The following is a 57,671-nucleotide window of genomic DNA, read 5'->3' on the forward strand; positions in this document are numbered from 1 at the left end:
TGCCAGATTAATTGATGCGATGGAAGATAATGGTATAGTTGGTCCGTATGAAGGTAGTAAACCTAGGGAAGTATTAATTAGTAAACCAGTGGAAGATGAGCAAGCCTTGTCTTAAACAAAAAGAAAAAATTGTCGAAACATTATTGACATTTTTAGACATACAATGATATTATTTCTTCAGATAAATTGATAGTCCTCATATAATATCGACATAATGGGTCGGAAGTTTCTACATTGCAACCAATATTTGCAATACTATGGGGAAAAAGCATTATTATGGAGAAATGATTTATATTTACGAAAATCTAAAACTCTTATAATCTAGCTTTTTCACTAAGTGGAACGGTAGATTATAAGAGTTTTTTTGTTAAATATGAACAAATGATTCATTAACGAAATAAAAAATAAAGCGTTTACAAAAAAGTGTTGAAATGAGTAAAAAATAACAGTATAGTAAAGAAGGATTATACGACAGATGTCTAACAACTGATGTCTGAAATCCGAAGTTTGGGGGATGGGAAATGAAGATTAAAACAGACACCAGATTACTTTATCTCCAAGTGATGGATCGAATAAAACAAGATATTGAGAATGGTATTTACTTGCCACATCATAAGTTACCATCAGAGTATGAGTTATCTAAAATTTTTGGAGTATCAAGAGCAACATTAAGAGAAGCATTAAGAGTTTTAGAAGAAGAAAATATCTTAGTAAGAAGACACGGGGTCGGGACATTTGTGAAACCGAAACCAATTTTTAGGACAGGCATTGAACAATTAAGTAGTGTGTCAGAAATGATCATTGATGCAGGTAAAGAACCTGGTACAATCTTTCTATCTTCTAAACTATTAGTTCCTACGAAGGAAGATTTAAAAAGCTTCACAATCACGGAAGATGATCGTATGCACGTAGTAGAAAGAATTCGAACAGCAAATGGTGAACCTGTAGTTTATTGCATTGATAAATTACCGACTAATTATTTTAAACAGGTTCCTTCATATGAAGATCATTCGTTCTTTACATTCATCAAAAAAGAAACCGGTCGAAATATCGAATATTCAAGTGCAAGAATTGAACCTATCGGATACCACGATAAAGTTTCTCCTTTATTACAGTGTGAACCAGATGTTTCATTATTATTAATCGAACAGTTACATTTTGACGATTTAAACCGTGCAGTTTTACATTCTTATAATTACTTCAGAGCTGATCAGTTCAGCTTTAATGTTTTAAGAAAAAGAAATTAAATTGTATAGCCAAATTAATATTTACGAAAAATAAGTTTTGGCGGGTTTCCAAATATAGTTTACTGAAATTTCATTAAAATTATTAGGGAGGTGGATCGTTAAGATAACGATTATAAACCAAGCTAGTACAAATGTAAATAAAAATTTAAGGGGGCAAATTTTTATGAAGATGAAAAAAGCTGGTCTTGTTCTTTCAATGGCCTTAGCAGCAGGTACAATTTTAGGTGCTTGTGGTAAAGGTGGAGATACAAAAGACGCAAAAGGCGCATTTAAAGTAGGGATGGTAACTGACTCTGGTACGATTGATGATAAGTCATTTAACCAAGGTACTTGGGAAGGGATCCAAGCTGGAGCTAAAGATTTAGGTTTTAATCTTAAGCAAGATACAAAATACTTAAAACCTGCTGGTGAAACTGAAGCAGATTACTTAAAAGAAATCGGAAACTTAAATGATGCAGGGTTTCAATTTATCATAACTCCTGGTTATAAATTTGAAACAGCAATTAACAAAGCGCAAGATAAATATAAAGATGACAAATTTGTCATTATCGATGGTACTCCACATACAGCTAAAGATTTTACTCCAAATGTAAAAGATAACACAGTTTCAATTTTCTTCTCAGAACATGAAGCTGGCTACCTAGCTGGTATTGCAACAGCAGTTCAATTAAAAACTGGTGATGTTGGATTTATCGGTGGTATGGAAATTCCAGCAGTTCAAAAATATAACTGGGGATTCCAACAAGGTATTAAATATGCAAACGAGAAACTTGGAACTAGCATTTCTTTAAAAGCTAATAACGTTGTTTATTCTGGAAGCTTTACAGACAAAGCAGCAGGTCAACAAATTGCAGCTCAAATGTATGACCGTGGCGTTAAAGCGATTTTCGCTGCAGCAGGTGGAGTAGGACAAGGTGCTATTACTGAAGCTAAAAACAGAGTAGCTAGTGGTAAAGAAGTTTGGGTTGTTGGTGTAGACGTAGATCAGTACGCTGATGGAGTTTATAAAGATAACAAATCAGTAATTTTAACTTCAGCTATGAAAGGTGTTGCAAAAGCAGCTTCTGATATGGTTAAAGCTGAAAAAGATAAAAAATTCCCTGGTGGACAAACTTTAACTTACGATGCAAAAAATGATGGTATTGGTTTACCAAAAGAAAATCCAAACTTAAGTTCTGATACTTTAACAAAAGTTAATGATGTATTTAACAAAGTTAAGTCTGGTGAAATTGTAGTAGCAAGTGAAAGAGGAAATTTAATTAAGTAATTATCTTTCTAATTAATAAATGATAGAAGAAGCATAGGAAAGGAGACCCTTTTATATGCTTCTTCTACCCTAAAAATGATTTTTTTCTTTCATGCTTTAATCAATTGAAAGCACTTAATTGAAAAAGCTTCCAATTGATTAGGGCATGACAATCGGGAGAGAGAGTTAAGCCCTCCTTAAATAAAAAATATAGAAAAATATTTCGAAATCAAGTAAAACTTTAAAAATAAAAAATGACTTCGTAATATCAAGGAGGAAAATTATGGAATATGTAGTGGAGATGCTAAATATAACAAAAGAGTTTCCTGGCATTATAGCGAATGATAATATTACACTACGATTAAAAAAAGGGGAAGTTCATGCTTTATTAGGTGAAAACGGAGCAGGGAAATCAACTTTAATGTCCGTCCTTTTTGGAATGTACACACCCGAAAAAGGGATTATAAAAATAAAAGGTAAAGAAGTTAAAATTTCAAATCCAAATGTTGCAAATGAACTAGGAATCGGAATGGTTCACCAACATTTTAAATTAGTTTCAAATTTTACAGTAACAGAAAATATTATTCTAGGTCTTGAACCTAAAAAAGGGCTAGTAGTAGATATCAAGACTGCAGCAAAACGTATTGAAGAACTTTCTAAAACTTACGGCTTAAATGTAGATCCATATGCAAAGATTGAAGATATTACAGTAGGGATGCAACAAAGAGTCGAAATTTTAAAAACTTTATATCGTAATGCTGAAGTATTAATCCTAGATGAGCCAACAGCAGTACTTACTCCACAAGAAATACAAGATTTAATGAAGATTATTAAAAACTTGATTAATGAAGGCAAGTCAATCATTATCATTACACATAAATTAAAAGAAATTAAAGCTGTTGCAGATCAATGTACAGTAATTCGTCATGGGAAGTACATTGGTACAGTTGATGTAAAACAAACTTCTGAATCTGAAATGGCATCTATGATGGTCGGACGTCAGGTGTCTTTCAAGGTAGATAAAGTAGAATCAAAACCTGGTGAAGTTGTACTAGATGTAAATAATTTAAGTGTCAAAAATAATAAAAAAGTTTTAGGTTTAAAAAATGCTACACTTCAAGTTCGAGCAGGTGAAATCGTTGGGATTGCCGGAGTTGAAGGAAATGGACAATCTGAACTTGTTGAAGCAATTACAGGGTTAAGACCGATTGAAGAGGGTTCTATTTTATTAAAAAATCAAGATATTACAAAACGCAGTATACGTGAACGAATTAGAAGTGGTATTGCACACATTCCAGAGGATCGTCAAAAAAGAGGACTTGTTCTTGAATATACGATTGAAGAAAACGTTGTTCTAGAGATTTATAATCAAGAACCGTTCTCTAAATATGGAGTTTTAGATAAAGCTGCGATTGCCAAACATGCAAAGAAAATCATTGAAGAATTCGATGTACGCTCTGGTGAAGGGGCTAAAACAGTCGTTGAATCAATGTCTGGAGGAAACCAACAAAAAGCAATCATTGGTCGCGAAATCGAACTTAAGCCTGAGTTATTAATTGCATGTCAGCCAACACGTGGTTTAGACGTTGGTTCGATAGAGTATATTCATAAGAGATTAATTGAGCAAAGAGATAGTGGAAAAGCGGTTCTATTGATCTCGTTAGAACTAGATGAAGTTCTTAATTTATCTGACCGCATTGCAATCGTAAATGCTGGAGAAATCGTTGATATCGTTAATGCCAAAGACACAAATGAAGATGAATTAGGATTAATGATGGCTGGTATAAGGAGAGGTGAAGGGGCATGAAAAAGGGAGGAATCATTTCTTTAATTGCCGTAGTTTTAGGTTTACTAGCTGGAGCATTATTAATTTTAGTAACAGGTAATGATCCAATAGAAGGGTTTACTTATTTATTCCAAGGTGGATTAAAAGATCCGGAGCGTATTGGTAATACATTTGCTACTGCTACTCCGTTAATTTTAACAGGACTTTCTGTTGCATTTGCATTCAGAACAGGTTTATTTAATATTGGTGCAGCTGGCCAAATGCTTTTCGCAGGATTTTGTGCTTCTGCAATTGGTTTAACTGTCGATTTACCTACTCTTATCTTAGTTCCAATTATGGTAATTGTAGCCTTTATTGCAGGTGCAGCTTGGGCATTTATTCCAGGACTACTAAAAGCTAAGTTTAATGTTCACGAAGTAGTTTCTACGATTATGATGAACTGGATTGCATACTGGACTGTTTATTATTTAGTACCACAATATTTTAAAGGTAGTACTGAAACAGAGTCAAAAATGCTTGCAGATGCTGCAACATTAAAAATGCCGTTATTATCAAATTTATTTGGTGGTTCATATATTAACTTCGGTTTATTTATCGCCGTTATTATGGTAATCGTTATTTCATTTATTATTAATCGCACAGTATTAGGGTATGAATTAAAAGCTGTAGGTTATAACCGTAGTGCTGCTGAATACGCTGGTATTTCAGTAAATAGAAATGTTGTTTTATCAATGATGATTTCAGGTGGACTTGCAGGCTTAGCAGGTGTAGTTCAATTCGCTGGTAATGCATCGCTAATTCAAATAGGTGTTTTACCTACTGAAGGATTCGACGGAATTGCAGTGGCACTTTTAGGAATGAATACACCAGTTGGCGTATTTTTCTCAGCAATTTTCTTTGGACTATTATATTCTGGTAAAGGTTTTATGAGTGCAATGACTTCAATTCCACCAGATATTGCTGATGTTATCATTGCTATCATTATTTATTTCTCTGCAACTAGTATTTTAATTAAAAAAGTTATAGATCGAGTATCCAAATCACGCAAATACAAAAACAGCAATGTAGGAGAGAAGGTGAAATAAGGCATGGATTTAATTATACAAATTTTCCCATATGCAATTGCCTATACGATTCCATTATTAATCGTAGCATTAGGTGGTTTATTTTCTGAGCGAAGCGGTGTCGTAAATATTGGTTTAGAAGGTTTAATGGTTGTTGGTGGTTTCGCTAGTGCCTTAACAATTTCAAAACTTCAAGAAACTCATCAAGGTGAAGTTTGGGTTATCTGGGTAGGAATTCTTGTTGCAGTTCTTACAGGTGCTTTATTCTCTTTACTACATGCGTTTGCAAGTATAAATTTACACGCAGATCAAGTAATAAGTGGTATCGCAATTAATATGATTGCAGGTGCTTTAACAATCTTCTTAGCAAGAAATATTACTGGATCAGGAAACATCAGTATTAACGGTATTACTCGTACTGATATCCCAGTCTTAAAGAACATTCCAATTCTCGGAGATCTATTCTTTAAAAACACGTATTCTACAACATGGTTAGTAATTGGTATTCTAATCATTAGTACATTTATACTTTATAAAACTCGTTTAGGCTTACGTCTACGTGCATGTGGTGAATACCCTCAAGCAGCTGATGCAGCAGGTATTAACGTATACCGTATTCGTTACCTTGGCGTTATTATTTCTGGTGCATTCTCTGGATTAGGTGGAGCAATTATTTTAGTAACATACTCTGGCGAATTTACTGGTAGTGTTGCAGGTCTTGGTTTCTTAGCAATTGCTGCATTAATTTTTGGACAATGGAAACCACTTGGAATTTTAGCAGCGACATTATTCTTTGGTGTAGCTACAACAATTGCCAACGTATCGCAAGTTATTCCAAGTTTAGCTCATATTCCACCATTAGCATTAAAGTTATTCCCATACGTAGTAACTTTAATCGCATTAGTAATTTTCTCAAAATCATCTCAAGCACCAAAATCAGTTGGTGTTGCGTATGAAAAAGGTAAACGATAAATAAATGTTTAAAAAGCTTCCTACTAAATTAGGAAGCTTTTTTTATTCGTGCGCCCAGCATGTGCATAATCTATAGGGTGCAAATCCCGAGTCACGAAGGCAGTAGTAGTGATTAGCTTAAGACAAGGGTGTCCGTGGCGACGCGGAATCTGAAGGAAGTCGGCGGCAAATTTCCGACCTAAGGAACACGAACTTCATATAAGGCTAGGTAATATTGGATGAGTTTGCGAAACAAAACAAAGTCCTTACTGCCAAAGATGTTACTAAGTAAATGAAGTAGGTACATGGAAAGAAAGAATATGCACTTACCTGGGGAGGTCTGACAGAAACGCTACACTCATGTGGTAACTTATCTAGTGATAGATAACTGAACTGTCAGAAGTCAGCAGACGTCATAGTACTTGATGTTTCGAAACATCGACTGAACAAATTAAGAAGAACTGATACTAAGAGAATATATTCTATGAAGAAGCAGATAACCTTAAATAAGGCTTACTCAAAGGAGGAAATGGTGAATACATGGGGGACTTTGAGAAGGTGGAGTAGAATGTTACGCAAATAGACCATCATGTTCACGTAGAAAGGAAATGTCAAATGTTAATGGAAAGGATACTAACACGGGAAAATCTTCTGAACGCTCTGAAAAGAGTGGAACGAAACGGGGGCAGTCACGGAGTAGACAACATGTCGACCAAAGACCTGCGTTCGTACATTATCGTACACTGGGATGAATTAAAGAAGTCTCTCGCAAATGGAACTTATAAACCTCAACCTGTCCGTCGAGTCGAAATCCCGAAACCAAACGGAGGAACAAGGCTACTAGGAATTCCAACCGTGTTAGATCGATTCATTCAACAAGCAATTACCCAAGTATTAACACCAATTTATGACCCAAGTTTCTCGGACCATAGTTATGGATTCCGTCCAAAAAGAAGAGGACATGACGCAGTAAGAAAAGCGAAGGGATTCATAAAAGAAGGATATAGATGGGTAGATGATATCGACTTAGAAAAGTTCTTTGACAAAGTAAACCATGATAAGCTAATGGGCATTCTTAAGAAGAAAATCCATGACAAAGTGTTGTTGAAATTAATTCGTAGCTATTTAAACGCAGGAATACTGATAGGTGGTATTTTCTCTGAGAGTACCGAGGGTACTCCTCAAGGGGGACCACTAAGTCCATTACTCTCAAATATTATTTTAGATGAACTAGACAAAGAACTGGAAATAAGAGGACATAAATTCGTTAGATACGCTGATGACTGTAATATCTACGTAAAGTCAAAGAAAGCAGGAAAACGAGTCATGTCTGGTATCGTGAATTTTATCGAAACAAAACTAAAACTAAAAGTAAACCAGGAGAAATCGGCTATTGACCGACCTTGGAAAAGAAAATTTCTTGGTTTTAGTTTTACAAGTGCTAGGGAACCGAAAATACGAATCTCGAAAGAGAGTATTAAAAGAGTAAAACAGAAAATCAGAGAGCTTACATCTAGAAAAGCACCGATACCAATGGAAAGTAGAATAAAGAAGCTCAATCAATATCTAATAGGTTGGTGTGGATATTATGCGTTAGCAGATACGCCAAGTCATTTCAAGGACTTTGACAAATGGATAAGAAGAAGACTTAGGATGTGTCTGTGGAAACAATGGAAACAACCTAAAACAAGAATAAGAAAACTAATTGGATTAGGTGTGAACTTCCATAATGCATATGAATGGGGAAACAGTAGAAAGGGCTTTTGGCGAATCGCCAAAAGCCCAATACTTCATAGAACACTTGGAGTGCATTTTGGCAAAACCAAGGTCTTAAAAGTCTATATCAGAGATATGAAATCTTACGTCAGACTTAATTTGAACCGCCGTATACGGAACCGTACGTACGGTGGTGTGAGAGGTCGGGAGTTAGTCACTCCCTCCTACTCGATTAATTAAAGGATGTTGTCAATTAATTAGGAATAATATCGTTGTTATGAATATTTACTGTAGTTGATCATCTCTCAACTTCTACATGGAAGTTAAATAATAACTCGTTTATATTTTGAAAATGATTGAAACGTAAACTGCGAGACTCCTGTAGGAAAAGATCGCAGGCTGGCTGAGGAGTTTCACCTCTCTCCACGGATAGGGAGTATCCTTTCGTTCCAATTGACGTAGTACTTATTTTAAAAGAACAGATTTTTATTTGAATTAATTATTTTGGGTAAACTAAGCAGTAGGTTTTATTTTTGGTAAAATTAGAGATACAATGAAGATATTGGAAATAAATATGAGTAAATAGTATTTGACTAAGGAGGGTTCAATTTGAATTTGTTACAGTACAAAAATAGTGATATTAACGGTATTAAGCTACATGTGGTAACAACTGAAAAATTTAAAACAAATTCGATTACATTAAAAGTACGTGGAAAACTTGAAGAAGATACAGTATCGTATCGCGGAATTTTACCTTATGTATTGCAAAGTGGAACAAAAGATCTTCCTACCAATGGTGAAATTAGAAGAAAATTAGAAGAATTATATGGGGCGACCTTCTTTGTAGACGTATCGAAAAAAGGGGATTATCATGTTATGTCATTTACAATTGACATTGCAAATGAAAAATACCTTTCAAATCAAGGTTCATTACTAAATGAAGCGCTAATGCTTATTGCTTCTATTTGGCAAAATCCATTTTTAGAAAATGGGGTATTTTCAGCTAAGCATGTTGAAACTCAAAAAAGAACCCAAGTACAACGAATTCAATCAATAAATGATGATAAATTGAAATATGCAAATCAACGACTAGTGGAAGAAATGTTTAAGGATGAACCTTATGCATTACTTGCAAATGGAAAAACAGAAGATGTCAATTCAATTACAGCTGAGTCACTTTATAAGTATTATGAAAAAGCTTTGCAACAAGATTTAATTGATCTTTATATAGTTGGAGATGTTGCATTTGACCAATGTAAACAATTAGTTGAAGAGAACTTTAGAAACACAACTAGTGAAAGATTAACAGTCGATACAAAAAAAGCAACGCCAGTCGATTCTCCTAATGAAGTAATTGAAGAGCAAAAACTAAATCAGGGCAAACTACACATCGGATATACTACTGGAATCTCGATTAAAGATCCAGATTACTTTGCACTTCAAGTGTTTAATGGACTTTTTGGTGGATTCTCTCATTCAAAATTATTTATCAATGTTCGAGAAAAAAATAGCTTAGCATACTATGCTGCTTCTCGTTTTGAAAGTCATAAATCAATTTTAATGGTTATGTCTGGTATAGCAAGTGAAAATTATGAAAAAGCAACTACAATTATTGCTGAACAACTGGAAGAAATGATAAAGGGAAATTTCTCTGAAGAAGAAATTGATCAAACAAAATTAGTGATTAAAAACAGTCTATTGGAAAGTATGGACACTGCATATGGAATCATTGAAACATTATTCAATGATCAATCTGCAGGGAATGAACGTCCAATCGAGGACTGGTTCCCTGAAATTGAAAAAGTTACGAAAGATGAAATTGTAGCTGTAGCTAATAAAATTAAACTTCACACAACTTATTTCTTAAAAGGTCAGGAGGGAGCATAATGGAAAAAAAGTATTTTGAACAATTGAATGAAACGCTTTATTTCGAGGAGCTTGAAAACGGATTAAAAGTATATATTCTTCCTAAACAAGGCTACAACAAAACATATGCGACCTTTACAACGAAATACGGTTCGATTGATTCTGAATTTATTCCTTTAGGAAAAGATGAAAAATTAGTTGTACCAGATGGGATTGCTCATTTTTTAGAGCACAAATTATTTGAAAAGAAAGATGGGGACGTATTCCAGGTTTTTAGCAAACAAGGAGCCTCTTCTAATGCGTTTACAAGTTTTACACGAACTGCTTATTTATTTTCAGCAACGAATAATATAGAACAAAATTTAATGACTTTAATTGATTTTGTTCAAGATCCATATTTTTCTGATCAAAGTGTTGAAAAAGAAAAAGGGATCATCGGTCAGGAAATTAAAATGTACGAAGATAACCCTGATTGGAGACAATATTTTGGGATGATTGCTAATTTATATGGTAAACATCCTGTTAGAACAGATATTGCTGGTACAGTTGAATCAATTTCAAAAATTACAAAAGAATTACTTTATACTTGTTACGAAACTTTTTATCACCCAAGTAATATGTTGTTTTTTGTTGTAGGTCCAGTAGACCCTGATAAAACAATGAATTTAATTAAAGAAAACCAAAGCAAAAAAACGTTCAAAGATGCAAATGAAATTAAGAGATTTTTCCCTGAAGAAACGCCTGAATCTGCAGAAAAGAAAAAAGTGTTACATATGAATGTCCAATCATCAAAAGTACTCGTTGGCGTAAAAGACTTTTCTGCACCTAAAGGTGGAAGCGATTTATTAAAACATGAATTATCAATTTCAGTATTACTTGATTATTTATTTGGTAAAGGCTCAAATACGTATCAACAAATGTATGAAGATGGTTTAATCGATGATACGTTCTCATATGATTACTCTGCAGAAAATGGTTTTGCTTTTGCGATCATCGGAGGAGATTCTACTTCACCTGAAAAACTCTCTGAAAAAATAAAAGAAGTGTTATTAGACTCAAAAAATCATCAGTGGGAAAAAGAAATTGTCGATCGCGTAGTTAAAAAGAAAATTGGCGGATTCTTACGCTCATTAAATTCTCCAGAATATATCGCTAACCAATTTACGCGATATGCGTTCTTAGATATGCATTTATTTGACATTGTATCTGTGTTACAATCTATTTCTGTAGAGGATTTAAAAGAAAGTGCCAGTCATCTAATAAATGAAGACTATATGAGTGAATTTTTTGTTCTTCCTCATTGAATGAATTAAAAGCATCCTCTATGGGATGCTTTTTGAAATTTAAAAAATTTAAGGGTTTTTAAAGAATGTAAGTGTACTATTTATTAATAAAAAATTTTAAGAGAGCTTCCTCGCTTACCTTTCTATTTCTTAATACTCTTTAACCCTGCATTAAAACCTCGAATAAATGGAGATTATAATAAATGAGAAAAAGAATTCTTGTAATTGGAGCTAGTGGTGACATTGGCTTAGCAATTTCGAAAAAATTAATCAATGAAAATTATGATTTAGTTGTCCATTATAACAGTAAGAAAGAACCACTTAATGAACTGATTGAATTGGCTAATGAGATTGAAGTAAGTTGCCAATTTGTTCAAGCAAACTTGTCTGTTGAAAATGGAGTTGAAATTTTAACATCACAAATAAATGATCCAATCGATTCCATTGTGTATGCATCTGGTTTTTCAATTATTGGTTTGATTAACGATGTAAGTGATGAAGAGATTAATCGAATGACTCAATTACATATAAAAAGCTTGATCAAAGTAGTCAATTATTTTCTTCCTAATATGGTGGCTAAAAAATCTGGCAGTATCGTCGTTATTTCGTCTATATGGGGACAAATTGGTGCTTCATGTGAAGTATTATATTCAACTACTAAAGGTGCTCAAAACGCCTATGTGATGGCATTAGCTAAAGAATTAGGACCAAGTGGAATAAAAGTAAATGCTGTTGCTCCAGGTGCCGTAAAAACCAATATGTTAAATACCTTCAGTGAAGAAGATTTAAAAGAAATTGCAAATGAAATTCCAATGAATCGTTTAGCTCTTCCAAGTGAAATTGCGAATACTGTAAATTACCTAATTTCCGAACAATCTTCTTATATAACTGGCCAAATCCTTGGAGTAAACGGAGGTTGGCATACTTCATAGCAAAGTTTCCGGTCGAAAGTTATTTATTTCACATATTTTACCTTTTATATTATGGCGAAATCGTTTATTATTAAATGGAGAGTTAAGTAGTTAACAAATAGGGGGTATAGGTATGGAGTTAATCGAATGGTATTTTGAGTATGAAATACATAAGAATCGCCCTGGACTACTTGGAGATATTGCATCGCTAATCGGTATGCTAGGGATTAATATTTTAACAATCAATGGTGTCGACACAATGAAACGCGGCATGTTACTTGGTTGCGATAACGATGATCAAATTACTAGATTTGAATCAATTTTAAATACTATGGACAATATAACAATAATTAAACTTAGAAAGCCAACTCTAAGAGATCGCTTAGCTGTAAGACATGGTACTTATATTCAACGAGACGTAGATGATAAAAAGACTTTTCGTTTTGTCCGCGATGATTTAGGTATGCTTGTTGATTTTATGGCAGAGTTATTTAAAATGCCAGGCCATAAGCTAATCGGAATTAGAGGAATGCCTCGTGTTGGTAAAACTGAATCAGTTGTAGCAGCAAGTGTATGTGCAAATAAACGCTGGTTATTTGTTTCATCAACATTAATTAAACAAACATTAAGAAGTCAATTAATAGAAGACGAATATAACTCAGATAATGTATTTATTATTGATGGCATTCTTTCTCATAGAAGAGCAAATGAGCAACATTGGCAATTGGTACGCGAAATTATGGCAATGTCTTCTGTGAAAGTAGTGGAGCATCCTGATGTATTTGTACAGCAAACTGAATACTCTTTAGAAGATTTTGATTACATAATTGAATTAAGAAATGATGAAAATGAAGAAATTAAATACGAACTTGTAGACCAAATGGATAAAAATGGACACAACTCGTTCTCGATGTTTGATTTTTAAAGTTAGTTGGGGTGTAACTTGTGACAGAATTAGGAAAATATTTACGAGAAGCAAGAGAAGCGAAAGGCTTATCAATTGACGACGTACAAGAGTTAACGAAGATTCAGAAACGTTATCTTGAAGCAATTGAAGAAGGTAATTATGAAATATTGCCAGGGCAATTTTATGTTCGTGCATTTATTAGACAATATGCAGAAACAATTGGTGTTGACGTTTCTGGATTTCTAACTGAAAAGCCAGTGGTAGAGGAATCAACTGTGGCTAGTGCAGTAGAAGAAGTAAAGCATGAAGAAATCCCTAGTAGAGCATCGAAGCTTAAAGAACCATTAAGCAATGTGAAGTCATCACGAATAATGGATTATTTACCAAGGATACTAGTAGCGATTCTTATCATTGGGATTTGCATCGCTATTTATATGATGTTCCCATCAAAAAATGATGAAAAATCTGCGGATACGAATCAATCTCAATCTAACTCTAATTCTGAAATTGAAAAGCCAAAAAATAATGCGCTAGATCAGGCAAAAGTTAATAATACGAAAAAAACAGAGAAACCGAAAAATGATGTGACTGAGCAAACGCCAGCGCAAAAAATTACTGTTGACTCTGCAGCGGGTAAACGAACTACTATTTCTTTATCTGGTACGGATGTATTTAAATTAGAGGTAGTTGCAAATGGTGAAAGTTATGTGGATTTAAAAAATGCTGATGGGAAAATGTTCTATTCCGGAATTTTAAAACATGGACAAACTCAAAACTACGACTTAACAGATGAAAATGAAGTAACTGTAAATATTGGTGCTTCTAATAATGTTGAGCTACGAATTAACGATGAGGTATTTAAATATCCAGTTAGTCCAACAAATGCTGTTCACCAAAAGATTACGATTAAAAATTTAAAAATGAATCAATAGTCATCTTTAAGATGGCTTTTATTCATTTATTATAAATGTTTCATTTTTAGAAAGTTTTGGAGGGTTTTACCATGAATTTACCAAATAAGATCACAGTTTCAAGGGTTTGTCTAATTCCATTATTTATGATTGCCGTTTTAATCGATTTTGGATGGGGAAATGTTACATTAATGGGTGATTCAATACCAGTTAATCATTTAGTAGGAGCTGCAATTTTTATTATTGCCTCAGTTACTGATTTTATAGATGGTTATTACGCAAGAAAATATAATCTAGTTACTAATTTTGGAAAGTTTTTAGATCCACTTGCTGATAAATTACTTGTTTCTTCAGCATTAATTATCTTAACTGATTTTCATTATGTTCCTGCGTGGATTACAATTATCATAATAAGTAGAGAGTTTGCAGTAACCGGTTTACGAATGATTTTAGCTGGCTCTGGAGAAGTTCATGCTGCTGCAATGCTAGGTAAAATTAAGACTTGGGCTCAAATAGTTGCGATTTCTGCATATTTCTTACATGATTTCCCATTAAATTTCTTACCATTTTCAATTGCAGATGTATCACTTTGGGTGGCATTATTCTTTACAGTATATTCTGGTTGGGATTATTTTTATAAAAATAGAGATGTTCTTCTTAAATCTATGTAATTAATAATAGGGGGAAATGATATGAAACGTGCTGAAATCATCGCAGTAGGTACTGAGCTACTTTTAGGCCAAATTGCAAATACAAATGCTCAATTTATAGCTAAACATTTATCTGCATTAGGATATCACCATCATTTCCAAACAGTTGTAGGAGACAATTCCGAACGACTTAAAAGTGCATTAGAAATTGCTTCATCAAGAAGTGATTTAATCATCTTAACTGGTGGACTTGGACCAACAAAGGATGATTTAACGAAAGAAGTTGTCGCAGAATTTGTTCATGAGTCACTTGTTTACCATGATCAATCACTAGAGTATATTGAACAATATTTTATTAAAGTAAATCGACCAATGACTGAAAATAATAAAAAACAAGCATTAGTCATTAATAACGCACATGTTTTATTGAATAAAAATGGTATGGCACCTGGAATGGTTTATGAAGCGAAAAATATACAATTTGTATTATTACCAGGACCACCTAAAGAAATGATTCCGATGGTTGAGAAAGAACTAATTCCTTATTTTTTAAAAGGTAAGGAAGCAAGTACGATTATTTCGAAAGAGCTTAAGTTTTTTGGCATCGGGGAATCGATTTTAGAAACTGAAATACTTGATTTACTTGAAAGTCAATCAAATCCAACGATTGCTCCTTTAGCGAGTGAGGGAGAAGTAATGCTTCGAGTTACTGCAAGTGCTAGTAATGAACAAGAGGCAGAAAAACTAATTGGACAAGCTGAAGAAAAAATACGTGAGCGTGTTGGGCAGTTTATATATGGTACAAATAATGAAAACTTATTTACAGTTTTATCAAATAAGCTAAAAGATTTTAAACTGACTATTTCTGCTGCTGAAAGTTTAACTGGAGGTCTATTCAGTAAAAGAGTGACAGATATTCCTGGGAACTCGTCTATTTTTAAAGGTAGTATTGTTTGTTATTCTAATGAAATGAAACAAAACCTTTTAAATGTTCCATCAGACATTCTTAATAAAAATGGTGCAGTAAGTGCAGAGTGTGCAGAATCACTAGTTGAAAATATTCAAAGATTAACAGGAAGTAATATTTCAATTAGTTTTACTGGTGAAGCAGGACCATCTACATTAGAAGATGTGCCAGTAGGGAAAGTATTTATCGGTATAAAAATTGGCGATTCTGATCCAATTGTAAAAGAGTTTCAATTCAGTGGCACTAGAGAACAAATAAGATTATCAAGTGTCAAAAATGGCGCGAACTTGTTGATTAAATTAATTAATTCAAGTTTTGAAAGTCAAGACTTATAAAATGAAATAGAATATTTTATAATATAAAAGCTCGGTTAATTTAGCCGAGTTTTTTAATTTTATAGTTTCGATATTAATAAAAATCTAGTTTTATAGACCAAAAAATACGAAACAAGCGTTTCTATTCTTAAAAAATTAAGTTTAAATACGAAAAATATCGAATAAACGTTCTATTTTTTTGTTGGCAAACGAACAAAAAACAGTTATTATATAGTTAAGAGATAAATGAATCCTTAAGGAGGAATCTAAATGAGTGATCGTCAAGCTGCATTAGATATGGCTTTAAAACAAATTGAAAAACAATTCGGTAAAGGTTCAATTATGAAACTTGGGGAACAAACTGACCGCCAAATTTCAACTATTTCTAGTGGATCGTTAGCACTAGATGTTGCATTAGGTGTAGGTGGTTATCCTAGAGGACGAATTATCGAAGTATATGGTCCTGAAAGTTCAGGTAAAACAACTGTAGCATTACATGCAATCGCTGAAGTTCAAGCAAATGGAGGACAAGCGGCGTTTATAGATGCTGAGCATGCATTAGATCCGGTTTATGCTCAAAAACTAGGTGTAAACATTGATGAGTTATTATTATCTCAACCAGATACAGGTGAACAAGCACTTGAAATCGCTGAAGCATTAGTACGTAGTGGTGCAATTGATATTATCGTAATTGACTCAGTAGCTGCATTAGTTCCAAAAGCAGAAATTGAAGGTGAGATGGGTGATGCTCACGTAGGTCTACAAGCACGATTAATGTCTCAAGCATTACGTAAACTTTCTGGTGCAATTAACAAGTCAAAAACGATCGCATTCTTCATTAACCAAATTCGTGAAAAAGTTGGGGTTATGTTTGGTAATCCTGAAACGACTCCAGGTGGACGTGCGTTAAAATTCTATTCTACAATTCGTTTAGAAGTACGTCGTGCTGAACAATTAAAACAAGGTAATGATATTGTGGGTAACAAAACAAAGATTAAAGTAGTTAAAAATAAAGTAGCACCACCATTTAGACAAGCAGAAGTAGACATTATGTATGGAGAAGGTATTTCTAAAGAAGGAGAAATTCTTGATATTGGATCTGATTTAGATATCGTTCTTAAGAGTGGAGCTTGGTATTCTTACAATGAAGAGCGTCTTGGACAAGGTCGTGAGAATGCTAAGTCATTCTTAAAAGAAAATAAAGAAATACGTGATACGATTAAACAATCAATCCGTCTTCACCATGGTTTAGATAACCCTGTTACTATTACTGAAACAGATGACGAAGAACAATTCTCTTTATTAAATGAGTAAACATAAGTTAACAAAAAATGCGGGCGCTTATTAAAAGTGCCTGCATTTTTTGTTATTTATAATTTCATATTTCCTTTATTTTTAGAGAATGGAAGGATTCAACAGCCCTATAGGAAATTCCAAGTGAGAGGTTATTGGAATGACAATGAAGAGTCAAATCAATCATGGTATGTAGGTGTTTTGCATTAGAATCAGGCATACTTTTATGATCAGGGCTTTTCAAAATAACAGACAATATCTATTTTCTTTTATATTTATAAGTTGTACTTTATAAGTGAAAAATTCGATCAATTAACTTATTAATCAGATCTTTAAAAAAAATTAATGAATAAAATTTAGATTCTCATGTATGAAATCTAGTAAAAATGTAATAAATATTGATAAATCAAGTAAGTAAGCGATTTACAAGGCTTGACATCATTTGGTAAGAGATTTAATATTTAAGTGTATATTCTAAAAAAATATTACTATTTTGTGAAAAATTGAATTGAAGTGTGCTGTATGTTGATGCAATTATTTATACAATATAACAGCCGACAAAAATGAAACTAACTAAATAGCAAGAGGAGGTGAAATCATGGGTGCAAATACTATAATTTTGATCATCTTCGCATTGCTTGCCACATTCGGAGTCGGTTATGCTGTCGGATTTTTTGTCCGTAAGTCCATTGCAGAAGCTAAAATAAATGGCGCAACTAATCATGCAAATCAAATTATTGAAGATGCAAAACGTGATTCAGAAACAATTAAAAAAGAAGCTTTATTGGAAGCAAAGGACGAAATTTTCAAAATTCGTACAGATGCAGAGAACGAAATTCGAGACCGTCGTAGTGAACTACAAAAGTCAGAAAATCGTTTAATGCAAAAAGAAGAGAACTTAGATCGTAAAGATGATGGACTTTCAAAACGTGAGTCTGTTCTTGAAAGAAAAGAGGAATCTCTTGTTTTAAAACAACAGCAGATAGAAGAAATGGAAAGCAAGATAGAAGCATTAATTGCTGCTCAACAAGAAGAGTTAGAGAGAATTTCTAGCTTAAATCGTGAAGAAGCAAGACAATTAATACTTACTAAAGTCGAAAATGAATTATCCCATGAAACAGCAATACTAGTAAAAGAAACAGAAGCTCGAGCAAAAGAAGAAGCAGATAAGAAAGCAAAAGATATTTTATCATTAGCAATCCAGCGATGTGCTGCAGATCATGTTGCTGAAACAACTGTTTCAGTTGTAAATCTTCCAAATGATGAAATGAAAGGTCGTATTATTGGCCGTGAAGGACGAAATATACGTACTTTAGAAACGTTAACTGGTATAGATTTAATTATTGATGATACGCCTGAAGCTGTAATATTATCAGGTTTTGATCCAATTCGTCGTGAAACTGCACGAATTGCACTAGATAAATTAGTACAAGATGGTCGAATCCATCCTGCACGAATTGAAGAAATGGTTGAAAAATCAAGACGAGAAGTAGATGAGTACATACGTGAAGTCGGTGAACAAACTACTTTTGAAGTTGGTGTTCATGGAATTCACCCTGACTTAATTAAAATATTAGGTCGTCTGAAATTTAGAACTAGTTATGGTCAAAATGTGTTAAAGCATTCGATGGAAGTTGCGAACCTAGCTGGACTTATGGCTGCTGAACTTGGTGAAGATACAAAACTTGCAAAACGTGCAGGTTTACTTCACGATATTGGTAAAGCAATTGACCATGAGGTAGAAGGAAGTCACGTTGAAATCGGTGTCGAATTAGCAACGAAATATAAAGAACATCCAGTAGTTATCAATAGTATTGCATCTCATCACGGAGATGCTGCGCCAACTTCAATTATTGCGGTTCTTGTAGCTGCTGCAGATGCATTATCTGCTGCTAGACCAGGAGCACGTAGCGAAACATTAGAAAACTATATCCGTCGTTTAGAAAAGCTTGAAGAGATTTCAGAATCATACGAAGGTGTAGAAAAATCATTCGCTATTCAAGCAGGTCGTGAAGTACGCATCATGGTAAAACCAGATACAATTGATGATTTACAAGCTCATAGATTAGCGAGAGATATTAGAAAACGTATTGAAGATGAACTGGATTATCCAGGCCATATAAAAGTTACGGTTATTCGTGAAACTCGAGCTGTCGAGTATGCAAAATAAAGTGGTCTATGCCACTTTATTTTCTTTTTTGTAACAAAATAAAGTATTTTTAAAAATAGCTCCAACTAATACATATCTGAAATGAATCTTAGTTGAATGGCATAGATGAAGATTCAGATTGTGCTAGTAATGGGGCTTTTCGTATTTTTGGGTAATCTAAAAGTAAAATCAGTGCTGTGAATTAACAGTGGCAAGTTGGAAGGATGTAACGAAATGAGAATAATGTTTATAGGCGACGTAGTTGGTTCAAATGGTAGGGCAATGGTAAAGGCTAATATTCAAGCTTTAAAAAGGAAATATAATCCTTCAGTAACGATTATAAATGGTGAAAATGCAGCACATGGTAAAGGAATAACGGAAAAAATTTACCGCGAATTTTTAGAATTAGGTGCTCAAGCAGTAACACTTGGTAACCATGCATGGGATAAAAAGGATATTTTTGAATTTATTGATCAAGCAAAATACTTAGTTAGACCAGCTAATTTCCCTGAAGGTACACCAGGTAATGGATTAGTCTTTTTAAATTTTAATGATGTTGAAATAGCCGTTATAAATTTACAAGGTAGAACATTTTTACCACCACTTGATTGTCCTTTTAAAAAAGCTGATGAGCTAATAAAAATCGCTAAAAAACGAACAAACATCATTTTTGTTGATTTTCATGCTGAAGCAACAAGTGAAAAAATTGCGATGGGCTGGTATTTGGATGGAAGAGTAACAGCGGTTGTTGGTACACATACACATGTTCAAACGGCTGATGAGCGAGTTTTACCTGCTGGTACAGCGTTTATTACGGATGTTGGAATGACGGGTCCATATGATGGCATTCTAGGCGTTACGAAAGAAGCTGTTATTAAAAAATTCTTAACGAACTTACCAGTGAGATTCGAAGTAGATGAAGGTAGAGGTCAGTTAAGTGGTGTCATCATCGAATTAGACAAACAAACTGGGCTAGCAAAATCAATAAAAAGAATACAAATAAATGATGATCATCAAGAGCTATAATATCAATTAAAAGAATTGTGAAAATTTTTAAAAAACTTTTAAATATTTGCAGGAATAACTTCTTGTTATCGAGAATAGTTTTTATTGTACACAATAATAGCTTTGTAAGTACAAGGAGGATCAGGAATGGAAATATTAAAAGTTTCAGCAAAGTCAAACCCTAATTCTGTAGCAGGAGCACTTGCAGGTGTATTGAGAGAGCGTGGTTCAGCAGAAATTCAAGCAATTGGTGCTGGCGCGTTAAACCAAGCTGTAAAAGCAGTTGCAATTGCAAGAGGATTTGTTGCACCAAGTGGTGTAGACCTAATTTGTATCCCTGCATTTACAGATATTCAAATCGATGGGGAAGAGCGTACAGCGATAAAATTAATCGTAGAGCCTCGTTAATAATAACAACCTGTTAGCCTAAAGCGACAGGTTGTTTTATTTTTAATTAAAGAAAGATGAAGTGGTAGCGAGTCAGATTACGCAAATTTGTAATTAAAAAGTGGAGTTAAGACTTTAGCCCCAACTTGAAGCTCGTCAGTCGACGAGTTTTTTTGCGTATAGTTATTACTTTTATTATTGGATTTATTAATATGTTACACTAGTTTCAATAGTCAAAAAAATGGGAGGGTATTAATTATGAAAGTTTTTGATGCTCATTGTGATGTATTGATGAAATTACTTGAAAAGCCTTCAATCAATTTTGAAAATGATGATTCACTACAAGTTTCAGTTAATCGATTAAAACAAGGGAATAGTAAAATACAATGCTATGCGATTTATATTCCCGAAAATATACATAAACTAATCAAATTTGATGCTGCTCTTCAATGTGTCACGCTTTTTTATGAAAAAGTAGCAACAGAAAATAATAATATAAAAGTTATTCGAACAAAAGAAGATGAAGTTGGATTAAAAAGTCACGAAATGGGGGCTATTTTGACGCTAGAGGGCTGTGATGCTCTTTTAGGTGATATTAATCGCTTAAAGATATTACATCGTCTAGGCGTACGTAGTGTCGGTCTAGTATGGAATTATGCAAATGAAGCTGCAGATGGAATTCTTGAAGAAAGAAATGGTGGGTTAACTAATTTTGGAAGAAGTGTAGTTCATTACTTAAATGAGCATAATATGTGGTGTGATCTTTCTCATTGTACTGAAGCCGCGTTTTGGGATGCATTTGAACAAGCAAAATATCCAACTGCGACTCATTCAAATGCTAAAGCGATTTGTAAACATCCAAGAAATTTAAATGATGAACAGCTAAAGGCTATGTTTAAAAGAGAAGCAATAGTAGGGATAAATTTCTATCCTACTTTTTTAGTCGATGAAGGTGTCGCAAGTATTTCAGATATTCTTAAACATATTGATTATATGTGCTCTCTAGGTGGAGAAAAATTTATTGCGATGGGATCAGATTTTGATGGAATCGATACTCATCCAACAAATTTACATCACGTAGGACTTTATCAAAATTTAACAAATGAATTGCTTAAACACTATACAGAACAACAGGTTAAAGGCTTTATGTATGAGAATTATTCATCATATATACATTACAAATAACACGTTACTTGTTCAGAATAATAAAAATATAAAAATTAAAGGAATAATTTCTTTCAAAATCATTGATTTTTTTGGTTAATAGGTCTAGAATTGAAAGCGAATTAACTCATATCAAAAGATATGTCTTAAATCGCTTTCATTCTTTTATAACAAATGAATGATATGCAAAAAAATTATCCATTTATAATTTAATTTATTACGAATGAGGGCATTCAAAGGGGTGTAGGAAATGATTGAACAACTTTCGTGGAAAGTTGGAGGACAACAGGGTGAAGGTATCGAAAGTACAGGTGAGATTTTTGCAATTGCGTTAAACCGTTTAGGTTACTACTTATACGGATATCGTCATTTCTCTTCTCGTATTAAAGGTGGTCACACTAATAACAAAATTCGTGTAAGTACAACTGAAGTTCGTGCAATTTCAGATGACTTAGATATTTTAGTAGCATTTGACCAAGAAACAATCGATGTAAACTTTTATGAATTACGCAAAGGCGGTATCGTAATCGCTGATGCTAAATTTAATCCGACAATTCCAGATTCAACTGACGTAACACTTTATTCAATTCCATTTACAGAATTAGCAACTGAACTAGGTACTTCATTAATGAAAAACATGGTTGCAGTTGGAGCTTCAAGTGCAATTTTAGGTCTATCAATTGAAGTTTTCAGAGAAGTTGTAGATGAAATTTTTGGTAAAAAAGGTCAACAAATTGTTGAGAAAAACATAGAAGCAATCGCACGTGGAGCAGAAGAAATGAGAGAAATGCTTGGCGTGAATGTAAATAAAATGCAATTATCAGAAGCTGATGGTAAAAAACGTATGTTCCTAATCGGTAACGATGCAATCGCAATGGGTGCATTAGCTGGTGGTTCTCGTTTTATGGCAGCGTATCCAATTACGCCAGCATCTGAAATTATGGAATACTTAATCAAAAAATTACCTCAGTATGGTGGAGCAGTTATTCAAACTGAAGACGAAATTGCTGCATGTACAATGGCAATCGGTGCTAACTATGCTGGTGTTCGTACATTAACAGCATCTGCTGGACCTGGTCTTTCATTAATGATGGAAGCAATCGGTCTTTCTGGTATAACTGAAGTTCCTTTAGTAATTGTTGATACTCAACGTGGAGGTCCAAGTACTGGTCTTCCAACTAAACAAGAGCAATCAGACTTAATGGCTATGATCTACGGAACTCACGGTGAAATTCCGAAAGTAGTAATCGCTCCAAGTACAGTAGAAGAAGGATTCTACGATATGGTGGAAGCGTTTAACGTAGCTGAAGAATTCCAAGTACCTGTTATCGTAATTACTGACTTACAACTTTCTTTAGGTAAACAAACTGTTGAGCCACTTCAATTTGAAAAAGTACAAATTCGCCGTGGTAAGTTTGATTACAAACAAGAATTACCTGTATCTGAAAACAAAGAGTACTTCAAACGTTATGAAGTGACTGAAGATGGCGTTTCTCCTCGTGTAGTACCAGGTATGAAAGGTGGAATTCACCACGTAACTGGTGTTGAGCATGATGAAATGGGTAAACCATCAGAATCACCAATTAACCGTAATCAACAAATGGATAAACGTATGCGCAAGTTAAATAACCTAAAATTCCCTAACCCAGTGTTAGTGAACTCTAAACACGAAGATGCTGATGTATTACTAGTTGGTTTCAACTCAACTCGTGGTGCGATTGAAGAAGCAATGGTTCGTTTAGAGCAAGATGGTATCAAAGTTAACCATGCTCATATCCGTCTAATTCACCCATTCCCAACAAACGAATTAATGCCTGAGCTTAAAAAAGCTAAGCGTGTAATCGTTGTTGAAAATAATGCTACTGGTCAATTAGCAAGCATTATCAAAATGAATTGTGGTCATGCAGAAAAGATTTCAAGCTTACTAAAATATGATGGAAATCCTTTCTTACCAAAAGAAATTTACAATACTTGCAAGGAAGGAGTTGTTCTAAATGGCAACATTTAAAGAATTTCGTAATAATATTAAACCAAACTGGTGCCCAGGATGTGGAGACTTCTCTGTACAAGCATCTATTCAACGTGCAGCAGCAAATGTTGGTTTAGAACCTGATAACCTTGCAGTAGTTTCTGGTATTGGATGTTCTGGTCGTATTTCTGGATATATTAACTCTTACGGTTTACATGGTATCCATGGTCGTTCACTTCCAATTGCACAAGGTGTAAAAATGGCTAACCGTGATCTAACTGTTATCGCTTCTGGTGGTGACGGTGATGGATTCGCTATCGGTTTAGGTCATACAATCCATGCAATTCGTCGTAACATCGACATTACGTATATCGTAATGGACAACCAAATCTATGGTCTTACAAAAGGTCAAACATCACCTCGTAGTGATGTAGGATTCAAAACTAAGAGTACGCCACAAGGTTCAGTTGAATCTGCACTTTCAGTAATGGAAATGGCATTAACAGCTGGTGGAACATTCGTAGCTCAAAGTTTCTCAAGTGATTTAAAAGAATTAACTTCATTAATTGAGCAAGGTATTAACCACAAAGGTTTCTCTTTAATTAACGTATTCAGCCCATGTGTAACTTACAATAAAGTAAACACATATGACTGGTTTAAAGAAAATCTTGTTAAACTTTCTGATGTTGAAGGATATGATCCATCAAACAAAGAAATGGCTATGCAAACATTAATGCAAAATAAAGGTTTAGTAACTGGTCTTATCTACCAAAACAAAGAGCAAAAATCATACCAACAATTAATTTCTGGATACAGTGAAGAACCATTAGTTGAATCAGAACTTCAATTAGAAAAAGCACAATTCGAAAAATTAGTTGCTGAATTCATGTAATACAAAGAAAAACTCCTCAATTTTGAGGAGTTTTTTTTTTACGACAATTTATTATGAAGGATACTACCAATTAATGTTGAAGTAGTTTGTAGTTAGGAGTGTTTTTAATGATGAATATTAAAATAAGAAGACCAAGAATAGAGGACATGAAAGAGTTAAATCAATTTTTTAATATAGTGATTACTGACACGTTTGCAAAAGAAGGCATTAGCAATCAAGTGGAAAGTATGAATGAAGAAATCGAAACAAAAGGAATTTATTTAGAAAATGATTTTGAAAGTAATGGTGAAAAACGATTTTTTTTAATAGCTCTTGATAACGAAAAAATTATTGGTTCGATTGAATATGGTCCAGCTAGTGATCTTATTTTAAATTGTACAAACCATGCATTAAAAGGGCTACCTGAGGTCGGTACTGTATTTGTACATCCGGACTATCAAAAAAATGGAATTGGAAATTTACTATTAAAGAATATGTACGTTACTTTACAGAAAAAAGGGATAGAAGAATTTTGTTTAGATAGTGGTTATTGTAATGCCCAAAAAATCTGGAAAAAGAAATTTGGAGAACCTGATTATTTATTAAAGGACTATTGGGAAAAGGGATATGACCATATGATTTGGAAAATTAATGTTATCGATATATTAATATAGTAATTTCGAGGATATAAGAAGAGGTTTTCACATTTTATTTCGTTCTGAATTATTGCTGTATACGAAGTGGGAGGAATTTCAACTTCAGTTATATTTGCACTTCCACTAGATTTAATTGCAGATTTGTTAATTATATTTGCGATTCCGTATTTTTAATTGCAGTTTTGCTGAATTTATTTGCGATTTTCGAGTTTTTTTGCAAACCACTGTTTATTTGCCAAATTTCATCATTTATTTGTACAGAAGAACCCTTTATTTGCGAATCCCAAACTCTTATTTGCTGGCCGCAATTAAATAAATACTAAAATTAAAAAATAGGAAAATAAAGGAAATCGCTTGATATTATCGAATTTCTTAAATAAAAATAATTGAAAGGAGAAAAATTTTGTCATCCTCACTCGTACCTGCTTTAATTACTTTTATCTTGGTAAGTATTCTTTCACCCTTTTTAATTGCGACGTTAAGAAGATTGAAGTTGACTCAACCTATAAGAGCGGAGTTACCAGCTGAACACCATAATAAAAAGGGAACTCCTTTAATGCTGGGAAGTATATTTTTGATCGGTATTTTAGTAGCTTTCGTTAATTATTCAAGTCCACTTATGCTTTTTTTAGTTGGAACTTTTATTTTATTCAGTGTCGTTGGTTTTCTTGATGACTTTTGGAAAGCATCAAAACAGGATCCGGGAGGAATATCAGCTAAAACAAAACTAGTTTTTCAATTTTCTTTTACTATTTTTTTACTTATTGTATTAATTAATTTTTTTGAAGTAGACACAACCTTTCGGATTACGGATTCTATAAGTATCTTTTTACCACTATGGGTGTATTTGGCCCTTATCACTTTATTTATTGTCGGATCAGCTAATGCTATTAATTTTACTGACGGGATGGATGGACTGCTTGGTATGGTTTCAATCCCTACCTTCTTTTTCTTTTTTTTGATTTCAGATCATATTGAAGTGAAAATTTTTAGTCTCATAATGATCGCTAGTTTAGCTGGTTTTTTAATTTATAACTTATATCCAGCTAAGGCTTTTATGGGCGACACAGGTTCAATGGCAATTGGTGGTTCTTTATCTTTTTTAGCGATCATTGAAAAAGTAGAAATCTTGATTCCAATGTTGTTTTTTATTTATTTAGCTGAACAGTTTTCTGTTATTTTTCAAGTTTTCTACTTTAAAAGAACAAGAAAAAGATTATTTCTAATGGCCCCTATACATTTTCACTATGGTATCAAATATGGTTGGTCAGAAAATATCATCGTTATGAATTTTACGATGGTTTCCTGGACAGGTTGTTTATTGAGCTACTTATATTTTTATTTTTTTATGTAATTTATGAACTCACAGTTATCATACTGAGAATTATTAATTTAAGAGGATCCATGATGGATTCTCTTTTTATGTTGAAAAAGGTGCTTTTTAGATTTCGAGGAGGCTCGGGTGACGGTTCCAAGAGTGAGGACCGTTATTAGAAATCAACATTCTTCTATTAGTAATTAAAGCGCTTTATTATTTAAAGAATTGTTTTTATAAAATTGAATAAAATTATTCAAATATACTACTATTATCGGCTTTCTTTTTTGCGTAACGTACATTGTATATTGTAGAATAACGTTATATACTTAAGTAATGTGTGGACGCTCGAGAAGAAAGGAGATTGTTTCATGAATGAACAACAACGCCTTCAAGGCACTAATATAAATAATTCAAAAGATAAAAACGATAAAGATTATAGTAAATATTTTGAAAAAGTTTACCAAGCTCCATCTTTGGCTGATGCTAAGCGTCGTGGTAAAGAAGAAGTTACTTATGATCGTGGTTTCGAAATTCCTGAAGAAATGAGAAATTCAGGTGTAGGTAAGAAATTCTTAATCCGTACTTATGGCTGTCAAATGAATGAACATGACACAGAAGTTATGGCAGGTATTTTAACGACGATGGGTTATGAAGTAGCTACATCAGTTGAAGATGCTGATATTATTCTATTAAACACATGTGCAATTCGAGAAAATGCTGAAAATAAAGTTTTTGGTGAAATTGGTCACTTAAAACCGTTAAAACTTCAAAGACCAGATCTATTAATTGGAATTTGTGGTTGTATGTCTCAAGAAGAAGCAGTTGTTAATCGAATTTTACAAAAACATTCATTTATAGATATGGTATTTGGTACACATAATATTCATAGATTACCATTTATTATTCAAGAAGCGATGTTTAGTAAAGAAATGGTTATTGAAGTATGGTCAAAAGAAGGGGATGTAATCGAGAACCTTCCAAAAGTACGTCGTGGAGAAATTAAAGCTTGGGTTAATATTATGTATGGCTGTGATAAATTCTGTACGTACTGTATTGTTCCTTACACACGCGGTAAAGAACGTAGTCGTCAACCAGAGGATATCATCAATGAAGTACGTGAATTAGCTAGACTGGGCTATAAAGAAGTTACTTTATTAGGTCAAAATGTTAATGCTTATGGTAAAGACTTAGATGATGGTAAATATGGATTAGGTCATTTAATGGATGAAATTCGTAAAATTGGCATCCCACGTGTTCGTTTTACAACAAGTCATCCACGTGATTTTGATGATCATTTAATTGAAGTATTAGCAAAAGGTGGCAACTTAATGCCACATATTCATTTACCAGTTCAATCTGGTAGCTCTGAAGTTCTAAAACTAATGTCACGTAAATATGATCGTGAACAATACTTAGAACTTGTAAGAAAATTAAAAACTGCAATGCCACAAATTTCATTTACAACAGATATCATTGTTGGATTCCCAAATGAAACGGATGAGCAATTCGAAGAAACGATGACATTATATGAAGAAGTTGGTTTTGATTTAGCATTTACATTCATTTATTCACCACGTGAAGGTACACCGGCTGCAAAAATGGTAGATAATGTACCAGAGAGTGTGAAAAAGGAAAGATTACAACGACTTAACACTCTTGTAAATGAAAAATCTGCTGAATTTAATAAACGTTTTGAAGGCCAAATACTTGAAGTATTAGTAGAAGGAGAAAGCAAGAAAAACCCTGATGTACTAGCTGGGTATACTCCTTATAATAAACTTGTAAACTTTAGAGGTCCTAAATCAATCGTTGGTCAAATTGTTAAAGTAAAAGTTACAAAAGCTAAAACATGGTCATTAGATGGAGAATTAGTAGAAGAAACAGTAGAGGTGCTATAATGGGAAAATATACAAAAACTGATATCGTTGAACGTGCAAAAGAATTAGCAGTAATGATTTCTGAAACTGAAGAAGTAGACTTTTTTAAACGAGCTGAAGCGCAAATTAACGAGAGTGAAACTGTAAGAGCTTATATTGAAGAAATTAAGTCATTACAAAAACAAGCAGTTAATTTAGAGCACTGGGGCAAGAAAGAAGCACTTAAAAAAGTTGAACAAGAGCTTGATGAATTAAATGAAAAACTTGAAACAATTCCAGTTGTACAAGAGTTTCAATCTTCTCAAGTAGAAGTTAATGATTTACTTCAATTAATCGCTCACACGATCTCAAATGGTGTGACAGACGAAATCATTAAGTCAACAGGTGGTAACTTATTAAGCGGTGAGACAGGTTCTAAAGTAGCACATGGACCGGATGCTTGCAAAACAGATAGCTGCAGCCATTAATAAAAAAAGACTCAAGGAAGCAATTAATTTTGCTGCCCCGAGTCTTTTTTTTATGTAAAGCTAATAAAGTAATTACTAAATAGCCTAAATATCATAATTTTTATGTTTATTTTTTAAATTCTTCAATTTAGAGTCAACTTTATTGGGCTGTCGTCATACAATTTATCATCACATGTTTTTTTAACTTGTATAAAAGAATTTTCATGTCATTAACACATTCCGCATATGTCACGCATAGAATGAAATGAAAATGGAACGAGGAGGGTCACACCTATGTCTGAACGCGAACATAGAGAGATTATAACGAAGGCAGTCGTAGGAAGAGGCAAGAAATATAACAAAGTCACACATACAATTACACCAAATCATACTCCATCAAGTATTTTAGGCTGCTGGGTTATTAACCATGTATATGATGCAAAAAAATGTAAGGATGGAGTAGAAGTATCTGGAAAATATGATATTAATATTTGGTACTCCTATGGCGACAATACGAAAACAGAAGTAGTTCCTGAGTCTGTTAAGTATACTGAAGTAGTAAAGTTAAGACACAGAGATGAAAACTTTACTGGCGAAGATTGTGAAGTGATTGCTAGATCATTAAAACATCCAAATTGTTTAGATGCAATTATTTCTCCAAATGGAAATCGATTTATTGTAACTGTAGAGAAAGAAGTATTAGTTGAAGTTGTAGGTGAAACGAAAATTGTCGTACTTGTTGCACCACATGGTGTACACGACGATGACGAGTTCTTTGATGTAGATGATGAGTTTGAAGATTTAGATCCAGATTTTGTTTTAGAGGGCGAAGAAGAGTAAGCTAGGCTAGGAAGGTGATACTTCCTAGCTTTTTTATTTATAAAGATTTTATTGTCCAATCAATCAAAAGTTTTCTTTTTCTTAACTTTCGAACTTTCTAAGCCTTTTCGCAAAATGTGATATAATATGCGAAGAATGTTTTTTGATGGAGAGGATAGAATGGCAACTTATACGCCAATGATTGAGCAATATTTAAATATAAAGAAAAATTACCAAGATGCATTTTTGTTTTTTAGACTTGGTGATTTTTATGAAATGTTTTTTGAGGATGCAATTAAGGCATCACAAGTTTTAGAAATTACTTTAACCGGTCGAGCAGGAGGAACTGAAGAACGAATTCCAATGTGTGGAGTACCATTCCATTCTGCGGCTGGATATATAGAACAATTAGTTGAAAAAGGATATAAAGTAGCTATTTGTGAACAAGTCGAAGATCCAACGGTCGCAAAAGGAGTAGTTCGAAGAGAGGTTGTTCAGCTGATTACTCCAGGGACGCAAATGGAGGGTAGATCGATTGATGAAAAGCAAAATCATTATATCTCAACATTATCAGAAGTAACACCAAGTTCATATGCTTTAGCTTGGATCGATTTGACGACTGGTGAGGGCAATGCTTTATTACTTAGTGGTTCAATTGAAGAAGCAGTTTTAAAAATTGCAGCAACTGGCACAAAAGAAGTTGTTGTAAATGAAGATTTTTCTTCTAAAGCGATTCAAACATTAGAAAAAAGCTTTTCAATTACCGTTTCTTTCGAGGAGAACGATCGTTTATCAGAGGAGTTTACAAATGTTGTAAAATCAATTGATCAAACTAGTTTAAAAGCTACTGCTGCAAGATTATTAAATTATTTATCGAGAACACAAAAACGAACACTTTCTCATCTTCAAGAAATAGTCGTTATTCATCAACATGATTTTTTAAACATGGACATGTATTCGATGAGAAATCTTGAATTAGTTGAAACACAACGTTCAAAAAACAAACAAGGTTCTTTGAATTGGTTATTAGATGAAACGAAAACAGCGATGGGTGGACGATTACTAAAAAAATGGATTCAACGTCCACTAGTAAGTACGAAACAAATCGAGCATCGTTTGACGATTGTGGAATTGTTAATGGAAAACTATTTTATTCGTGAAGACCTGAAGGAATTATTAAAAGAAGTCTATGATTTAGAGCGTTTAGCTGGTAAAGTCTCATTTGGTAATGTAAATGCAAGAGATTTATTACAATTAAAACGTTCACTTCAAACAATACCTTCAATTATTCATGCTTTAAAATCAATTAGTCATGAAACGATAGATGAACTAATCAATCAAATCGATCCATGTGAAGAGCTTCAAATGCTTTTAGAGAATGCAATTATTGAAGATGCGCCTTTATCTATTAAAGAAGGAAACATTATTAAAGATGGCTTTCATAAAACATTAGATGAATATCGATTTGTTAGTAAGAACGGTAAAAATTGGCTAATGGAATTAGAACAAAGAGAAAGAGAAATTACGGGGATTAAGTCCTTAAAAATTGGATACAATCGAATCTTCGGCTACTTTATCGAGGTAACTAGATCAAATATTAGTCAAATACCTGAAGGTCGTTACGAACGTAAACAAACGTTAGCGAACGCAGAACGCTTTATTACTGAAGAGCTAAAAGAAAAAGAAACAATGATTCTTGAAGCTGAAGAAAAAATGATTGGATTGGAATATGAGTTATTTATTTCAATTCGAGAACAAGTAAAACAATATTTATCTAGACTTCAAACATTAGGACAAGTAATTAGTCAAATTGACGTTTTACAAAGTTTTTCTGTAGTTAGTGAAAAAAATGGATATGTAAGACCAGTATTCACTGAAGAAAGAGAATATATCGTGAAGAATGGAAGACACCCAGTAGTTGAAAAGGTAATTCTAGGTTCAGAGTATATTCCGAATGATACGAATTTCGATGTTGATACTCATCAATTTTTAATTACAGGACCTAATATGGCTGGTAAAAGTACGTATATGAAACAAGTTGCATTAATCAGTATATTAGCTCAAATTGGTTGCTATGTGCCTGCTGAATACGCGAAATTACCTATTTTTGACCAAATATTTACGAGAATTGGTGCTGCAGATGATTTAATTTCTGGGCAGAGTACATTTATGGTCGAAATGTTAGAAGCTAATTATGCAATCACGAATGCAACAGAAAAAAGTTTAATCTTATTTGATGAAATTGGTAGAGGAACTTCAACATATGATGGAATGGCTTTAGCACAAGCAATGATTGAATATATACATGATCATATTGGAGCAAAAACGCTTTTTTCTACTCACTATCATGAATTGACGGTATTAGCTAATCAACTTAAGTTTTTGAAAAATATTCACGTTGCAGCAAAAGAGCAAGATGGAAAAGTATTATTCCTTCATAAAATCTTTGAAGGTGCAGCGGATCAAAGCTACGGTATCCACGTTGCCGAATTAGCAAATCTTCCAAAAGATGTAATCATTAGAGCAAAAGAATTATTAAATGATTTAGAATCAAATAATCATTCCTATGTTAAAGAAGGAATTGAAAATACAGAAAAAGAGATTGTAACGATTCAAGTACCGAAAAAAGAAATTGTTCAAACAACCGACAAAGAGGATGCTGAATCTCAGTTAAGCTTATTTGACGATCATCAACCGGTAGTTAAAGAAGTTGTTAAAAACCATCCTGTCATTGATCAATTAAAAGGAATAAACATACTAGAATTAAATCCTATGGAAGCATTTAATTTATTATATGAACTTCAAAAGCAAGTTAAAAAATAAAAGAAGGCCAATTGGCCTTTCTTTTTATTAATAATTAAAATTATGATAATAGCTTAATGTACTATACCTTTTTTTATTGATTAGTGCATTTATTTAGAGAGGAGGTTCACTAATGTCAAAGATACAGAAGTTAGATGAGATTTTAGCCAATCAAATAGCGGCAGGTGAAGTTGTAGAACGTCCTGCATCAGTTGTAAAGGAATTACTTGAGAATGCAATTGATGCGATTAGTACACGTATTACAGTCGAAATTAACGACGGTGGACTCTCACGAATTTTTGTAAGTGATAATGGCGAAGGGATGACAAAGGAAGATAGTGTACTTGCATTTGAGCGCCATGCAACTAGTAAAATAAAAGATGAGAATGACTTGTTTCGAATACGTACATTAGGCTTCCGAGGTGAAGCATTACCGAGTATTGCATCTGTTAGTTATGTTACAGTAAAAACATCAACTGAAGACGGACCTGGAATTGAAACAATTTTAAAAGGTGGCGTATTGCAATCCCAAAAAGAAATTGCTAAATCAAAAGGGACAAGTATTGAAGTTTCAAATTTATTTTTTAATACACCAGCTAGATTAAAATATATGAGAACCGTTCAAACAGAATTAAGTAATGTGACAGACGTTGTCTATCGATTGGCTTTAGCAAATCCACAAATCGCTTTTGATTTGAAACATAATGATAAATTAATGTTCCGTAGTAATGGAAATGGCGACGCAAGACAGATTCTTGCATCATTATACGGTCTACAAATTGCAAAAAACATGGTTCATTTTAAAGGCGAGTCATTAGACTTTCAAATTGAAGGCTATTTATCCATGCCTGAATATACACGAGCAACTAGAAACTATATTTCACTTTATGTAAATGGAAGATATGTAAAACACTATGGCGTAAACAAATCAATTAGCGAAGGCTATCATACTTTGCTACCAATTGGCCGTTTTCCAATCGTTTCGTTATTTATTAAAATGGACCCTCAATTAGTCGATGTAAATGTTCATCCAACTAAACAAGAAGTTCGTTTTAGTAAAGAGGATCAATTATTTACATTAATTACCGAAAGTATAAAAAAAGTTTTTAGAGGTCGTTCCCTAATTCCAGAAATAAAGTCAACAGTTCCAAAGGAAAAAATATTTAGTGAACAATCAACATTTTCATTCGAACATTCTTCGATAAAAGAAGACGTAGAAAAGAAATTACCATTCTCGCTTCAAGATCGTTTTACTACTAATTCGAATTATTCCAATGAGACTAATGAAACAATAAAGGAAGAAAATACAACTGAATTCGATTCATTTACTCAATTTGATTCATCAACTCCAACCGATTATGAGAGTCTTTATTTTGAAAAACATGAATCTAAAAAAGACGTAGGATATTCAAATATTGTAAATGAAGACGACCAATCAAATATAGAAGAAACAGTCATTGTGAATGAAGAAGTATATGATGAGCAAAATATAGACCAACTACCTCCTTTATATCCAATCGGGCAAATGCACGGGACGTATATTATTGCTCAAAATGAAAAAGGATTATATTTAATTGACCAACATGCCGCACAGGAACGTGTTTACTATGAATATTTTAAGGAAAAAATTGGGGAAGTTGCATCAGAACTACAAACTTTATTAATTCCAATCACATTTGATGTTTCACCAGAGCAAGCTATTTTATTAGACCAATACCAAGATGAACTTCAAGAAGTTGGATTATTTATCGAGAAGTTCGGATCGAATAGTTATGTCATTCGTGAACATCCAAATTGGTTTCCAGAAGGCCAAGAGGATACATTAATTGATGAAATGATTCAAGAACTATTAAAACGCGGAACAATTAATATAAAAAAACTGCGTGAAGAAAAAGCAATCATGATGAGCTGTAAGGCGTCAATAAAAGCAAATCAATATATAACAAACGATGAAATTTTTAATCTATTAGAATCGTTGAGAAAATCAAGTAATCCATTTACATGTCCTCACGGTCGACCAATCGTTATCCATTTTAGTTCATATGAGTTAGAGAAAATGTTTAAGCGTGTTATGTAATTTTAAAAGTGCTGTAGTCCCATGAATCAGGTTAACTGAATATGGGACTACAGCACTTTTTTTATTTGCTAATTTTAATAAGGTAGTGAGAGGTATTTCTGAAGCTCTCCCCATTTGAGAAGTCGATTCTTTTTATAAATTTTAGCAGGGTTATATCTGTTTTTTATTCGATTAGTTTGAAGTAGAGCGTATTTGCAAATTTTCCAATTGAAAGTAGCTAGTTTCAAGTCGGAATACCTTAACTGGTATAGGTAATTTTTTACTTTATTTGCGATTCTTCGAGATTTAATTGCAGTTTCACTAATTTTAATTGCGATTATCTGTTTTTTAATTGTAGTTTAGCTATATTTATTTGCGATTTTCAGACTTTATTTGCAGTTCGTTGTTTTTAAGCATTTTGATACAAAAATTAAAAAATGGGCATTCTTAATAGTATTGCCTACCACAAATATTTTCAACGATACTGCTTATGGGCAGAATAAGTTTATTCTTTTTTGGAAACTTTCTAAGACATCTTCTGGAATTTTCCTTATCTTGATATCTTCACCTAAATATAGTAACCAATTTGTAAACTCGGTTAATTCTCCAGAATTTTTAACATTTATATAAGTTCTTAGAATGGCTGTGGATTGGTATGGATTTGTATAGGAAATTGAGACTTTTAAAGGATGGTACTTTTTAAACTGAGCAATCGCCATCGGACCAAGTTCAACGATAAGATTAATTTCTTCTTCTTGTTTACTTAGTTTTTCTAGTATTATTTTTTTACTTAATCTTTTTTTTGTATGGTGTGGTATGACATCAATAAGATGATCGACAGGAAAAATCCTTTTCTTTTCATCCACCAAGTCAAAACCTTCAATTAGCCAAAAGCCTTTGTCATGATATAGATGCAAAAGATAAATCGGATAAGAAATGGATGCAAACTCTTCTTTGACGGTAATCAATAAACAAGTATCCAATAGAAGGACTTGGATTAGTTTTTCTAGCATTGGATGAGGTAAGTCTGATAGATCAAGTAAGTCGGGATTTTTTGGATTGGTCCCTTCAAAAAGCAATATTTGATTCAAATGAACAAGTTCATCTTGTTGATTTTCAGAGATCAGACCAAGTAATTTTTCTGTTAAAGATTGACGACTTTTTAGATAAGGAAGTTGTTTATTTCTTGTGGCCATAAATGCAATAAATAGCGCTTTTATTTCATTATCTGTAAAGCGAACAGTTGGGAGGACAGAGTTGTTTAGAACAAAATAACCCCCATCTCTTCCAACTTCAGCGACAAGAGGCATTCCCATCGCTTCAATTTCTTTGACATCTCTTAAAGCAGTTGAACGGGAGATGTTAAATTCTTGCATGATTTCTGAGATTGTAAACTTAGCACGATTGTTTATATATCGCATGATGATATTAATACGTTCAACTTTTTTCATCTGTATCTCCTAAACAGTATCATTTTTTGACATGATTTAAGTTTATTATAAACGTATCAGCTGATGAAATAAATCGCTTGATAAATTTAAAAAAAGGAAGGTTTTTAATATGACAAATTATAAATTAGAAGAAAAAGACAGTTTTAGAGTTTTAGGAATTGGAATTGAACTTAAAAGCGATTATACAGATTATGTAGGGATCAACAAAGAAAAGGAAAACTTCTGGGGGGCTATTAAAGAAGATGGTAGATTAAACGCTTTAAAAGCTATAGCTACAAATGACTATATTTTTTCTGTGAACGAAGCTGTAAATAATAAGATGATGCATTATGCTGGAGTCATGACTGGGGCAACAGTTCCTGAGGAATCTAGAGATATTCAATTCCCCAAAGGAGAATACCTAGTTGTAGAAGGAGAAGGGAATACAGCTGATGAATTGTGTAATAATCTTGCTGGCATCGCCTTTGGTCAAGTATTACCAGAAGTAAAGGATTTTGCCTATGTTGGTGGGCCAAACGCAGCGGTTATTATGGGAAATCGAAACGGCTTAGTCTTTGGAGAAATGTGGATTCCTGTTGTGAAAAAATAATGAAAAGGGGGAAGTAATTATCGTTGATTTCAAAAATGTTTCTACGGTAGATTTAGAGACTTCCCCTCCTGTGGAGTATACAACCGTAAGCTGCAATTATTGCGTTTAAATAGTAAAGAAGTATGGACGGTTACTTATTGTTCATACTTCTTTTTTGCTTATTTAGCATCCAATTCAATTAAATTTAGTACTCTCCAGGACTCGAAATATTTTTCCTAGAGCTAAATAACCCCATATCAAGAAAGTAAATTTTGTGATGTTACTTTACAACACCAATCACAAAACCATCATATCCTTTTAATCCGACAGTCTGAATTGCTGAAGTGTCAATACGAGGGTCTGTTGCTAATAGATCCATTAATTGTCGTACACCCTTAACACTTTCATCTTGACTCGTTTCATAAATTATCTCTCCGTTTCGAACGACATTATCCACAATAATTAAAGCGCCTGGACTTGCTAATTTTAATGCCCAATTTAAATAGTGAGGATTATTTGGTTTATCGGCATCGATAAATACGAAATCAAATAAAGGCTTTGATTCTTTTAATGTTGGTAATGTATCTAACGCTTTTCCTATAATAATTTCTACTTTTTCTTGCAAATTTGCTTTTATGATATTTTGTTTGGCAACTTTTGCATGCTCATGGCTAATTTCTAAGGTTGTTAACTTTCCATCTTCGGTAAGTGCACGAGCTAACCAAATACTACTGTATCCACCTAAAGTACCGATTTCTAAAATGTTTTTAGCGCCTTTAATTTTTGCTAATAGATAAAGTAATTTACCTTGAGTTGGAGACACATCGATACTAGGTAGGCCCGCTTGATCATTTGCAAGTAATACATTTTCTAAGATAGGATCATTCGGAATTAGTTTTTCGATAAAATATTCATCAACATCGTTCCAAATAATGTTATTAGGCAAGATTAATTCCCCCTTACTTTGTACTGTTTCAAAAAAGTATATGGTATTGTTTGATAAAAATGCTTCAACAGGAAAAGGAAAATAGTCATACACATGAAGTGAAAATTCATACTTATTCGGTTTGTTTTGCAGAATTATCTTTGCTAAAATAAATAGGTAGTAAAATTAACCAGTAGAGGAGATTTTTATATGATTAATAAAATCGGTAAAGTTACTGTTTATGTAGAAGATCAAGAGCAAGCAAAAGATTTTTGGATTAATAAAATGGGGTTTGTTCTAAAAATAGAAATGCCAATGGGACCGGATGCTAAATGGATCGAAGTAGGTCCAAGCGAAAGTGAATTTACTACTTTAGTTCTATACTCTAAACCTTCAATGGAACAATTTAAACCAGAAAAAATAGCTCATCCATCTGTACTTTTTAGCACAACAGATATTGAAGCTGCTTATGAAAAAATGAAACAAAATGGCGTAAAAGTTGATGACCTGATGAAAATGCCATACGGTTCAATGTTTAATTTCTACGATCAAGATGGTAATGATTATTTATTAAGAGAAGACAAATAATACATAAGAAAAAGAGTTGTTTCTATATAGAGAAACAACTCTTTTTTACTTAAATAAGATGTTCGAATTTTACTCGTTTATTTAAATAGTACATAATCGGTATACCAATAACCATCACTACAAATTCACCAATGGCTGTAGTTAAATAAGTCATAGGGAAAGGTAAATGAAATGCTAGTTTTAATTCGATTGCGATTAAGAACATAGTAATCGTAAATACAACCGTGTTAACAATCATTCTCGGTATAATACCTTTTATAAATTTTGACGTTGCAATTGTAATTAATAATGAAATAATCGATTGGCCAACACCAAAGACTAAATCATATGCCATTATTGGAGAAAAGAAAAAATTAGCTAATATAACTCCTAAAACTACTCCATATATGTACTTTTTATTAAATACGACTAAGTGGTTAAAAATTTCGGATACACGAAACTGTACATTCGTAAACCCGAACGGTTGAATAAAGTACGTAACTGCAATATAAAGTGCAGCAAATACTCCATTAACAGTAATTGTCTTTAACTTCATTTTGTTTCTCCTTAGTTTTTTTTCGTGGGAGGTTCTCGAACCACGTAAAAAATATATTTTTTAAACGTAAGAATAAATATTATACTTAAAAATAATTTTAGTCAATAATAAAAAAGAAATTAATTATGAAAATAAGTTCAAAAAAATACTTTATAAAAAATATATTATACTGGTATAATTAGTTAATCAAAACAATTTATTTTTCTTTCAGTTTAAAATGAAAGGACTGACAAAATGACAATTCCTTCTAATCCATATATATTAGTATTTGGTGTTTCGATATGTGATATTATCGGGTTTACGAAAAAAAATTATCGTCCATATGATTCAAATCCAGGCAGTGTGAAAGTATCGTTTGGTGGTGTTTGCCGTAATATTGCAGAAAATATGGCAAAGATCAACTTAAATACAAAGTTTATTTCAGTCATTGGTGATGATATCAATGGAATCAACATGTTAAATCACGCAAAAAATATGAACATAGATATGGAAGACACGTTAATTATTAAAGGTGAATCTACCCCAACCTATTTAGCCATATTAAATGAAAGCGGAGAAATGGTCTCTGCAGTAGTAGATTTAGATATTACAAACAATTTTACAAAGGAGTTTATAGACTCCAAAGCAAAGGTTATTCGAAATGCTGAATATATGGTAGTTGACGCGGATAATCCAAATATTTTGGCTTATTTATTAACAAATTTCCATAATGAAACAAAATTTATTTTAGATCCAGTTTCTGCTTCAAAAGCTTCAAAAATAAGAGATTATATTCAATATTTTCATACGATTAAACCAAATCGTCATGAAGCTGAAGTGCTATGGGGAAATGAAATTACATCAGTTGAAGATGTACGAAAAGCTGGCCGATATTTTAGAGAATTAGGCGTAACAAATGTTTTCATTAGTTTAGATGCAGAAGGAATTTATTATAATAACGGAATAGAAGAAGGTATTATCCAAGCCGATGGAGTTTCAGTCGTGAATGTAACAGGAGCGGGAGATGCTTTAGTTGCTGGGATCGGATATGGCTATATGAATAATATGAGCATTGTTGATACAGTTAAATATTCGGTTTCAATGTCTTCTATTACAATTTCACATGTCGATACGATTAATCCGAATATGTGTTGTAACGTTGTAGATCACCATATTAATGAACTTAATTGGGTAGAAATGCAATTTTAATTGAGAACCTTTTAGTGGGTTCTTTTTTTGTTTTTGATTAGAAGATTGCAGTAAATTTAGGTAAGTAGCAGCTAGATTTGAAATTGCAAATATAATTAGTAAAGCTAAGTGCAAAGAAAATTAGTGAGTGCAAATAAGGTCAGTGAAGTCGCCAATAAAATCATGGATAGATGTAATTAAAGTCTGTGAAACTGCAAATAAATTTGAACTGCAAATAAAATTAGCAAAACAGCAATTAAAACCAATATAACTGCAAATAAGCCAACAAGAAACATCCAAAAAATATAAAACAGCAGATAGTAATCAAAAAACTTAATAAATCGAACCAATAGGGTATTGGTTCAGAACAATAAAGATCAACTATCACACACATACTGAAAAAAGAACCTCGCTTAATGCAAGGTTTTTTCCATCATTAAAGAGAACGAACTAAAATATCTCGTGCACTTTCTTTATCCAAAATTTTGTAACCACCAACTACTGGTTTTACGAATGATTTTTCTACTAACTCGTCTAGACGTGAGTCGTCAATTTGATAATCTGCTAAACGGTTTGGTGCACCGATTGCGTTCCAAAAACTTCTTAGTGCTTGGATCCCTTCTTCTGCAACTTGCTTTGTTGTTTTTCCTTCTTCAGAAATTCCAAAAACATTTGTTGCTAGCATTTTAATTCTGCTTGGATCATAGTCTAAGCAGTGACTTAACCAGTTAGGGAATATGATTGCTAATCCACCGCCATGTGGAATATCGTAAATGGCAGATACTGCATGTTCAATCTGATGTGATGCCCAGTCGCCGCCATCTGTACCGTTTAATAACGTATCATTAAAGGCTGTTGTTCCAGCGTACATAATTGTTTCACGTAATTCATAGTTTTCTAAATCCTTAACAAGCTTTCCACCAGCTTCGATTACAGTAATTAATAAACTTTCGATAAAGCGGTCAATCATAGGTGTATTGCTAGCACGGTGGAAATATTGCTCTAATGCATGTGACATAATATCAACAATTCCATAGATTGTTTGATCGATTGGTACCGAGAATGTATAAGTAGGGTCTAAAATTGAAAATTTAGGAAAAACGAATGGGTTACTCCATCCTCTTTTTTCATTTACTTCCATATTAGATATGACTGATGTGCAGTTCATTTCTGATCCAGTTGCTGCTAAAGTTAAAACAGTACCAAAAGGAGTTGCACTTGTTGGTTGGGATTTTCTAGTAATAAGATCCCACACATCTCCTTCGAATGGAACGCCAATTGCGATTGCTTTAACACAATCGATTACACTGCCGCCGCCTACTGCTAAAATAAAATCAATTTTGTTATCTTTACAAATTTGAATTCCTTTTTGCACAGTTGTTAGTCTAGGGTTTGGTTCAACGCCAGAAAGCTCAAAAATCGTTTTACCACTTAGTTGGTTCATTACGTCATCATATACGCCATTTTTTTTAATACTACCACCACCATAAACGACAAGTATACGATGATATTCTTGTACTTCATTTGCTAATTGTTCAATTTGATTTTTCCCAAACCATAATTTAGTTGGGTTATGTTGTAAAAATGGAATCAAGGTCTTGCTCCTTCTAGTTGTACTTACTTATTTTTTAGTGTTGTGTTTAGCAATTGGGCTTGCTGAATGGCTAATTGATCTTCCAATATTGCTCCAGGTGAATTTCCGGTACCAATAATATGTCCTTCAAGTGTTGCTCCAACAAATTCGAAAATATGTTTAAATTGTAAAATTAATGGTAGTGCTTTAATTTTTGGCTGATCGCCACCAACAATTACGACATACATTTTTTTGTTTTTCATTTTTTCAGCGAATTGTAGATCTTTATTACGAAGACTTTGAGACCAACGATCAATAAAGTTTTTCATGTATCCACTCATTCCATACCAATATAAAGGTGTTGAAAAAATAATCGTATCATGCTCTAGCATTTCTTTAACAATTTCCTCGTAATCATCATGAATTGGTTGGAAGCCATTTGGCTCATGTCTTTGGTCGTTAATTGCCTTTATATGTTTATGACGTAATTGTACCTCCGTCTTGGCAACATCTTTTGTAATGAGATTTGTTAGTTGCTCTGTATTTCCGTTTTCCCTAGAACTACCATGAATGATAAACATATTGTTTCCACTCCTTTTTGAATAAATTATGTTTGTAATTATGAATGATAACGATCTTAAAATAAAGTACGTACTAAAAAGTGCCTATAAAACTTTTTGGATCAACCGAGTCTATAGAACTAAGTTTGGGCTTTTTATAACTGATAAATATTTGAACTATAAATTATTTGTATGCTATATTTTATGAACATTTACTGTTGACTGCAAAATCATTGTTAGGACAATAGTTATATATCCACAATATATGGTGATATTTGAAGTTTTCATTTGTACTAAAAAAGTTGAGTAAAATAACTTTAATTTTAATTAAATAGTAATTAGCAATGATGGAGGATATATGAAAGAATATAATATGCCGATTGAAGCAGCGATTGAGGTAATAGGTGGTAAGTGGAAATGTATCATACTTTGCCATTTAGAAACTGGTAAAAAAAGAACGAATGAGCTTAGAAAACTGATGCCTAAAATAACTCAAAAAATGTTGACACAGCAATTAAGAGAGTTAGAGGCAGATGGTCTAATTAATCGTATTGCTTATGATCAAATTCCACCTAAAGTGGAATACGAATTAAATGAATACGGTAAATCAATGAAACCAATTTTGGATCTCTTATGTGCATGGGGCGGAAATCATATAAAGAAAAGCAAAACGAATTAATACGATCGTTATAAAATTAAGAAACGACAAAAAATTTATTAAATTGAAAATTTTTTGAAGGAATTTAAAAAGAAGTGTAGAAATATTTATTTTAGAGACCACTATATAAATGTAAAATCGATTCATAAAACGATGATTACATTAATATAGTAGTAAAGGTTGTGTGTTCGTTAGGGAAATTCCTATATATTTCTAAATGGTATTCTTGGCGAATTGTCATCCTTGTTAAGAATTTTTTTTATGCGGTTTATTTGTTTTGTAAGCGTTTACTTAACGCTCTTACATAGTTTTTTCTTTTCTTTACAAAAATCGTAATTTATAGGGGGAAATTAAAATGAAACAAGATGAATTAAAACAAACAAATACAAGCTATGATGTTTTTCCAGTATCAGATGTGCATCATTTAGAATTATATGTAGGGAATGCGAAACAAACAGCTTATTTCTTCGCAAACACTTTTGGATTTACACCAGTAGCATACTCTGGTTTAGAAACTAAAGTACGTGATAAAGTTTCTTACGTATTAAAAAATGGTACGATCCGTCTAGTTATTACTGGAACTTTAAAAGAAGATTCTAAAATTGCTGACTTCATTAAAAAACATGGCGATGGTGTTAAAGATATCGCTTTATTAGTAGATGATATCGAAGCAGCGTATCAAGGTGCAGTAAGCCGTGGAGCAATTAAAATTTTACCTCCAACTGAAGTTAGCGATGAGTATGGAACAGTTAAAAAAGCTGTAATCGGAACTTATGGTGATACAATTCACACATTAATTGAAAAAGGCGATTACAATGGTCCTTTCTTACCAGGATATAAAGATCGTGCTTTCACAATTCCTGTAAATGAAACAGGACTAATCGCATTAGACCATGTAGTTGGTAACGTTGAAAGAATGGAAGAATGGGTTTCTTATTATGAAAATGTAATGGGATTCCAATCAATGATCCATTTTGATGATGACGATATTAGTACTGAGTATTCTGCATTAATGTCAAAAGTTATGACAAATGGAAGCAGAATTAAATTCCCAATTAATGAACCAGCTGAAGGTAAAAAGAAATCACAAATTCAAGAGTACTTAGACTATAACAATGGACCAGGCGTACAACATATTGCTTTATTAACTGAAGATATTGTTGATACAGTTACTAAGCTTAGAGCTTTAGGTGTAGAATTCTTAAAAACACCAGATACGTACTATGATATGTTAACAGAGCGCGTTGGAAAAATTGATGAAGATATTGAGAAATTAAGAGAATTAAAGATTTTAGTTGACCGTGATGATGAAGGGTATTTATTACAAATTTTCACTCGTCCTATCGTTGACCGACCAACTTTATTTATTGAAATTATTCAACGTAAAGGTGCTAGAGGATTTGGTGATGGTAACTTTAAAGCATTATTCGAATCAATCGAGCGCGAGCAAGAACTTCGAGGAAATCTATAAGGAGTTGTAACAATGGAAATTAGACCGGATACTTTACCATGGCAAGATGCTTATAAGCTGTTAATTGGTTCAGTGTTGCCTCGTCCGATTGCTTTTGTTTCAACTGTAAACTCAGAAGGTGTAGCGAATGTTGCACCTTTTAGTTTCTTTACAGCGATTTGTGCTGACCCGATGTTAGTGTGCTTTGCACCAATGATCAGAGGTACAGACGGCGAGAAAAAAGACACATTAAAAAATATTGAACAGACGAAACGATTTATTATTAATATTGTAAGTGAAGAAATTTGCGATCAAGTTAATAATGCTGCTGCAGATTTTCCATATGGAGTAGATGAATTTGAACAAGTTGGGCTTACAAAAGTGGATGGAACAACTGTGCAAGTTCCTCGAGTAAAAGAAAGTTTAGTAGGACTAGAATGTGAGCTTCATGAGCTACTACATTTTGGTGAGAACAAAGGTGCTGGAAGTTTAGTAATTGGTAAAGTCGTTAATGTTCATATAAATGATGAATTATATGCAGATGGCAAAATCAATACTGAAAAGCTAAATCCAGTCGGTCGCCTTGCTGGTCATTCTTACACTCGTGCTATTTCTGATACTTTTGCAATTGAAAGAAAAAGGTGAAGGTATGAAATTTATAACTTTTCAATATGATGGTAATGAGCGTGCAGGTTTATTAGTTGAAGATCAAGTCATCGATCTGAATAAAGCTAGTAATGGCCGAATTCCAGCGGATTTACTAACAATTCTAGAAAACTATGATTTATATAAAAATGAAATAGCAGAAATAACAGAAGAAGGTATTCCACTTTCTTCCGTTCAATTGCGAGCACCATTACCAAAACCACAAAGTATTCGTGACTTTTATGCCTTTGAGGAGCATGTGAAAACTGCTCGCGGCAGAAGAGGTCTAGAGATGATACCTGAGTGGTATGACGTACCAGTTTTCTATTTTACGAATCATCGAGCGGTTATTGGACCTGAAGATCATGTCAGCATTCCAATTAATTGCAAAAAGATGGATTTTGAATTAGAAATCGCTTGTATTATCGGTAAAGAAGGTAAAGATATCCCAGTTGAAGAAGCCGATGATTATATTCTTGGCTATACAATTTTAAATGACTGGAGTGCTAGAGATATTCAAGCACATGAAGTAAAGGTTGGCTTAGGTCCATCAAAAGGTAAGGATTTTGCTACTTCTTTAGGACCTTGCATTGTAACGAAAGATGAAATTGAGAAATTTAGAACAGGTAAAAGCTATGATTTGAAGATGACAGCTGCAGTTAATGGAAAAGTCATTTCTAGTGGCAACTTTTCTTCAATTTATTATTCCGTTCCAGAATTAATTTCTCATGCTTCAAAAAATGTAACGCTATATCCAGGTGATGTGATTGGCTCCGGAACTGTTGGAACAGGTTGTATTTTAGAACTTGGTGAAGAAATACATCGCTGGTTAGAAGATGGAGACGTCGTTGAGTTAAGCATTACAGGTTTAGGTACATTACGAAATACTGTAAGAAAGTGAGGGGAAGCGTGTGTATTATCGTAGTCTAGGTAAGATTCCAAAGAAAAGACATATTCAATTTCGTAAAGAAGATGGATCATTATACAGAGAGCAGGTAATGGGAACAAAAGGATTTTCAGGTACTCAATCTATTTTATATCATAACCATATGCCTACATCCGTTAGTGAAACATCATTTTATAAATCACTTCAAATCGAATTTGAAGAACAAACATCCCTGCAACACCGCCATATTCGTACAAACAATTTAGAGCATACAGGTGATGCTTTAGAAGGAAGAGTATACGTTTTAGGTAACTCTGATCTGTTAATTGCAGTTGCTAACGTAACGGAAGAAAGCAAGCATTTTTATCGAAATGGTGAAGGAGATGAAATGTTCTTCGTCCATTACGGTTCAGGTGAAATCCAAACAATGTTTGGAACAATTACTTACCGTAAAGGGGATTATATCATGATCCCTATTGGAACAATTTACAAAGTAGTTCCAAATGATGATACGAAGTTTTTAATTGTTGAGTCAAATAGCCAATTAACAACGCCAAGACGTTATCGCAATGAATATGGCCAAATGCTTGAGCATAGCCCATTTTGCGAACGTGATTTTAGAGGACCAGAAACATTAGAGACATATGATGAAAAAGGTGAATTTACTGTTCTAACTAGAGCAAGAGGAAACCTTTATAAACATGTCTTAACACATCATCCATTTGATGTAGTAGGTTGGGATGGGTATTTATATCCATGGGCATTTAATATTGAAGATTTCGAACCGATTACAGGAAGAATTCATCAGCCACCACCAGTACATCAAACATTCGAAGGACATAATTTTGTAGTGTGCTCATTTGTACCAAGGATGTATGATTATCATCCTGAAGCAATTCCAGCGCCTTATGTACACAGTAATGTAAACAGTGATGAAGTCCTTTACTATGTAGAAGGAAACTTTATGAGTAGAAAAGGGATTGAACAAGAGTCTATTACATTACATCCATCAGGTATTCCACATGGACCACATCCAGGTAAAACTGAAGGCAGTATTGGAAAGAAAGAAACATTAGAACTAGCAGTTATGATAGATACATTTAGACCACTTTACGTAGTAAAAGAAGCACATCAATATGAAGATCCGGCTTATATGGGTAGTTGGATTGAAAAGTAGAGTCTTTTGATTCTACTTTTTATTTGAATTTGAAACAAGCTATGCTCAAGATAACGCAGGTATTATGGAACTAGATAATTTGAAATATTCTTGAAAATAGTACTAGATTAAAAGCTTAATAATATGATAAACTGACAACATTATACAAAACTTTGAATAAAAGGAGAAAATAGCATGTACGTGAAACCACAAATTTTGACTCTTCAAGCATACACACCAGGAAAACCAAGTGAAGTAGTCATGCGTGAATATGGTCTAGACAAAGTAGTAAAACTTGCATCAAATGAAAATCCATTCGGATGTTCTCCTAAAGTTTTTGAAGAACTACGTAATGTAGTAAGTAAGTTTGCGATTTATCCAGATGGAGCGACAGAAGAAATTAGTAACAAATTAGCAAACTTCCTAAATATACAGCCGGATCAATTAATATTCGGAAGTGGTGCTGACGAAGTTATTCAAATGATTAGTCGAGCGTTGCTTACAAAAGAACATAATATTGTACAAGCATCACAAACTTTTTCACAATATGCTCATCACGCAGTTATTGAAGGTGCTGAAGTTAGACCTGTACCTTTAGTGAAAGGTGTACACGATTTAGATTCTATGCTTGAACAAGTAGACGCGAAAACTAAAATTGTTTGGATTTGTAATCCAAATAACCCAACAGGTACATATATTGGAAGCCGCAAATTAGTCGAGTTTTTAGAAAAAGTACCAAGCTCAACTTTTGTAGTTGTTGACGAAGCTTACGTTGAATATGTATCAGCATCAGATTTCCCTGATACAATCTCATTACTAAATAAATTTGAAAATCTAATTGTATTAAGAACATTTTCAAAAGCATACGGCCTAGCATCTTTCCGAATTGGTTACGGAATCGCAAATAGCAAATTAATTCAAGAATTAAATATCGCTAGACTACCATTTAACACATCAATGCTATCTCAAGTAGCAGCAATAGCAGCACTTGAAGACCAAGTCTTTATTAAAAACTGTGTTGAACAAAATAAAAAAGGCATGGAACAATACGAAGAATTCTTCAACAGCTACGGAATCGAATTCTACCCATCTCAAGCAAACTTTATATTTGTTCCACTTGAAAACAGCCAAGAAATCTTTAAAGATCTAGAATCAAAAGGATACATTATCCGTTCATTCCCTAATGGAATTCGAATTACAATCGGAACTGCTGCTGAAAATGAAGGACTAATCTTACATTTAAAGCCAGCATTAACGAAAAATACTTCTACAATCTAATTAATTGGAAAATCGTCATTTTTAAGAATGACGATTTTTTTGATTTATCTATATATAACGAATATAGGTGAAGACAAGCTTTATTATAAATTGCAAAACAGGAATGTAATATGCGAGCTTGTTCAACTAAATGGCAGATTAGTTCAATAAGAAAATGTATACACTGTAGTTTGGATTTTGGAAAATGGTACATAAAATCACAAAACAAAGGAAAAAATATAATACGTATCATGAACCCCTTTAGGAATTGAATTTTGCTTTTAAATTTTATAATTCAAAAAAGCCAAGATATTGGAGAATAAAATGTGAAAAAGAAATTTTTTATTTCATTTCTTATGGTAAGTATACTTTTAGGTGGTTGCTCTAATTATAAAGAATTAAATCAAATAGCGATTGTGAATGCAATGGGGATCGATTACTTACCAATAGAAAAAAAATATCAAACAATCTTTCAAATTATTAATCCTAGTGCAATTGCAACACAGGCAGGTTCTCAAGGTATTCCAGTTATTGCATTAGAGGAAAAAGGTAGAACAATTTCAGAAGCTGCACGAAATGTGTCAAAAAAAGGATCTCGATCTAATATTTATTCTCATGTTTCACTTATCATAATAGGAGAAACATTAGCAAAAGAAAAATCACTGAATTATATTTTCGATGTATTTGAAAGAGATTCTAAAATTCGTGTAAATATACCAGTCATTATTGCAAGAAATAAAAGCGTAGATAAAATAATGAATAATATAGCATCACTTGATAAAATATCAGCTAAATCACTTGTAGGTAAAATTAAAAATACATCTGCTCTTTTAGGAGAAAATCATGAAACATTAATGCGTGAGGCAATTTCTGCAATTTCTAGTAGTGGAAGAGAACCAGTAATAAATGGTGCTAGTTTAGAAGATGAAAGTAAAACATCACAGACACTTGAAAATGCTAATAAAGTCAAATCAAGTTATGATAAAATTAATGGCACAGGAATATTTAAAGACGGAAAATTAGTTGGTTGGTTAGATGGGCCACCGGCAAAATCAATACAAATTATTGATAATCTGATCAAGGAAACGAATATAGAAATACCATGTAATAAAAAAGACTATGATTCGATGGAACTTACTCGGGTAAAATCAAAGACGGAAATTAAAATGAAGGGTAATATTCCAATAATAAATATAAAAATTAAATCAATTGGCCATATTGACGAGGTACTTTGTAATGACAATTTTGATAAAGCAATAACGCTTAATAAATATGAAAAATCAGCTGAAAATGTTGTAAAACAATCAATAGAAAAAGGCATATCTGAAGTGAAAAAACTCGGTGGAGATGCATTTGGATTTGGTGAAAAATTACACATGGCTAACCCAAAAATTTATAAAAAATATGAAGGGAATTGGAATGATACATTTAAAAAGGCAAAAGTAACAGTGAGTGTCGACGTTCAAATTAATAATGTCGGAATGAGAAAGAAACCTTATCCATATTAGGAGACCAGATTGCTTCGATAAAGTTCGATAAATTAGGATTAGCTTTCTTGTTAGGTTCTCTCTTTTTACAAGCTTGTTTGCTTTTGCCCAAAATATAAATTAACCCAAAAAAGAGAATCCTCTGGTAAGGATTCTCTTTTTTATTTTTACCCAACAAACGCTAGCGATCCTTCCATATCGAAAGATCGTTCTTTATTCAAGTAAATGGCAGATTAGTTGAATAAGAATATGGTCTTTTTTTTATTGAAGCAAGCAATTAGTAGCATTGGTGAGTAAAAAAGGTTTCTATCATTTATAGTGGAATATAATAATGTAAATGGAAATTAATGCCATTAAAAAACAAATAATTTGAAGGAATTAGATGGAGGTATGTAAATGCATATTTTAATAAATTTATTAGCAGCTTTGGTGATTTTTACATTTGCTTATATGATTTGGAAAAAGAAAATGCTATTTTTACTCATTGGTTTTAACGAAAAGTCGTTTTTAGGCGATAAAGAGAAGCTTGCCAAAAGAGTAGGAATAATCACTACAATTATTGGGCTTGGCACTTTTTCACTTCCCATCTTCACTTATATTTTTGGTCAAAATGCTATAAGTTTTTATGGGATTTTTGTTTTATTATTTGTTACATTAGCAACCTTTTTTTATACTGTTCCTTACTTCTATTTAAAATAATAAGAAAGACCCTCCAGTTACGCAGCTGTGATGGAATAAAGAGATTTTTACACTCTGAATCATTAAAATTGTGGAATCATCTTGATGACTTTGGAGTGTGAAACCTGAATACTTTGGTTGACCAAAGAAATAACCTAATTCAACTAAAGCAATGCTTTTGTTGTATTAACTGGACATTTATATAAATGGTATCATTAGAAAAAACAACTAATGTGGTGAGATAATGAACGACCGTAAATTACTTATACAACAAAAATTTAAAGTTACTAAGCAAAAAAATCAGAGAAATGAATTACTGAATATACTACCTAAAGATCTAGCAACTGTAATAGAAAAATGCGAATTTATCACTACTCCTGAATTGGAAAAGATACTTGATAAAGTTCATGAAAAATGGAACTATGATTTACATAAAGGGGATTTTATATTAAATTATAGTAATTTTAGAAAGGAATTTAGTTGGGAAAGAGAAGTAATTCAATATGTGCAGGGAATAGATATTGAAGAGCAATTGGTATATTTATTTATTGGTATAGAAGATAGTCCCATTTTTCTTATTAATGGAAAATGGGTAATAAAAAACTTCGATATTCTATGGACACTTATAGACAATGAAGACATATGGATTATTAGCCAAGATTACAGTTGCGGAGTACTTGTATCTCATTACGGAGGATATTTAGAACACGATCCAAACCCAAATGAAATTCTATATGCGATTACTAAATGGAAGAATTAATCATAAATCTTATGTAACTAACGCATTGCGATACTTCATTAGAAGATCGCATTTTCTTATTCAACAAAATGGCAGTTTAGTTCAATAAGAAAAATTGTATTGGAGATTAAAGACATAGGAATTCGAATATTTTTTGATGAAATATATTAAATGAGGAGGATGGAAAAATGAAAAAAACGGTTATTTTTTTAATAGCATTAGTTGCTCTTGTTAGTTCAATACTCTTTACTTTTCTTGAAGGAAAAATAAACAATAATTATATCTCATTAATAAGTATAACTTTTGGATTAGGGGTAGCATTAATTTTCAGATATGCTACTGCAAGACAAAAAAAATGAAGCCTCACTATGCAACTAAAGTAGTGCTTTAGTTGAACAACATGATCGGCTGTTTAGTCGATTTTTTTATGCAACAAAATGGCAGTTTAGTTGAATTAGAAAATTTAAATATAAAAGATATAGTCTAAACATTATTAAGAATATCTTAATAGAATTTATTGGTTAACATAAAAATTAAGTTTACTTTATATATGGTCAATAATTAAGATGTATAATTAATGGCTAATTTTATAACAATTTTTGAATTTAGAAGAATCCGTGAAAGCTAGTAAACCGAAAAATATAGCTAGCAGGCATGACTTCAAATTCATCTATATAAGTTCAAGATCGTAAATGTTCTTGAACTTTTTTGTGTTTATTTAGACATTGAAAAACAATTCTAGCTTAAGGAAATAGAAATGGAAGTAATAGATACTAGATTTTAAGATACTTTAGTATTTCCTATTTGTTTTCCTTTCTACAGGAAAGCATTTAAGGGTAAAAGGGTTTAATTTAAATATTATCTAATTGAGCGTTCCAAATATCATTACGGATTACTTAACACGAATTGATTTCAATAATAATTGATTAATATTAAATTAATGTGTAATTTACATAGCGCAAATATAATTGTCGTTGTGATACTTTTCACCATATCACTGAAAAAAGTGAAACCAAAATTCTTAAGTGTAGTTGACTTCACTTGGAGAAAAAGTCTTAAGGAAAATTAAGGATCATTTTGAAAAAGGAGGAACAATATTTTATTGATATTTACCTAGTCTTCACAGTTTATTAATTGTTGTAATCTGTTTTACTACATGGAATTCATCTATTATTTTGAAAAGGAGATTTTTTATGGTTAATTTCACGAGGCTTAATAAGTCATTACTTTCATTAATCCTGATAGTTGCATTCCTACTCAGCAACATTGTTGGCTATACACCGGTGCATGCAGCAAGCGATGCATATAGTCTGATAGAAGCAGAAAGCTTTGGCTCCAAGTCGGGTGCCTACCTTAAAGTCGAAAATTGCCCAGATGGTGGACAAAGTATAGGAGGTACTAATGACAATCAGTATTTAGCATATAAAAATATTGATTTTGGAAGCGATGCTAATGGTGCTACAAAATTTAGTGCAAGACTTTCAGTAAAGGGATCAAATGCAGGCGGTAATATTGAGATCAGGCTTGACAGTCCGACAGGCCCTTTAGCGGGAACACTTACTGTCGCTGCTACAGCACCAGACAACTGGAATGTCTACCAGACTCAATCTACCGATATTGCCAATATCACGGGAACTCATGATGTATACCTTGTATTTAAGGTAGCGGCGGGAAAAACATATGTAGCCAACCTCAACTGGTTTCAGTTTTCAAAAACGTCGAACGTAGAGCCAATAGAACTGCCATTATCAAATAAGGATATGACGGTTACTGGTGATGGAGCAAAGATGCAAGGTGGTGCTAAAGCTTTTGATAAGCTGATTGACGGTATGATAAGTGAAAGTTCATTGGCGGAATTGAAATGGGGTCTCACTGGAAATGAAGGAATTTCACTGCCGTTACCCGTTGATTTTAACTTTACTAAACCACAAGAACTAACTAAATTTATTGTTTATAATCGTCCGCAATATACGAATGGGAAAATTAAAAAACTAAGTGCCAAAGCCTATACTGAAGCAGGAAAGGAATATGATTTAGGCGCAAAAACTGTTCAATTTAACGATAAATCGGTAACATTTAATCTTGCGGAAGCTGCTATACCGTCTGGAACTAAATTTACAAAGATAACGATCATCTTTGAGGAATCACATAGTGGACCTCTTTTGTTGTCTGTGGCTGAGGTTGAAGTTTTTGCAAAAATGAAGCCGAAGATTCTTACAAGCATTACAGCACCTGCAGTGATTAAAGATGTAATAAACGGGATAGCGCCTACAGCGGTGGCCCTTGGATTGCCAAGTAATGTAGCACTTGTGACCGATGGCGGAAATGTCGACGTACCTGTGACATGGAATATAGCTGATTCAGGTTACGATCCAGCTGTAAAGACCGAGCAGAATTTCACGATAACGGGAACATTAGAACTGCCGGCAGGGATTGCAAATCCGAATAATGTAGCATTGTCAACAAGCATCAATGTTACGGTTCTTGCTTCGACTGACCCAGATAGAGATAACAGTTATAAATTTAGCTTTATGACTATTTCTGATACACATTCAGTTGCGCAAGGTGATATCAACGATGTCAGACTTGATAACGCATTGAGTGACGCAGTTAGCAATAATGTGCAATCTGTTAGCGTTGTTGGAGATCTTACTCAAAATGGTACAGATGCACAATATAATACATTGATGAAAACAATGAACAAATATCCTCAACTTGATCGCAACTTGGTTTTAGGGAACCATGATGTAAGGTGGATGGGAGGATTTGAAACTGCTAAAAACAGATTTTTGACACATACTGATATGCCAGGTGTTTATTATGATAAATGGATAAACGGATACCACTTCATCTATTTGGCAACGGAGACCGATGAAAAAGATAGCGCATATATTTCGGATACCCAGATGAAGTGGTTAAGCGATAGGCTGGCGGAGAACGCAAGTCTTGATAAACCGATATTTCTCTTCCTTCATCAGCCATTAGATAATACCGTATATGATGAATATCCTTCGGATCCTTATCAAAGTGATGAGATACAGGATCAAAAGTTAGAGGACATTATTGGAAAATATCCTCAAAGCGTATTCATAACTGGACATATACATTATCCTCTCACATTACCGGGTTCTTTCTATAACAAACAGTACTTTACTATGATGAGAGATGGAGCTATTGCGGATAATGGTCAAGGGTTGATTTTAGATGTTTACGCTGATAGGGTGGTGATAAATGGAAGAGACTTCGCGAAAAAAAGTACGGTAACTACCTGGACCATCAATAATTATACGGGGGATGCAATTGCAGCAGATAAACAAGCGCCTACCGCACCAACTAATGTCTCAACGAAAGTGTTAACAGACAAGATGGCTATTCTATCATGGGATGCATCTGCAGATAATTTTAAGGGTAATGTAGGTGTTATAGGCTACGATGTTTATAAAGGCGATACACTGATTGGATCGACAACAGGGCGTACGAACTTTAAAGTGCCAGGACTGACCGCAAATACAGATTACAAATTTACCGTAAAAGCCAGGGATGCAGCAGGGAATGTATCAGAGACTAGCAGCCCATTAAAAGTTACCACTTTAGGCTACAATCCTGCTCCGGTAAATTTAACTCTGAACAAGACGGTTACATCCAATGGAAGTGTGGCCGGTTACGAACCGTCTAAGGTAGTAGATGGATCAGCTTTAAGTGGCAGTAAGTGGTCTTCAAATACTAACGTAGACAAATGGCTAATGGTTGATCTTGGACAAAATTATGACATATCTAGATGGGTAGTAAAACATGCGGGAGAAGGCGGAGATAGCTTATCTCTGAATACTAAAAATTATAAGCTTCAAGGAAGTCTGGATGGAACTACTTGGACTGACCTTGATTCTGTAACAGGAAACGTTTCAAACGTCACTGACAGGTATATAACGAAATCCAACGTTAGGTATGTAAGGCTTTATATTACTACTCCGCAAAATTATAATGACACAGGAACTGCAAATATTTATGAATTTGAGGTCTATGGTCGAAGCGCCGATGTTCAACCGCCTGTTACAACAGCTACTACAGATGGCGTTACTGGTGACGATGCTTGGAATACACAGGATGTGCATGTGAAGTTCACTCCAGAGGATGATCCAACTGGAACTGGTGTTAATCGCATTGAGACAAGGGTAGACGGTGGCGATTGGACAAGCAAGACAGAATTGACGCTGACTGCTGAAGGTATGCACAGCGTTGAATATCGTGCTATAGATAACGCCGGCAATATGGAAGCAGTGAAACAACTTGCTATTGGCATCGATAAGACGGGGCCAGTAATCGCGGTATCTGTACCGGGGGATGGAAGCATTTATGAAAATTCCGGGGATTTGACGCCTCAGTTTACATTGAACGATAACTTTTCGGGCGTCGACAACAGTAAGACGACGGTGACGCTCGATACGCATGCTTACAAAATCGGAACGGAGATTCCGCTTTATACCTTACCGCTTGGTCAGCATACCCTTGTTATATCCTCCAGTGACCTAGTCGGTAATCAGGAAAGCAAAACCGTTCACTTTCAGACAGTGGCAAGCATTGATTCCTTAAAGGCGTTGGTGACACGCTTTGCTGATGCGAAATGGATCGACAATGCCGGAATTGCCAATAGCCTGCAGGCCAAATTGGCAAACAACGAATTGAACAGCTTTGTGAATGAAGTGAAGGCGCAAAGCGAGAAACACATTTCAAGTGAAGCTGCAACTTATTTGCTGCGAGACGCTCAATATGTGTTCTCACAACAATAGTGCATTTTTGGAAGGATAGAGGAATAACAGAGTGAGCTGCCGAAGCAACTCACGTTGTAAAACTAACTCATGAGTTAGTTGAAAAAGTATAATCATTTTATCGCCATTTTTAATCTAGCAAGAAATATATTCTACTTTTTTTGTTCAACAAAATGGCAGATTAGTTCAATAAGATACTGTATTATTAAAATCATAAGAGGTGGTGGGAATTATGGATATAAAAGAAAAATTAATGATATTACTTAAAGAAACTGTTTGTGATTTAGTAAAAAAAGAAACTATTAAAATTAAATCCAAACTATCAGTAGAAATTACAATTGAAGACATCAAAAGAGAACTAAATCACTGGGGCTCACTAACAATTCCACCTGATGTGGCGTATGAGAATATTAGTTATTATGAATATAATGATGGGTCAGGATATGCATTGGAATTTGAACTTTGGATAAATAATCAAGAAAGTGACTTAACATTGTCTTGTGAAGCTATAATCGACCAATCAGATAATATTTTATCGTTTTCAATCTTAGATTTACATGCATTATAGTTTATCGTTGTTCAACTAACGCATGCTTATGTTTAACAAGACGACTGCTTCGGCGGTCGTTTTTATTACACTAAATGGCAGATTAGTTGAACAAGAAATAGCTAGGCAATTCGTTTAATTAACGAAAATCTAGTGCAGGTTATTTAAATTTAATGATAAAATGGGAATATTCTTACATTTATTAATTCTATTATCCCTGAAACTTACGAGGTTTAGCAAAATGAAAAAACTTATTAAAACTTTCAGTATCACTTTATCAAGCATAATAATTATTTTAGTTTTATTTGTCATTGGTGTGGGTGTTTTTATTCACAAAACTTTGGAGAAAAAAACTCATGAAAATATACCGTATATTCAATCGATTAGAATGTTTCTGACTGCGAATTTTGAGGGTAAAACTGAAAAGGCATTAAAAGAAAATAGATTAAAAGAAAAATATCATAATATTACTATTTACTATCCAAATGATTTTTCAGAACTCATTCCAATAACGAAGGAAACGTTAGATTGGGCGATAAATAAAAACCAAAAAGTCTTTGGAACAGTAGGAGTAAAACCTGTTGATCTAATCGTATTTAAAGATAAAAAAGAGTTACAGGAGTTAAGTGGTCTTATTGATGTGTCAGGTTTTTATTCGGATTTTGACAAATTAATAGCAATAAAGTACGACGATATAGAATCGATTTTAGAAAGAAAGGAAACACCACTATATTTCTTTCAAAAGTCTATCTTACATGAGTACACTCATTATATATTTAGTCAAATGGTAGCAGGTTCAAAAGCTGGTGCTTCAGCTTACCCATTATGGTTTAATGAGGGGATAGCTGAATACATCGGAAATGATAAAACAATCGTAGAGCCTTCCAATTTCAAAGTAGTATCTTTTGATTCATTATATGATGGGGAACAGTGGCAAACAGCAAGATTTCAAGATGGCACAAATGTATATATGGAAAGTTACTTCGCTATAAAATATCTTGTAGATAACTATGGAGAAGGAATTTTAAAAGAAATAATAAATTTAACTAACTCATCAGGGAAATTTGAGGAAAGTTTCGAAAAAACAACAGGAATCACTCTTTTTGATTTGGAAGATAAATTTATGTCTTCCTACAAATGAAAGATATGATTCCTTATTTAACTAACTCATGCGATTCTTCAATAACGAAGGATCGTTTTTCTTATTCAAGTAAATGGCAGATTAGTTGAATAAGAATTGCATTGTTTGTATCTAGAATGAATTTAATTTCAGTGATAAAATTAACATATAATGGAAATTATTTCAGAGGTGAATGTGATGTTAAATGTTTTAAAGACCTTGATTTTGATTAATCGTAGTCAAACTACTACAAATAAACCCCAAATTTAAAGGAGACTGTTCAT

General features: G+C 33.2%; 49 protein-coding genes, 1 pseudogene and 2 riboswitches (2 of these 52 cut by a window edge). Of the genes and pseudogenes, 45 read left to right on the forward strand and 5 right to left on the reverse strand.

Annotated elements, in window-relative coordinates; all coding sequences use genetic code 11:
• From V5E38_RS05515 to mutL, 28 genes and pseudogenes are all read left to right on the forward strand, one after another.
• Positions 1 to 115: the end of a DNA translocase FtsK gene (locus tag V5E38_RS05515; protein ID WP_499212471.1), read on the forward strand. It extends 2,276 nt beyond the left edge of the window; 115 of the gene's 2,391 nt are visible here — the last part of the coding sequence; the start codon falls outside the window, past its left edge; it ends in the stop codon at positions 113 to 115.
• A gap of 61 nt (positions 116 to 176) precedes the next feature.
• A riboswitch (purine riboswitch) is annotated at positions 177 to 278 on the forward strand.
• Between the two features lie 243 nt (positions 279 to 521).
• Positions 522 to 1,247, forward strand: coding sequence for a GntR family transcriptional regulator (locus V5E38_RS05520; RefSeq protein WP_056470769.1), 726 nt, complete (start codon positions 522 to 524; stop codon positions 1,245 to 1,247).
• Between the two features lie 169 nt (positions 1,248 to 1,416).
• Positions 1,417 to 2,514 (forward strand): BMP family lipoprotein, encoded by a 1,098-nt coding sequence (locus tag V5E38_RS05525; protein WP_499213515.1) that lies wholly within the window; start codon positions 1,417 to 1,419, stop codon positions 2,512 to 2,514.
• Positions 2,515 to 2,776: 262 nt separating this feature from the next.
• The gene (locus tag V5E38_RS05530; protein ID WP_097975434.1) at positions 2,777 to 4,300 is read left to right on the forward strand and encodes an ABC transporter ATP-binding protein; all 1,524 of its coding nucleotides are present in this window, start codon (positions 2,777 to 2,779) and stop codon (positions 4,298 to 4,300) included.
• Positions 4,297 to 5,364, forward strand: coding sequence for an ABC transporter permease (locus V5E38_RS05535; RefSeq protein WP_097975433.1), 1,068 nt, complete (start codon positions 4,297 to 4,299; stop codon positions 5,362 to 5,364). The genes V5E38_RS05530 and V5E38_RS05535 overlap by 4 nt, the downstream gene beginning before the upstream one ends.
• A 3-nt stretch (positions 5,365 to 5,367) precedes the next feature.
• Positions 5,368 to 6,315 (forward strand): ABC transporter permease, encoded by a 948-nt coding sequence (locus tag V5E38_RS05540; protein WP_097975431.1) that lies wholly within the window; start codon positions 5,368 to 5,370, stop codon positions 6,313 to 6,315.
• A gap of 594 nt (positions 6,316 to 6,909) precedes the next feature.
• Positions 6,910 to 8,168, forward strand: a pseudogene (gene ltrA / locus V5E38_RS05545) (group II intron reverse transcriptase/maturase).
• A 457-nt stretch (positions 8,169 to 8,625) separates the two neighbouring features.
• Positions 8,626 to 9,897: an EF-P 5-aminopentanol modification-associated protein YfmF gene (gene yfmF, locus V5E38_RS05550; RefSeq protein WP_499213516.1), complete on the forward strand. Its 1,272-nt coding sequence runs from the start codon at positions 8,626 to 8,628 to the stop codon at positions 9,895 to 9,897.
• Positions 9,897 to 11,180 (forward strand): M16 family metallopeptidase, encoded by a 1,284-nt coding sequence (gene yfmH / locus V5E38_RS05555; protein WP_499212472.1) that lies wholly within the window; start codon positions 9,897 to 9,899, stop codon positions 11,178 to 11,180. Before yfmF ends, yfmH begins: the two co-directional genes overlap by 1 nt.
• A gap of 182 nt (positions 11,181 to 11,362) precedes the next feature.
• Positions 11,363 to 12,091 (forward strand): SDR family oxidoreductase, encoded by a 729-nt coding sequence (gene ymfI / locus V5E38_RS05560; protein WP_499212473.1) that lies wholly within the window; start codon positions 11,363 to 11,365, stop codon positions 12,089 to 12,091.
• Positions 12,092 to 12,203: 112 nt separating this feature from the next.
• Complete coding sequence (locus V5E38_RS05565) at positions 12,204 to 12,995, forward strand: DUF3388 domain-containing protein (protein ID WP_097975425.1); 792 nt, start codon at positions 12,204 to 12,206, stop codon at positions 12,993 to 12,995.
• Positions 12,996 to 13,015: 20 nt separating this feature from the next.
• A complete protein-coding gene (locus V5E38_RS05570) occupies positions 13,016 to 13,909 on the forward strand; it encodes a helix-turn-helix domain-containing protein (RefSeq protein WP_499212474.1) in 894 nt (297 codons plus the stop codon).
• A 71-nt stretch (positions 13,910 to 13,980) separates the two neighbouring features.
• Positions 13,981 to 14,559, forward strand: a complete 579-nt coding sequence (gene pgsA / locus V5E38_RS05575) for a CDP-diacylglycerol--glycerol-3-phosphate 3-phosphatidyltransferase (protein ID WP_097975421.1) — start codon at positions 13,981 to 13,983, stop codon at positions 14,557 to 14,559.
• Between the two features lie 21 nt (positions 14,560 to 14,580).
• Complete coding sequence (locus V5E38_RS05580; RefSeq protein WP_499212475.1) at positions 14,581 to 15,840, forward strand: competence/damage-inducible protein A; 1,260 nt, start codon at positions 14,581 to 14,583, stop codon at positions 15,838 to 15,840.
• A 249-nt stretch (positions 15,841 to 16,089) separates the two neighbouring features.
• Entirely contained in the window at positions 16,090 to 17,133 is a 1,044-nt protein-coding gene (recA, locus tag V5E38_RS05585; protein ID WP_097975417.1) for a recombinase RecA, read from the forward strand.
• Between the two features lie 577 nt (positions 17,134 to 17,710).
• Positions 17,711 to 19,282 carry a ribonuclease Y gene (rny, locus tag V5E38_RS05590; protein ID WP_069034493.1) on the forward strand — a complete coding sequence of 524 codons (1,572 nt, stop codon included), beginning with the start codon at positions 17,711 to 17,713 and terminating at the stop codon, positions 19,280 to 19,282.
• Between the two features lie 213 nt (positions 19,283 to 19,495).
• Positions 19,496 to 20,287 (forward strand): 2',3'-cyclic-nucleotide 2'-phosphodiesterase, encoded by a 792-nt coding sequence (gene ymdB, locus V5E38_RS05595; protein ID WP_069034492.1) that lies wholly within the window; start codon positions 19,496 to 19,498, stop codon positions 20,285 to 20,287.
• Positions 20,288 to 20,413: 126 nt separating this feature from the next.
• Positions 20,414 to 20,674, forward strand: a complete 261-nt coding sequence (gene spoVS / locus V5E38_RS05600; RefSeq protein ID WP_044893696.1) for a stage V sporulation protein SpoVS — start codon at positions 20,414 to 20,416, stop codon at positions 20,672 to 20,674.
• Between the two features lie 237 nt (positions 20,675 to 20,911).
• Entirely contained in the window at positions 20,912 to 21,838 is a 927-nt protein-coding gene (locus V5E38_RS05605; RefSeq protein WP_499212476.1) for a dipeptidase, read from the forward strand.
• 229 nt (positions 21,839 to 22,067) lie between these two features.
• Positions 22,068 to 23,825, forward strand: a complete 1,758-nt coding sequence (locus V5E38_RS05610; RefSeq protein WP_499212477.1) for a 2-oxoacid:acceptor oxidoreductase subunit alpha — start codon at positions 22,068 to 22,070, stop codon at positions 23,823 to 23,825.
• Complete coding sequence (locus V5E38_RS05615) at positions 23,812 to 24,678, forward strand: 2-oxoacid:ferredoxin oxidoreductase subunit beta (protein ID WP_097975411.1); 867 nt, start codon at positions 23,812 to 23,814, stop codon at positions 24,676 to 24,678. Before V5E38_RS05610 ends, V5E38_RS05615 begins: the two co-directional genes overlap by 14 nt.
• Before the next feature lie 107 nt (positions 24,679 to 24,785).
• Positions 24,786 to 25,331, forward strand: coding sequence for a GNAT family N-acetyltransferase (locus V5E38_RS05620; RefSeq protein ID WP_499212478.1), 546 nt, complete (start codon positions 24,786 to 24,788; stop codon positions 25,329 to 25,331).
• Between the two features lie 385 nt (positions 25,332 to 25,716).
• Positions 25,717 to 26,667, forward strand: a complete 951-nt coding sequence (mraY, locus tag V5E38_RS05625; RefSeq protein ID WP_499212479.1) for a phospho-N-acetylmuramoyl-pentapeptide-transferase — start codon at positions 25,717 to 25,719, stop codon at positions 26,665 to 26,667.
• Positions 26,668 to 26,999: 332 nt separating this feature from the next.
• The gene (miaB, locus tag V5E38_RS05630; RefSeq protein ID WP_499212480.1) at positions 27,000 to 28,529 is read left to right on the forward strand and encodes a tRNA (N6-isopentenyl adenosine(37)-C2)-methylthiotransferase MiaB; all 1,530 of its coding nucleotides are present in this window, start codon (positions 27,000 to 27,002) and stop codon (positions 28,527 to 28,529) included.
• Positions 28,529 to 28,975, forward strand: coding sequence for a YlbF/YmcA family competence regulator (locus tag V5E38_RS05635; protein WP_088012874.1), 447 nt, complete (start codon positions 28,529 to 28,531; stop codon positions 28,973 to 28,975). Before miaB ends, V5E38_RS05635 begins: the two co-directional genes overlap by 1 nt.
• 273 nt (positions 28,976 to 29,248) lie before the next feature.
• Positions 29,249 to 29,794, forward strand: coding sequence for an outer spore coat protein CotE (gene cotE / locus V5E38_RS05640; RefSeq protein ID WP_069034483.1), 546 nt, complete (start codon positions 29,249 to 29,251; stop codon positions 29,792 to 29,794).
• 159 nt (positions 29,795 to 29,953) lie between these two features.
• A complete protein-coding gene (gene mutS / locus V5E38_RS05645; RefSeq protein WP_499212481.1) occupies positions 29,954 to 32,596 on the forward strand; it encodes a DNA mismatch repair protein MutS in 2,643 nt (880 codons plus the stop codon).
• 112 nt (positions 32,597 to 32,708) lie between these two features.
• Positions 32,709 to 34,652 (forward strand): DNA mismatch repair endonuclease MutL, encoded by a 1,944-nt coding sequence (gene mutL, locus V5E38_RS05650; RefSeq protein ID WP_499212482.1) that lies wholly within the window; start codon positions 32,709 to 32,711, stop codon positions 34,650 to 34,652.
• 467 nt (positions 34,653 to 35,119) lie between these two features.
• Here mutL and V5E38_RS05655 read toward each other — a convergent pair whose 3' ends face one another.
• On the reverse strand, positions 35,120 to 36,082 hold the full coding sequence (locus V5E38_RS05655; RefSeq protein WP_499212483.1) for a helix-turn-helix transcriptional regulator: 963 nt from the start codon (positions 36,080 to 36,082) through the stop codon (positions 35,120 to 35,122).
• Positions 36,083 to 36,191: 109 nt separating this feature from the next.
• Here V5E38_RS05655 and V5E38_RS05660 point away from each other — a divergent pair, with 109 nt between their 5' ends.
• Positions 36,192 to 36,671, forward strand: coding sequence for a GyrI-like domain-containing protein (locus V5E38_RS05660; protein ID WP_499212484.1), 480 nt, complete (start codon positions 36,192 to 36,194; stop codon positions 36,669 to 36,671).
• A gap of 259 nt (positions 36,672 to 36,930) precedes the next feature.
• Here V5E38_RS05660 and V5E38_RS05665 read toward each other — a convergent pair whose 3' ends face one another.
• Complete coding sequence (locus V5E38_RS05665) at positions 36,931 to 37,596, reverse strand: O-methyltransferase (RefSeq protein ID WP_499212485.1); 666 nt, start codon at positions 37,594 to 37,596, stop codon at positions 36,931 to 36,933.
• A gap of 189 nt (positions 37,597 to 37,785) precedes the next feature.
• Here V5E38_RS05665 and V5E38_RS05670 point away from each other — a divergent pair, with 189 nt between their 5' ends.
• Positions 37,786 to 38,163, forward strand: coding sequence for a VOC family protein (locus tag V5E38_RS05670; protein ID WP_097975394.1), 378 nt, complete (start codon positions 37,786 to 37,788; stop codon positions 38,161 to 38,163).
• A gap of 49 nt (positions 38,164 to 38,212) precedes the next feature.
• Here the strand turns inward: V5E38_RS05670 and V5E38_RS05675 are convergent, their stop codons facing one another.
• A complete protein-coding gene (locus tag V5E38_RS05675) occupies positions 38,213 to 38,698 on the reverse strand; it encodes a QueT transporter family protein (RefSeq protein ID WP_387324623.1) in 486 nt (161 codons plus the stop codon).
• A gap of 5 nt (positions 38,699 to 38,703) precedes the next feature.
• Positions 38,704 to 38,748: riboswitch (PreQ1 riboswitch) on the reverse strand.
• 184 nt (positions 38,749 to 38,932) lie between these two features.
• On the opposite strand from V5E38_RS05675, the gene V5E38_RS05680 reads away from it, so the two are divergent.
• Positions 38,933 to 39,886 (forward strand): carbohydrate kinase family protein, encoded by a 954-nt coding sequence (locus V5E38_RS05680; protein WP_499212486.1) that lies wholly within the window; start codon positions 38,933 to 38,935, stop codon positions 39,884 to 39,886.
• Positions 39,887 to 40,301: 415 nt separating this feature from the next.
• On the opposite strand, the gene V5E38_RS05685 is transcribed toward V5E38_RS05680, so the two are convergent.
• Positions 40,302 to 41,459, reverse strand: coding sequence for an iron-containing alcohol dehydrogenase (locus V5E38_RS05685; protein ID WP_499212487.1), 1,158 nt, complete (start codon positions 41,457 to 41,459; stop codon positions 40,302 to 40,304).
• A 23-nt stretch (positions 41,460 to 41,482) separates the two neighbouring features.
• Entirely contained in the window at positions 41,483 to 42,019 is a 537-nt protein-coding gene (locus tag V5E38_RS05690; protein ID WP_097975385.1) for a flavodoxin family protein, read from the reverse strand.
• A 337-nt stretch (positions 42,020 to 42,356) separates the two neighbouring features.
• Here V5E38_RS05690 and V5E38_RS05695 point away from each other — a divergent pair, with 337 nt between their 5' ends.
• The 14 genes from V5E38_RS05695 to V5E38_RS05760 form a co-directional block, all read left to right on the forward strand.
• Positions 42,357 to 42,677, forward strand: coding sequence for a winged helix-turn-helix transcriptional regulator (locus V5E38_RS05695; protein ID WP_097975384.1), 321 nt, complete (start codon positions 42,357 to 42,359; stop codon positions 42,675 to 42,677).
• A 334-nt stretch (positions 42,678 to 43,011) separates the two neighbouring features.
• Positions 43,012 to 44,127: a 4-hydroxyphenylpyruvate dioxygenase gene (gene hppD / locus V5E38_RS05700; RefSeq protein ID WP_069034473.1), complete on the forward strand. Its 1,116-nt coding sequence runs from the start codon at positions 43,012 to 43,014 to the stop codon at positions 44,125 to 44,127.
• A gap of 12 nt (positions 44,128 to 44,139) precedes the next feature.
• A complete protein-coding gene (locus V5E38_RS05705) occupies positions 44,140 to 44,751 on the forward strand; it encodes a flavin reductase family protein (RefSeq protein WP_499212488.1) in 612 nt (203 codons plus the stop codon).
• Between the two features lie 4 nt (positions 44,752 to 44,755).
• Positions 44,756 to 45,652, forward strand: coding sequence for a fumarylacetoacetate hydrolase family protein (locus V5E38_RS05710; protein WP_499212489.1), 897 nt, complete (start codon positions 44,756 to 44,758; stop codon positions 45,650 to 45,652).
• A gap of 10 nt (positions 45,653 to 45,662) precedes the next feature.
• Positions 45,663 to 46,814, forward strand: a complete 1,152-nt coding sequence (locus V5E38_RS05715; protein WP_499212490.1) for a homogentisate 1,2-dioxygenase — start codon at positions 45,663 to 45,665, stop codon at positions 46,812 to 46,814.
• Between the two features lie 174 nt (positions 46,815 to 46,988).
• On the forward strand, positions 46,989 to 48,071 hold the full coding sequence (gene hisC, locus V5E38_RS05720; RefSeq protein ID WP_499212491.1) for a pyridoxal phosphate-dependent aminotransferase: 1,083 nt from the start codon (positions 46,989 to 46,991) through the stop codon (positions 48,069 to 48,071).
• A 305-nt stretch (positions 48,072 to 48,376) separates the two neighbouring features.
• Complete coding sequence (locus V5E38_RS05725) at positions 48,377 to 49,558, forward strand: Ger(x)C family spore germination protein (RefSeq protein ID WP_499212492.1); 1,182 nt, start codon at positions 48,377 to 48,379, stop codon at positions 49,556 to 49,558.
• Positions 49,559 to 49,933: 375 nt separating this feature from the next.
• Positions 49,934 to 50,236, forward strand: a complete 303-nt coding sequence (locus V5E38_RS05730) for a DUF3784 domain-containing protein (RefSeq protein ID WP_499212493.1) — start codon at positions 49,934 to 49,936, stop codon at positions 50,234 to 50,236.
• 223 nt (positions 50,237 to 50,459) lie between these two features.
• Positions 50,460 to 50,975, forward strand: coding sequence for a hypothetical protein (locus V5E38_RS05735; RefSeq protein ID WP_499212494.1), 516 nt, complete (start codon positions 50,460 to 50,462; stop codon positions 50,973 to 50,975).
• Between the two features lie 167 nt (positions 50,976 to 51,142).
• Positions 51,143 to 51,313 carry a hypothetical protein gene (locus tag V5E38_RS05740; protein WP_499212495.1) on the forward strand — a complete coding sequence of 57 codons (171 nt, stop codon included), beginning with the start codon at positions 51,143 to 51,145 and terminating at the stop codon, positions 51,311 to 51,313.
• Between the two features lie 834 nt (positions 51,314 to 52,147).
• Entirely contained in the window at positions 52,148 to 55,741 is a 3,594-nt protein-coding gene (locus tag V5E38_RS05745) for a carbohydrate-binding protein (RefSeq protein WP_499212496.1), read from the forward strand.
• A 211-nt stretch (positions 55,742 to 55,952) separates the two neighbouring features.
• Positions 55,953 to 56,288: a DUF7668 domain-containing protein gene (locus V5E38_RS05750; RefSeq protein WP_499212497.1), complete on the forward strand. Its 336-nt coding sequence runs from the start codon at positions 55,953 to 55,955 to the stop codon at positions 56,286 to 56,288.
• A 220-nt stretch (positions 56,289 to 56,508) separates the two neighbouring features.
• Complete coding sequence (locus V5E38_RS05755; protein ID WP_499212498.1) at positions 56,509 to 57,408, forward strand: gluzincin family metallopeptidase; 900 nt, start codon at positions 56,509 to 56,511, stop codon at positions 57,406 to 57,408.
• Positions 57,409 to 57,669: 261 nt separating this feature from the next.
• A protein-coding gene (locus V5E38_RS05760; RefSeq protein WP_156339613.1) for a hypothetical protein crosses the window boundary here: on the forward strand, positions 57,670 to 57,671 show a 2-nt sliver of it. The gene runs 148 nt beyond the window's last position; a 2-nt sliver of its 150-nt coding sequence is all that appears in the window; only part of the start codon is in view: it crosses the right edge, with 2 bases visible at positions 57,670 to 57,671; the stop codon falls past the right edge of the window.

Origin of the sequence: Rossellomorea sp. GAMAL-10_SWC (assembly GCF_049568075.1) — a bacterium.
Taxonomy (GTDB): Bacteria; Bacillota; Bacilli; order Bacillales; family Bacillaceae_G; genus Gottfriedia.

What these genes read in the sequence shown, in the direction of transcription:
- V5E38_RS05530 (WP_097975434.1), top strand. Translation starts at nt 2,777, where the DNA reads ATGGAATATGTAGTGGAGATGCTAAATATAACAAAAGAGTTTCCTGGC.
- V5E38_RS05730 (WP_499212493.1), top strand. Translation starts at nt 49,934, where the DNA reads ATGCATATTTTAATAAATTTATTAGCAGCTTTGGTGATTTTTACATTT.
- pgsA (WP_097975421.1), top strand. Translation starts at nt 13,981, where the DNA reads ATGAATTTACCAAATAAGATCACAGTTTCAAGGGTTTGTCTAATTCCA.
- V5E38_RS05525 (WP_499213515.1), top strand. Translation starts at nt 1,417, where the DNA reads ATGAAAAAAGCTGGTCTTGTTCTTTCAATGGCCTTAGCAGCAGGTACA.
- spoVS (WP_044893696.1), top strand. Translation starts at nt 20,414, where the DNA reads ATGGAAATATTAAAAGTTTCAGCAAAGTCAAACCCTAATTCTGTAGCA.
- V5E38_RS05690 (WP_097975385.1), bottom strand. Translation starts at nt 42,019, where the DNA reads ATGTTTATCATTCATGGTAGTTCTAGGGAAAACGGAAATACAGAGCAA.
- hisC (WP_499212491.1), top strand. Translation starts at nt 46,989, where the DNA reads ATGTACGTGAAACCACAAATTTTGACTCTTCAAGCATACACACCAGGA.
- yfmH (WP_499212472.1), top strand. Translation starts at nt 9,897, where the DNA reads ATGGAAAAAAAGTATTTTGAACAATTGAATGAAACGCTTTATTTCGAG.
- V5E38_RS05740 (WP_499212495.1), top strand. Translation starts at nt 51,143, where the DNA reads ATGAAAAAAACGGTTATTTTTTTAATAGCATTAGTTGCTCTTGTTAGT.
- V5E38_RS05680 (WP_499212486.1), top strand. Translation starts at nt 38,933, where the DNA reads ATGACAATTCCTTCTAATCCATATATATTAGTATTTGGTGTTTCGATA.
- V5E38_RS05535 (WP_097975433.1), top strand. Translation starts at nt 4,297, where the DNA reads ATGAAAAAGGGAGGAATCATTTCTTTAATTGCCGTAGTTTTAGGTTTA.
- V5E38_RS05620 (WP_499212478.1), top strand. Translation starts at nt 24,786, where the DNA reads ATGATGAATATTAAAATAAGAAGACCAAGAATAGAGGACATGAAAGAG.
- cotE (WP_069034483.1), top strand. Translation starts at nt 29,249, where the DNA reads ATGTCTGAACGCGAACATAGAGAGATTATAACGAAGGCAGTCGTAGGA.
- V5E38_RS05670 (WP_097975394.1), top strand. Translation starts at nt 37,786, where the DNA reads ATGATTAATAAAATCGGTAAAGTTACTGTTTATGTAGAAGATCAAGAG.
- V5E38_RS05655 (WP_499212483.1), bottom strand. Translation starts at nt 36,082, where the DNA reads ATGAAAAAAGTTGAACGTATTAATATCATCATGCGATATATAAACAAT.
- hppD (WP_069034473.1), top strand. Translation starts at nt 43,012, where the DNA reads ATGAAACAAGATGAATTAAAACAAACAAATACAAGCTATGATGTTTTT.
- V5E38_RS05755 (WP_499212498.1), top strand. Translation starts at nt 56,509, where the DNA reads ATGAAAAAACTTATTAAAACTTTCAGTATCACTTTATCAAGCATAATA.
- V5E38_RS05635 (WP_088012874.1), top strand. Translation starts at nt 28,529, where the DNA reads ATGGGAAAATATACAAAAACTGATATCGTTGAACGTGCAAAAGAATTA.
- V5E38_RS05565 (WP_097975425.1), top strand. Translation starts at nt 12,204, where the DNA reads ATGGAGTTAATCGAATGGTATTTTGAGTATGAAATACATAAGAATCGC.
- V5E38_RS05520 (WP_056470769.1), top strand. Translation starts at nt 522, where the DNA reads ATGAAGATTAAAACAGACACCAGATTACTTTATCTCCAAGTGATGGAT.
- ymfI (WP_499212473.1), top strand. Translation starts at nt 11,363, where the DNA reads ATGAGAAAAAGAATTCTTGTAATTGGAGCTAGTGGTGACATTGGCTTA.
- V5E38_RS05610 (WP_499212477.1), top strand. Translation starts at nt 22,068, where the DNA reads ATGATTGAACAACTTTCGTGGAAAGTTGGAGGACAACAGGGTGAAGGT.
- V5E38_RS05580 (WP_499212475.1), top strand. Translation starts at nt 14,581, where the DNA reads ATGAAACGTGCTGAAATCATCGCAGTAGGTACTGAGCTACTTTTAGGC.
- V5E38_RS05695 (WP_097975384.1), top strand. Translation starts at nt 42,357, where the DNA reads ATGAAAGAATATAATATGCCGATTGAAGCAGCGATTGAGGTAATAGGT.
- miaB (WP_499212480.1), top strand. Translation starts at nt 27,000, where the DNA reads ATGAATGAACAACAACGCCTTCAAGGCACTAATATAAATAATTCAAAA.
- V5E38_RS05605 (WP_499212476.1), top strand. Translation starts at nt 20,912, where the DNA reads ATGAAAGTTTTTGATGCTCATTGTGATGTATTGATGAAATTACTTGAA.
- V5E38_RS05745 (WP_499212496.1), top strand. Translation starts at nt 52,148, where the DNA reads ATGGTTAATTTCACGAGGCTTAATAAGTCATTACTTTCATTAATCCTG.
- V5E38_RS05540 (WP_097975431.1), top strand. Translation starts at nt 5,368, where the DNA reads ATGGATTTAATTATACAAATTTTCCCATATGCAATTGCCTATACGATT.
- ymdB (WP_069034492.1), top strand. Translation starts at nt 19,496, where the DNA reads ATGAGAATAATGTTTATAGGCGACGTAGTTGGTTCAAATGGTAGGGCA.
- V5E38_RS05660 (WP_499212484.1), top strand. Translation starts at nt 36,192, where the DNA reads ATGACAAATTATAAATTAGAAGAAAAAGACAGTTTTAGAGTTTTAGGA.
- recA (WP_097975417.1), top strand. Translation starts at nt 16,090, where the DNA reads ATGAGTGATCGTCAAGCTGCATTAGATATGGCTTTAAAACAAATTGAA.
- mutS (WP_499212481.1), top strand. Translation starts at nt 29,954, where the DNA reads ATGGCAACTTATACGCCAATGATTGAGCAATATTTAAATATAAAGAAA.
- V5E38_RS05615 (WP_097975411.1), top strand. Translation starts at nt 23,812, where the DNA reads ATGGCAACATTTAAAGAATTTCGTAATAATATTAAACCAAACTGGTGC.
- V5E38_RS05710 (WP_499212489.1), top strand. Translation starts at nt 44,756, where the DNA reads ATGAAATTTATAACTTTTCAATATGATGGTAATGAGCGTGCAGGTTTA.
- V5E38_RS05750 (WP_499212497.1), top strand. Translation starts at nt 55,953, where the DNA reads ATGGATATAAAAGAAAAATTAATGATATTACTTAAAGAAACTGTTTGT.
- V5E38_RS05735 (WP_499212494.1), top strand. Translation starts at nt 50,460, where the DNA reads ATGAACGACCGTAAATTACTTATACAACAAAAATTTAAAGTTACTAAG.
- mutL (WP_499212482.1), top strand. Translation starts at nt 32,709, where the DNA reads ATGTCAAAGATACAGAAGTTAGATGAGATTTTAGCCAATCAAATAGCG.
- V5E38_RS05705 (WP_499212488.1), top strand. Translation starts at nt 44,140, where the DNA reads ATGGAAATTAGACCGGATACTTTACCATGGCAAGATGCTTATAAGCTG.
- rny (WP_069034493.1), top strand. Translation starts at nt 17,711, where the DNA reads ATGGGTGCAAATACTATAATTTTGATCATCTTCGCATTGCTTGCCACA.
- V5E38_RS05675 (WP_387324623.1), bottom strand. Translation starts at nt 38,698, where the DNA reads ATGAAGTTAAAGACAATTACTGTTAATGGAGTATTTGCTGCACTTTAT.